Annotated in this window: 49 protein-coding genes, 1 tRNA gene and 1 rRNA gene (1 of these 51 running past the window's edge); 7 read left to right on the top strand and 44 right to left on the bottom strand. The window is 52.3% G+C overall.

What is annotated here, in order from left to right:
- On the bottom strand, positions 1-662 hold the beginning of the coding sequence (vprA, locus tag JUF22_RS12515; RefSeq protein ID WP_203646782.1) for a vinyl phenol reductase. The gene continues 817 nt to the left of window position 1, outside the view; the window shows 662 of its 1,479 coding nt (coding positions 1-662); its start codon is at positions 660-662; its stop codon lies off the left edge, out of view.
- A 168-nt stretch (positions 663-830) separates the two neighbouring features.
- Between vprA and JUF22_RS12510 the strand changes: the two genes are divergently transcribed.
- Entirely contained in the window at positions 831-1,727 is an 897-nt protein-coding gene (locus tag JUF22_RS12510; protein WP_203646773.1) for a LysR family transcriptional regulator, read from the top strand.
- A gap of 109 nt (positions 1,728-1,836) precedes the next feature.
- Here JUF22_RS12510 and JUF22_RS12505 read toward each other — a convergent pair whose 3' ends face one another.
- The 14 genes from JUF22_RS12505 to JUF22_RS12440 form a co-directional block, all read right to left on the bottom strand.
- A complete protein-coding gene (locus tag JUF22_RS12505) occupies positions 1,837-2,190 on the bottom strand; it encodes a DUF3899 domain-containing protein (protein ID WP_203646771.1) in 354 nt (117 codons plus the stop codon).
- Between the two features lie 557 nt (positions 2,191-2,747).
- Positions 2,748-3,728 carry a ribose-phosphate diphosphokinase gene (locus JUF22_RS12500; RefSeq protein ID WP_203646769.1) on the bottom strand — a complete coding sequence of 327 codons (981 nt, stop codon included), beginning with the start codon at positions 3,726-3,728 and terminating at the stop codon, positions 2,748-2,750.
- An 83-nt stretch (positions 3,729-3,811) separates the two neighbouring features.
- On the bottom strand, positions 3,812-5,191 hold the full coding sequence (gene glmU / locus JUF22_RS12495; protein ID WP_203646767.1) for a bifunctional UDP-N-acetylglucosamine diphosphorylase/glucosamine-1-phosphate N-acetyltransferase GlmU: 1,380 nt from the start codon (positions 5,189-5,191) through the stop codon (positions 3,812-3,814).
- A 16-nt stretch (positions 5,192-5,207) separates the two neighbouring features.
- Positions 5,208-6,047, bottom strand: coding sequence for a pur operon repressor (purR, locus tag JUF22_RS12490; RefSeq protein ID WP_125765471.1), 840 nt, complete (start codon positions 6,045-6,047; stop codon positions 5,208-5,210).
- A gap of 942 nt (positions 6,048-6,989) precedes the next feature.
- Positions 6,990-7,787 (bottom strand): metal ABC transporter permease, encoded by a 798-nt coding sequence (locus tag JUF22_RS12485; RefSeq protein WP_203639456.1) that lies wholly within the window; start codon positions 7,785-7,787, stop codon positions 6,990-6,992.
- The gene (locus JUF22_RS12480; RefSeq protein WP_125765469.1) at positions 7,780-8,481 is read right to left on the bottom strand and encodes a metal ABC transporter ATP-binding protein; all 702 of its coding nucleotides are present in this window, start codon (positions 8,479-8,481) and stop codon (positions 7,780-7,782) included. The genes JUF22_RS12485 and JUF22_RS12480 overlap by 8 nt, the downstream gene beginning before the upstream one ends.
- The gene (locus JUF22_RS12475) at positions 8,481-9,407 is read right to left on the bottom strand and encodes a metal ABC transporter solute-binding protein, Zn/Mn family (RefSeq protein ID WP_203646765.1); all 927 of its coding nucleotides are present in this window, start codon (positions 9,405-9,407) and stop codon (positions 8,481-8,483) included. The genes JUF22_RS12480 and JUF22_RS12475 overlap by 1 nt, the downstream gene beginning before the upstream one ends.
- A 564-nt stretch (positions 9,408-9,971) precedes the next feature.
- Complete coding sequence (locus JUF22_RS12470; protein WP_203646757.1) at positions 9,972-10,895, bottom strand: dihydroorotate dehydrogenase; 924 nt, start codon at positions 10,893-10,895, stop codon at positions 9,972-9,974.
- Between the two features lie 188 nt (positions 10,896-11,083).
- Entirely contained in the window at positions 11,084-12,016 is a 933-nt protein-coding gene (locus tag JUF22_RS12465; protein ID WP_203646749.1) for an alpha/beta hydrolase, read from the bottom strand.
- Between the two features lie 497 nt (positions 12,017-12,513).
- Positions 12,514-12,705 carry a hypothetical protein gene (locus JUF22_RS12460; protein ID WP_203646747.1) on the bottom strand — a complete coding sequence of 64 codons (192 nt, stop codon included), beginning with the start codon at positions 12,703-12,705 and terminating at the stop codon, positions 12,514-12,516.
- 66 nt (positions 12,706-12,771) lie between these two features.
- The gene (locus JUF22_RS12455; RefSeq protein ID WP_203646884.1) at positions 12,772-13,656 is read right to left on the bottom strand and encodes an ROK family protein; all 885 of its coding nucleotides are present in this window, start codon (positions 13,654-13,656) and stop codon (positions 12,772-12,774) included.
- Positions 13,640-15,115 carry a 6-phospho-beta-glucosidase gene (locus JUF22_RS12450; protein ID WP_308439819.1) on the bottom strand — a complete coding sequence of 492 codons (1,476 nt, stop codon included), beginning with the start codon at positions 15,113-15,115 and terminating at the stop codon, positions 13,640-13,642. The genes JUF22_RS12455 and JUF22_RS12450 overlap by 17 nt, the downstream gene beginning before the upstream one ends.
- A gap of 1,025 nt (positions 15,116-16,140) precedes the next feature.
- Positions 16,141-17,298: an ROK family transcriptional regulator gene (locus JUF22_RS12445; protein WP_203646745.1), complete on the bottom strand. Its 1,158-nt coding sequence runs from the start codon at positions 17,296-17,298 to the stop codon at positions 16,141-16,143.
- Between the two features lie 22 nt (positions 17,299-17,320).
- The gene (locus JUF22_RS12440) at positions 17,321-18,721 is read right to left on the bottom strand and encodes an MFS transporter (RefSeq protein WP_203639446.1); all 1,401 of its coding nucleotides are present in this window, start codon (positions 18,719-18,721) and stop codon (positions 17,321-17,323) included.
- Between the two features lie 446 nt (positions 18,722-19,167).
- Here JUF22_RS12440 and yicI point away from each other — a divergent pair, with 446 nt between their 5' ends.
- Both yicI and JUF22_RS12430 read left to right on the top strand, forming a co-directional pair.
- Positions 19,168-21,456: an alpha-xylosidase gene (gene yicI / locus JUF22_RS12435; protein WP_203646743.1), complete on the top strand. Its 2,289-nt coding sequence runs from the start codon at positions 19,168-19,170 to the stop codon at positions 21,454-21,456.
- 192 nt (positions 21,457-21,648) lie between these two features.
- The gene (locus JUF22_RS12430; RefSeq protein WP_203646737.1) at positions 21,649-21,912 is read left to right on the top strand and encodes a hypothetical protein; all 264 of its coding nucleotides are present in this window, start codon (positions 21,649-21,651) and stop codon (positions 21,910-21,912) included.
- A 56-nt stretch (positions 21,913-21,968) separates the two neighbouring features.
- Here the strand turns inward: JUF22_RS12430 and JUF22_RS12425 are convergent, their stop codons facing one another.
- The 17 genes from JUF22_RS12425 to JUF22_RS12345 all read right to left on the bottom strand — a co-directional run bounded on the left by JUF22_RS12425 (position 21,969) and on the right by JUF22_RS12345 (position 39,160).
- Positions 21,969-22,547 carry a uracil-DNA glycosylase family protein gene (locus JUF22_RS12425; protein WP_203646881.1) on the bottom strand — a complete coding sequence of 193 codons (579 nt, stop codon included), beginning with the start codon at positions 22,545-22,547 and terminating at the stop codon, positions 21,969-21,971.
- A gap of 12 nt (positions 22,548-22,559) precedes the next feature.
- Positions 22,560-23,726 (bottom strand): FRG domain-containing protein, encoded by a 1,167-nt coding sequence (locus JUF22_RS12420; protein WP_203646735.1) that lies wholly within the window; start codon positions 23,724-23,726, stop codon positions 22,560-22,562.
- Positions 23,707-24,285, bottom strand: coding sequence for an ImmA/IrrE family metallo-endopeptidase (locus tag JUF22_RS12415; RefSeq protein ID WP_203646733.1), 579 nt, complete (start codon positions 24,283-24,285; stop codon positions 23,707-23,709). Before JUF22_RS12415 ends, JUF22_RS12420 begins: the two co-directional genes overlap by 20 nt.
- A 121-nt stretch (positions 24,286-24,406) precedes the next feature.
- On the bottom strand, positions 24,407-25,261 hold the full coding sequence (gene ispE, locus JUF22_RS12410) for a 4-(cytidine 5'-diphospho)-2-C-methyl-D-erythritol kinase (protein ID WP_125765456.1): 855 nt from the start codon (positions 25,259-25,261) through the stop codon (positions 24,407-24,409).
- Positions 25,262-25,470: 209 nt separating this feature from the next.
- Positions 25,471-25,710, bottom strand: coding sequence for a Veg family protein (locus tag JUF22_RS12405; RefSeq protein ID WP_125765455.1), 240 nt, complete (start codon positions 25,708-25,710; stop codon positions 25,471-25,473).
- Between the two features lie 99 nt (positions 25,711-25,809).
- Positions 25,810-26,697: a 16S rRNA (adenine(1518)-N(6)/adenine(1519)-N(6))-dimethyltransferase RsmA gene (gene rsmA / locus JUF22_RS12400; protein WP_203646879.1), complete on the bottom strand. Its 888-nt coding sequence runs from the start codon at positions 26,695-26,697 to the stop codon at positions 25,810-25,812.
- Between the two features lie 2 nt (positions 26,698-26,699).
- Complete coding sequence (rnmV, locus tag JUF22_RS12395; RefSeq protein ID WP_203646731.1) at positions 26,700-27,263, bottom strand: ribonuclease M5; 564 nt, start codon at positions 27,261-27,263, stop codon at positions 26,700-26,702.
- Positions 27,250-28,029, bottom strand: coding sequence for a TatD family hydrolase (locus JUF22_RS12390; RefSeq protein WP_203646722.1), 780 nt, complete (start codon positions 28,027-28,029; stop codon positions 27,250-27,252). Before JUF22_RS12390 ends, rnmV begins: the two co-directional genes overlap by 14 nt.
- 671 nt (positions 28,030-28,700) lie before the next feature.
- Positions 28,701-30,737 carry a methionine--tRNA ligase gene (gene metG, locus JUF22_RS12385; protein WP_203646720.1) on the bottom strand — a complete coding sequence of 679 codons (2,037 nt, stop codon included), beginning with the start codon at positions 30,735-30,737 and terminating at the stop codon, positions 28,701-28,703.
- Between the two features lie 200 nt (positions 30,738-30,937).
- On the bottom strand, positions 30,938-31,783 hold the full coding sequence (locus JUF22_RS12380) for a DUF72 domain-containing protein (protein WP_203646719.1): 846 nt from the start codon (positions 31,781-31,783) through the stop codon (positions 30,938-30,940).
- Between the two features lie 13 nt (positions 31,784-31,796).
- Positions 31,797-32,123 (bottom strand): hypothetical protein, encoded by a 327-nt coding sequence (locus JUF22_RS12375; RefSeq protein ID WP_203646717.1) that lies wholly within the window; start codon positions 32,121-32,123, stop codon positions 31,797-31,799.
- 4 nt (positions 32,124-32,127) lie between these two features.
- Complete coding sequence (locus tag JUF22_RS12370) at positions 32,128-32,832, bottom strand: NAD-dependent protein deacylase (protein WP_203646715.1); 705 nt, start codon at positions 32,830-32,832, stop codon at positions 32,128-32,130.
- A gap of 727 nt (positions 32,833-33,559) precedes the next feature.
- Positions 33,560-34,525 carry an IpaB/EvcA family protein gene (locus JUF22_RS12365; protein WP_203646713.1) on the bottom strand — a complete coding sequence of 322 codons (966 nt, stop codon included), beginning with the start codon at positions 34,523-34,525 and terminating at the stop codon, positions 33,560-33,562.
- A gap of 15 nt (positions 34,526-34,540) precedes the next feature.
- A complete protein-coding gene (locus tag JUF22_RS12360; protein WP_203646711.1) occupies positions 34,541-35,803 on the bottom strand; it encodes a hydroxymethylglutaryl-CoA reductase, degradative in 1,263 nt (420 codons plus the stop codon).
- A gap of 11 nt (positions 35,804-35,814) precedes the next feature.
- A complete protein-coding gene (locus JUF22_RS12355; RefSeq protein ID WP_125765446.1) occupies positions 35,815-36,735 on the bottom strand; it encodes a Ppx/GppA family phosphatase in 921 nt (306 codons plus the stop codon).
- Positions 36,736-36,755: 20 nt separating this feature from the next.
- A complete protein-coding gene (trpS, locus tag JUF22_RS12350; RefSeq protein ID WP_203646709.1) occupies positions 36,756-37,775 on the bottom strand; it encodes a tryptophan--tRNA ligase in 1,020 nt (339 codons plus the stop codon).
- Positions 37,776-38,209: 434 nt separating this feature from the next.
- Positions 38,210-39,160, bottom strand: coding sequence for an alcohol dehydrogenase catalytic domain-containing protein (locus JUF22_RS12345; protein ID WP_203646707.1), 951 nt, complete (start codon positions 39,158-39,160; stop codon positions 38,210-38,212).
- A 1,130-nt stretch (positions 39,161-40,290) separates the two neighbouring features.
- Between JUF22_RS12345 and helD the strand changes: the two genes are divergently transcribed.
- Positions 40,291-42,597 carry an RNA polymerase recycling motor HelD gene (helD, locus tag JUF22_RS12340; protein ID WP_203646705.1) on the top strand — a complete coding sequence of 769 codons (2,307 nt, stop codon included), beginning with the start codon at positions 40,291-40,293 and terminating at the stop codon, positions 42,595-42,597.
- Between the two features lie 53 nt (positions 42,598-42,650).
- Here the strand turns inward: helD and JUF22_RS12335 are convergent, their stop codons facing one another.
- From JUF22_RS12335 to JUF22_RS12315, 5 genes are all read right to left on the bottom strand, one after another.
- A complete protein-coding gene (locus JUF22_RS12335) occupies positions 42,651-43,112 on the bottom strand; it encodes a hypothetical protein (RefSeq protein WP_203646702.1) in 462 nt (153 codons plus the stop codon).
- A 542-nt stretch (positions 43,113-43,654) separates the two neighbouring features.
- Positions 43,655-44,836: a cation:proton antiporter gene (locus JUF22_RS12330; protein ID WP_203646700.1), complete on the bottom strand. Its 1,182-nt coding sequence runs from the start codon at positions 44,834-44,836 to the stop codon at positions 43,655-43,657.
- Positions 44,837-44,936: 100 nt separating this feature from the next.
- Positions 44,937-45,125, bottom strand: coding sequence for a hypothetical protein (locus JUF22_RS12325; protein WP_203646699.1), 189 nt, complete (start codon positions 45,123-45,125; stop codon positions 44,937-44,939).
- A 944-nt stretch (positions 45,126-46,069) separates the two neighbouring features.
- Positions 46,070-47,404 (bottom strand): dihydrolipoyl dehydrogenase family protein, encoded by a 1,335-nt coding sequence (locus JUF22_RS12320; RefSeq protein ID WP_203646697.1) that lies wholly within the window; start codon positions 47,402-47,404, stop codon positions 46,070-46,072.
- 55 nt (positions 47,405-47,459) lie between these two features.
- Complete coding sequence (locus tag JUF22_RS12315; RefSeq protein ID WP_203646696.1) at positions 47,460-48,725, bottom strand: MFS transporter; 1,266 nt, start codon at positions 48,723-48,725, stop codon at positions 47,460-47,462.
- Between the two features lie 187 nt (positions 48,726-48,912).
- On the opposite strand from JUF22_RS12315, the gene JUF22_RS12310 reads away from it, so the two are divergent.
- The 3 genes from JUF22_RS12310 (at position 48,913) to JUF22_RS12300 (ending at position 50,609) form a co-directional block, all read left to right on the top strand.
- Complete coding sequence (locus JUF22_RS12310) at positions 48,913-49,359, top strand: DUF3290 domain-containing protein (RefSeq protein ID WP_203646695.1); 447 nt, start codon at positions 48,913-48,915, stop codon at positions 49,357-49,359.
- Between the two features lie 3 nt (positions 49,360-49,362).
- On the top strand, positions 49,363-50,001 hold the full coding sequence (locus JUF22_RS12305) for a DUF421 domain-containing protein (RefSeq protein WP_203646694.1): 639 nt from the start codon (positions 49,363-49,365) through the stop codon (positions 49,999-50,001).
- Positions 50,002-50,078: 77 nt separating this feature from the next.
- On the top strand, positions 50,079-50,609 hold the full coding sequence (locus JUF22_RS12300; protein ID WP_203646693.1) for an NUDIX hydrolase: 531 nt from the start codon (positions 50,079-50,081) through the stop codon (positions 50,607-50,609).
- Between the two features lie 88 nt (positions 50,610-50,697).
- Here JUF22_RS12300 and JUF22_RS12295 read toward each other — a convergent pair whose 3' ends face one another.
- From JUF22_RS12295 to rrf, 7 genes are all read right to left on the bottom strand, one after another.
- Positions 50,698-50,883, bottom strand: coding sequence for a hypothetical protein (locus tag JUF22_RS12295; RefSeq protein ID WP_203646692.1), 186 nt, complete (start codon positions 50,881-50,883; stop codon positions 50,698-50,700).
- 125 nt (positions 50,884-51,008) lie between these two features.
- Positions 51,009-54,257, bottom strand: coding sequence for a MucBP domain-containing protein (locus tag JUF22_RS12290; protein WP_203646691.1), 3,249 nt, complete (start codon positions 54,255-54,257; stop codon positions 51,009-51,011).
- A 154-nt stretch (positions 54,258-54,411) separates the two neighbouring features.
- On the bottom strand, positions 54,412-55,263 hold the full coding sequence (locus tag JUF22_RS12285; protein ID WP_203646690.1) for a C39 family peptidase: 852 nt from the start codon (positions 55,261-55,263) through the stop codon (positions 54,412-54,414).
- A gap of 17 nt (positions 55,264-55,280) precedes the next feature.
- Positions 55,281-56,183 carry a C39 family peptidase gene (locus JUF22_RS12280; protein WP_203646688.1) on the bottom strand — a complete coding sequence of 301 codons (903 nt, stop codon included), beginning with the start codon at positions 56,181-56,183 and terminating at the stop codon, positions 55,281-55,283.
- 15 nt (positions 56,184-56,198) lie between these two features.
- Positions 56,199-56,984, bottom strand: a complete 786-nt coding sequence (locus JUF22_RS12275; protein WP_236000780.1) for a CAP domain-containing protein — start codon at positions 56,982-56,984, stop codon at positions 56,199-56,201.
- Between the two features lie 382 nt (positions 56,985-57,366).
- A tRNA-Thr gene (locus tag JUF22_RS12270) sits at positions 57,367-57,439 on the bottom strand.
- A gap of 73 nt (positions 57,440-57,512) precedes the next feature.
- Positions 57,513-57,629: ribosomal RNA gene (gene rrf / locus JUF22_RS12265) — 5S ribosomal RNA — on the bottom strand.
- Between the last annotated feature and the right edge of the window lie 42 nt (positions 57,630-57,671).

The raw sequence follows: 57,671 nt of genomic DNA, 5'->3' as shown, positions 1-57,671 counted from the left end.
CCTTTGCCAGAACTAACGGGAATCAAACGGTCCGTGTCGTAGGCTGTTAACTCTGACATCATCTTAGGGTTGTTGAGGTAACCACCCGTGGCCATGACAACTGCAGGTGTTTGAATCTCAACGACTTTACCAGAATCTTCATCCTTCACATCAACGGCCACGATTTCACCGTTGTCATTGCGATGCAGACCTTGGGCTGAGGTTGACGTTAAAATTTCGACACCAGCTTCTTCGGCTTTAGGCTGCAGGGCACCGTGAATGACTTGGTTCCCCATCCCCTTGTAAATGTGCCAGGTGGCTTCACCGTCGCCCATTGCTTGAACGCCTTCGTACTCAACGCCTTGGTCGGCTAACCATTGCACGTTATCGGCACTAGCATCGACATACTTCCGCCAAATTCTGGAATCGGCCTTGTACTTGGAGTAGGCGACTTCTTCCTTTAAGACTTCCGTCCCAGAAACGTGAATGCCAGCGTCCTTTTGTAAGTAAGAATCAACGGCGAACAAGCCTTCCGTATAGTTACTGCTTCCACCAGTCGTGTGACCCTTTTCCAGCAATAAAACCTTCAGGCCTTGTTGTGCAGCGGTCAAAGCGGCTGACATACCGGCAGCACCGGTACCAGCAACGACAACATCGTAACTTTTTTCATTTGGGATAGACATCATTATTCCTCCATTTTGTTAGTGAATTTATACACAATAGGTTATAAAAAAATATCGGTTGAACTAATTGATTAACGAATGACTTCATTCTAACCTGTTAATATATGTTAATATAGTCACAAAAGAATTCGTCAGGCGAACCAAATAAGACCCCTAGGAGGAAGCATCGTGGATTTAGAACATCTTCATTTATTTCTCGAAGTCGCGCAATACGGCAGTTTCAAGCAGGTTGCCGACCGGCATTTCATCTCGCAACGTGCCGTCTCCAAACAGATTCGGCAACTTGAGTCCGAGCTAGGCGTCACCCTCTTTCAACGTAAAGCCAACGCCATCACGCTCAATACGCAAGGCCAATTCTTCTGGGCAGAGGCACAAGACATTGTGAATCATTACAACAATGCCGTTCACGAACTTCACGGACTGGACCGGCTTACCAGTCAAACGCTACAGATTGGTTACTTCTCCATTTTTGAGAGTCATTTACTAAAGAACGATGTCCATGCCCTGAGCCAAAACTATCCCGACGTTCACGTCACCGTTCGTGAGGAAAGCAATGAACATCTAATCAAGAGTATTCACCGTGGCTCCTTGGATATTGCTTACTCAATTGCCTACGGGAAGACCACCCTTCCAGAAACAACCGGTCTCACCGTACTCCCCGTCTTCACCGGCGAAATGGTCTTGGGACTCAGCCGGGATAACCCCCTCGCCCAACAGACCAAAATCAACGTGGCGGACCTACAGGAAACGCCAATTTTATACTACACCCCTGAAAGCTCAACTTTTCTGCTGGAAAGCTTTCTCGCCAGCCTGCCTCAGGGCCAACAAGCTGACCACGTGTTACGCGTGACCAGCATCGAACATATGCAGTTGCTGGTAGCCCTCAATCAAGCCGTAGCATTCTATCCAGCTGGCCTCTTAGAAAATGGACCCGCCGACACCCCGGACATCGTTTACCGGCCCTTTGCCCTAGACTCGCAACACTATCAAATCGTCATGGTCTATGACCCCCAAAATAAAAATCCAGCTTTGCACGATCTCTTACACCTCAAGCAAACCAACTAAACTGACTTTGCCAAAATCGCCAACTATTTGGGCGATTTTTTATTTTGCCAGCAATTTTCGTCAAAAAAAGAGCCCGTAGTCATCACGACCAAGGACTCTTCAAAGTAAGTTAAATTGTAAAAACGACCCCTAAGATCAGGTAGCAGGCGCCACTAACTAGTCCGAAGCGGGCCAACGTGTTGACCACGATGGGCGCGTTCTTCGTACTAGCCACTTGCCGCACCGGCACCTTTTCACCTGGCAGCGGCTCGACCTTTTCCTTGCGATGCCAGAGGTGCCGCCATCCGGTAAACAAATGACCTTTAGCCAAAACGCAAATGCCACCGAACATGATGAGTACTAAGCCCACCATGAACAAGAGGTTCCCAATGACCATAAACGATTGGCCTAAAATTTTCATGACTAACGCAACTAACAGCCCCGCCGCTACGGTTCCGGTCGCCGCTCTTTTCCAGTTTTTCATTCGCTTCATCCTTTGTTTTGACTTGGTTATTTGGTGATTTTCGGTTGGTGGTGCTGGTTTGTGGTTAATATTATACTCGTTTATTTCGTTAAATTAGTTCTGTGTGGAACTATCCCGGTCCTGGCGGCCTCCGAAACGTGCTACGCGGGGCAGACTCCTGCGCTTAACGTGGCTAAGAAAATATCCCAGACGCCAATATTGCTTTAGTGATCTGGACTTGTTCTCCACGGCACCATCCCGATACTGGCAGCCTCCGAAACGTGTTCCACGAGCCAGGTCCCTGCGCTTAACCCCGACTAAGCAATGACCCCAAGTATTCCATCTAAATTGCTTTAAACCATTTGTCTGGTTCTCCACGGAACTCTCCCGGTCCTGGCAGCCTCTGAAACGTGCTACGCGAGCCAGACTCCTGCGCTTAACCCGACTAAGAAAATATCCCAAGTGCGGGGATATTCTCTTAGTCACGTTAATGCTCAGAGTCTAAGCGGCTCGCTCCGCACTCTAAAAAAGACCCAAGCCACGCACCACCGCGCCACTTGAGTCTCTCCGTATCTTTTTTATTGTTCGTGACTCCGGAAACGGTTCTTGAACAATGGGCTGACTGGCCGGTTTTCGTTGATTCGCTTGATGGCTTGACCAATCAGCGGACCGACTGAAATTTGTTCGATCTTATCGATTTGCTTGTCGGCAGTCAATTGAATGGAATCCGTCACAACCAATTTCTTGATTGGTGATTTCTCAATCCGCTCAATGGCTGGGCCGGACAAGACTGGGTGGGTACAGCTAGCGTAGACTTCCTTGGCGCCCGCATCCATTAAGGCTTGCGAACCCAAAGTAATCGTTCCGGCCGTATCAATCATATCATCGATCATGATGCAGCGTTTGCCTTTGACATCACCGATGATGTTCATGATTTCAGCCACGTTTGCCTTTGGCCGCCGCTTGTCGATGATGGCAATTGGGGCCTTCAAGAATTCAGCTAACGCCCGTGCCCGCGTCACACCACCATGGTCAGGTGATACAACAACGGCATTTTCAGCCAAACCACTGTTGATGAAGTAGTCCGCTAAGAGCGGTGCACCCATCAAATGGTCAACTGGAACGTCGAAGAATCCTTGAATTTGGGCGGCATGCAGGTCTAATGCTAAGACCCGGGTCACGCCGGCCGTTTGTAACATGTTAGCGACTAATTTCGCCGTGATTGGTTCGCGGGAACGCGCTTTACGATCTTGCCGCGCGTAGCCGTAGTACGGAATGACCACGTTGATGGTAGCCGCACTTGCCCGTCGTAACGCATCGATCATGATCAACAGTTCCATCAAATTATCGTTGACGGGTGCTGACGTGGACTGAATCACGTAAACGTGACTGCCCCGCACACTCTGTTCGATGTTAATTCGAATTTCGCCGTCGCTGAATCGGTCCACCGAGGTTTTCCCTAATTCGACACCAACTTCGTTAGCAATTTTTTCTGCCAACGGTTTGTTGGAGTTCAACGCAAAAATCTTTAGTTTAGGGTCAAAATATTGCGTAGCCATAATTTCCTCCAATAGCCTATAGTCTGCCTGAATTTCCTACAACAATTTTATGCTATCGGGTCGGGAAACACAAGACCTTCGGCTTAATCTTCGCCACGATATGGCAGTTTTTGATAATAATTAGGCTTATTTGTCTGACGTTCCCGGGCAATTGCCATGTCGTATTTATTTACGGCGTCGGTAATCGTCGAACCGGCAGCGATGAAACTGTGGTCCGCCACATCCAATGGCGCAACCAAGTTCGAGTTAGATCCGATGAAGGCGTCGTCGCCCACGACCGTCTCGTGCTTGTTCTTGCCGTCGTAGTTGACGAAGACCACGCCACAACCGACGTTGATGTTCTTGCCCAGCTTGGCGTTCCCAACGTAAGTCAGGTGACCCACCTTGGTGCCTTCACCAATCGTGGCCTTCTTCACTTCGACAAAATTGCCAAGGTGAACCTTTGGCCCGATGTGTGATTCTGGCCGCAAATGACTGTTAGGACCAATGTTTGAGCCCGTAGCCATGTCGGAGTCTTCCAACAGAGAGGACGTGACCGTCACGTGATCGGCTAATTTAGCATTCCGTAATTCAGAGTGCGCACCGATGTAGCAGTCGTCGCCAATCACCGTGTCGCCCTTTAACAGAACGCCAGGTTCAATGATGGTGTCGGCACCGATCTTCACGCCGGCATCAATGTAAGTCGTTTCTGGGTCGATCAGGGTAACCCCGTTACGCATGTGGGCTTCGTTGATCCGCTTGCGCATGATCTTCGTGGCCGCAGACAAAGCAACTCGGTCGTTAACCCCCATAGATTCATCGAAGTCAGTCATTTGGTAGGCTGCGACGATGTCACCTTGGCGCTTTAAGATTTCAATAACATCGGTCAGGTAGTATTCCCCCTGCGCGTTGTTGTTAGAGGTTTCGTGAAGTGCCTTGAACAACTTTTGGTTGTCGAAAACGTAAACCCCAGTATTGATTTCGTGAATTTCTTGTTCTTCGGAACTGGCATCCTTTTGTTCCACAATCTTCTCGACGATGCCGATGTTGTTGCGGACAATCCGGCCGTAACCGGTAGGATCTGGCGCAACGGAGGTCAAAATAGTGGCCGCCGCGTGCTTAGCTTCGTGATAGGCGAAGAGGTCGTCGAAGGTCTCTGCCCGGAATAAAGGCGTATCCCCACTGACAATCAGCGTGGTGCCTTCTTCATCCTTGAGCATCGGTTCCGTCTGTAAGACCGCGTGCCCAGTTCCCATTTGCTTGGCTTGCAGCGCGTATTGCGTACGTTTGCCCAGCGTGGCTTCCACGTCGTCGGCACCGTAGCCCACGACCGTCACGATTTTATCCATCTTGGTCTGTTCGACCTGGGTCAACACGTGGTCGACCATGGCCTTCCCACACACCTGATGCAACACTTTGTACAGCTTCGACTTCATCCGGGTGCCCTTGCCGGCAGCGAGGATAATGGTATTTCTGGTAGTCATTCCAAATATCTCCTAGCTAATTTAATTGGGAATTTTCGTCGCCAAAGATTTGGGTCAAGTAGTTCCCTTGTGAAACGCGAATCTGTTCGTCCGCCGTCTGAATCTTCAGTAACGACGTATACTTGCTAACGGTCCGTTGCCCGGCAAAATCGCCTTCGGCAAAGACGGCCACGCCAGCCAATTGTGAATCAAATTCATCGACTAAAGAACGCAGACCACCAACGGTCCCGCCACCCTTCATGTAATCGTCGACGATCAACACGCGTGAGTTTGGCTTCACACTGCGCTTAGACAGTGCCATCCGCTCGATACGCTTGGTTGAGCCGGACACGTAGTTCACACTAACGGTCGAGCCTTCCGTGATTTGTGAATCATGACGCACGATGACAAATGGCACGTTCAGGTAGTTGGCAACACTTTGCGCCAACGGAATCCCTTTCGTGGCAACCGTCACAACGACGTCCACATTCTGATTCAAGTACTGGGTCGCTAAGATTCGCCCAATCTGACGCAAAGCTGAGGGCCGCCCCAGGATATCGGACATGTAAACGTAGCCCCCTGGCAGGTAGCGGTCAGCTTCGGACAGTTCGGTCCGCATTTCATCAACAAATTGTTCGGCTTCTTCCCGCAAAATGTAGGGGATGAACCGTGCCCCACCAGCAGCGCCGGGAACCGTCTCCAAGAGACCCGTCCCCCGTGCTTGGAAGGTGCGTTTCAAAATGGTCAGGTCTTCACTGATGGAAGACTTAGCCGACTCATAACGCGCTGCAAAAAATGTCAATGACACCAATTGATGCGGCCGTTCCAACAAATACCGGGTCATATCAACCAACCGGTCACTTCTTCTGACTTTCAACTTCTTCACCTCAACTATTTCTTTAGAGTTAATTGTAAAGCCAATTTTAGCATAAATGTTCGGGTTTTTCGTTACATTTTCGTGAGAATTCACATTACTTGCGGAAATTTAAGAAATCAGCGGGATATTTTCCTTGTTTTTGACGATTTCGTTGGGCGATTGGTCTACGCCACCTTCCAAATTACTGGACTGGCTGTTGCCTTCCGTTCCCGACGGCGGGTTCAAGCAGCCCTGCTATGGGGCCGGTTCCAGCCTGTGGGGCGGGCTTCCACCTCAACTTTGAGCCAAAAGGCGGTCTCAAAGGTTGTCCCGCGGGCTAAGCTGAGTAGGAAACCTCAGCTAAGACCGCCGACACAGCTGGGTTGCTTGACCCGCCTCTAGTCACTGACAGTTGTCTTTGTGATTTTTGGTGGCGTTGACTTTCGGGTTGCGGGTTAACCTTTTGCAAATTTTATTCGTCGTCAAAATTGATTAACCACTTTGTGATTACCGCTGGGTATGGAAAAAGAGCTGACCGGTTTGGCCAACTCTTTAGTTTTAGCTTAATTTATTTAAGTGTCGCTTGGTATGGATAACGATTGGATTACTTAGTCCCATTTCAACCCGAGACCTGCGTTCAATTCAGACTGGTTCAGTTCGCCAATCTTGTTCTTCACGGAACAGTTTTCGGCCCTGGCGTCCTCTGAAACGTGTTCCGTGGGGCAGGTCCCTGCGCTTAACCCCGACTAAGCAATGACCCAAGCCTCAGACTTTACGCTCAACTTAGATTTGCTTAGTTCGTTAATTTCGTTCTACACGGAACAGTTTTCGGCCCTGGCATCCTCCGAAACGTGTTCCGCGAGCCAGGTCCCTGCGCTTAACCCCGACTAAGCAATGACCCAAGCCCAGGGTCATCACTTAGTCGACGTTAATGCTCAGGACCTAAACGGCTCGCTCCACACTCTATTCCGCCGTTTGCAACTTCTGCCAGCCCAGCGCCAAGAAGTAAAAGACGGCTTCAATGGCGGCGATAAAGAACGACACGGGGTAGTTGGTCACGTAGCTCAACGTGAGGCCCGCCCAGACGCCAATCAAGGCTAAGCCGACCGCTAAGATCATCATGCCGCCGACCGTGTGGGCGAAGTATTTCGCCGTTGCGGCTGGTAACGTCAACAGGATGAAGATTAACAGGGAACCCACGATTTGGGCGGCGACACTGACACTCAACGCGACCAGAACCAAGAACGTGATGGACAGCGTGTTAGTCCACAGTCCCTTGACCCGGGCACCCGTGTGGTCGAACGAATCAAATTTCAAGAACCGGTAGATCACGAACACGATGATCAGGACCAGAATCGACAGCCACAACATTTGCTGGACGTCGCTGGCACTAATGCCGATGACACTCCCGAACAGGATACTGGTGGCGTAGCTCGCATTTTTATTAGCGAGTGACAGGAACAAAATTCCTAGCCCAATAAACAACGCGGAGATGGCACTGGTGGCCGCCTCACGCCGTTCACTGCGAGCACTCAGTTGCCCCACGATGACCGAGCTGATGACCGTGAACAGGAGCATCCCGTTCAGTGGTGCCCAGCCGGCAAAGACCCCGAAGGCCGCGCCGGAGAACCCAATTTCAGACAACGTGTGCGTCAAGAACGACATGTTCCGGGCAATCACGAAGACGCCCATGATACCGCAAATGATGGCGATGATGGTGCCGGCCGCGAAGGCGTTGCGCATAAATTCATAACTAAACATTCTTCTCGCCCTCCCAGACCTTTTCCTGCGTCAACCCACTGATGGGGCCCTGTTCGGCGCCGGCTGGCGTTAACATCAGGTATTGTGAACTATACTTACGGGCCATCGGAATATCGTGCGTCACGAAGAGCACGGTCAGATGGAGCCGCTGATTCAACTCGATGACCAGGTCCAGCAACTCGGTCTTGGTGACCGGGTCCAGACTGGCCGTCGACTCGTCCAAAATCAACAGGTTTGGTGATTCCACCAACGCCTGCGCGAGGTAGGCCTTCTGCCGCTCCCCACCGGACGCCTGGCCAATTGGCCGCTTCGCTAATTTTGTCAGACCCGTCTCCGCTAAAATGTGTTCGATTTCCGCGTGCTCCTTGCGTGACAACCATGGCCACTTCCAGCCGGTCAGGTTGAGCCCCACGAAGTCCTTGATAGTCAAGGGATAATCACTGTCGATGTTCCGAAATTGCGGGACGTAACCGATCTTCACCCCACCGGCGTTGGGTAGGTAGGAAACCTTTCCCGTCGTCGGCCGTAATTGGTGTAGGATGGCCCGCATCAGCGTGGTCTTCCCGACCCCATTTTTCCCGACGATGCTCCAGAACTCCCCCTGATGAATCGTCAGGTTGAGGTCAGTAAACACCGGGTGATTGGGGAAAGTCACGCCTAAATTTTCAAGTTTTAAAATGGCTGGTTCCGTCATTAGCGATTCTCCTCCTGAATCCGTTGGACCTGGCGATACTGTTGCAGCATCCAGGTCCGGTACGTTTGGTGGGTCGGCATGGTCTCCGTCACCTGAACCACGGGCACGTGGTACTTATGGGCGAGCTGGACCATGGCGGTCACGTTCTTACTGGAGTTTTGGGTATTCTCCACGAAAAAGGCAATTTGATGGTGCTTGATCTGCTTTTGTAATTGGGTGATGTCGGCCGGAGTTGGGTCACTGTCCTCCTCGATGGATTGGGCAAAATGACCGTCGCTGACCTGGTAGCCCATCGCGGTCAACGCCAGATCAAAGACTGGTTCACTCACAGCGACCTTCTGCCCGTGGGCGTGACGTTTGATTTGCTTGGCCGTTTTCGTTAATACGGCCAGTTGCTTCTCGTAAGCGGCCCCACGGCGTTTGAAATCAGCTGCGTGCTTGGGTGAGATGCGGCTGAACTGGGTGACCAACCGCTGCGTGACCTGCGTCATCACGGTCGGGTCCGACCACAGATGGGGATTGTCCCCCGTGGTCTTGCCCATGAGTTTGCCAATCGACAAGGTCTGCGTCCCAGAGCCCTCATTTGCGGCCACCACGCGGTCCATCCAGCTGTCATAGCCCAGACCATTCTCAACCACCACGTTGGCCTTAGCAACCAGCTTAGCCGTCTTCACGTCCGGCTCATAGCTCTCGGCGTCGATACTGGGACTGTTGATAATCGTGTGGACGTTGCCTTGATCACCTAAAATCGCTTCCGCCGCTTCGCCATAAAAGCCTAGCGTCGCCACCACGTTGATTTTGCCGGACTGCTTGGGCTGGGTCGTTGCTTGGCACCCCGCCAAGGTGAAAACCGCCACCAAACTGGCCACCAGTGCTAGCCACCGGAGGCCTTTCAGTCGTCCTATTTGTTTTCGCAAGTCCGTCATCCCCATCTTTACTTCATTTTTTATCAAATAGTGAGCTGTGTGCTTCGCTGTCCGTTCCCGGCGGTGGGCTCAAAGTGCCCTGCTGTGGGGAACGGTTCCAGCCTGTGAATCGTTCCTCCGCCTAGCCGCCTCCGGCCTTCAGGGATTCCGCCTGCTGTGGGGCCCGGTTCCAGCCAAAGAGCGGGCTTCCACCTCGCTGACTCCATCCCTGGCTGCCTGCGGCTATGGTAGCGCACCAATCAAGAATCAGTGTTGAGTGTCGCTTAAGTTCTGGTGCTCTTCTTCACCATTAGGTCGGTAAACGCTAGACAACAGATAAGCTAACTAACCATTCGCACGATTATTATTCTGACACGAATAGGCATACTAACCAGAATGTTTAAACAAACATACCTTTATGTAAACAGTAATGATTACCGTTTAGTAGTTTACCAGAAATTGAAAACTTGTCAACAGCTTTCGGGCGGCGGGGTGGAAACTTTGCACAAATGTAAAAAGCCAGCCCGGTTGGCGGACTGACTTGGGGTTAATCACTCATTTAGTTGAACACAATCTTCAATACTATTACCCCCGCTGCGCCTGCTCCCGCGTCAACGTCATCAGGTCCGGTAAGTGGTATTGCGCCAGCGTTGCCGGTAATGCTCGGGCAATGTCGCGACAGGCACAGGGGTTGCCGTACGTGGCCGCCCCGACCTGCACGGCGTTGGCCCCCGCCAGGAAAAATTCGATGACATCTTCGGGGCGCATGACGCCGCCGACCCCGATGATGGGCACGTCCGTCACGGCGCGCACCTGGTGAATCATGCGAACGGCTAAGGGATGAATCGCCGCGCCAGACAAGCCGCCCGTGCCATTGCTCAGGGTCGGTTGCCGGGTAGTTAAATCCAGTTGGAGTCCGGTCAACGTGTTGATCATCGTCAGGCCACTGGCCCCACCCGCGACCGCTGCCTGGGCAATCACCGTGATGTCCGTCACGTTCGGCGTTAATTTAACGTAAACCGGCTTTGTGGCCACCGCCACCACTTGGGTGACCAGGTCTTGGACCAATTTAGGGTCCGTGCCGAAGGCCAATCCCCCGGCCGCCACGTTGGGACAGGAAATGTTGATCTCTAAGGCGTGCACATTGGGCGCCTGGGTCAGCCGCTGAGCCACCGCCACGTACTCGGCAAACGTGCTGCCGGCCACACTCCCAATGATGGGTAGGTCTGGGTAGTGCGTGGCCAACCATGGTAAGCGGTCCGCCATCACGGCTTCAATACCGGGATTGGTCAGCCCGATGGCGTTCATCCACCCCGCCGGCGTTTCCGTCACGTTGGGCTTGGGGTTACCCAGGCGGGGTTCTAGCGTCGTGGATTTAATCACCAGTGCGCCTAGTTCATTCAAATCAAAATGTTGGGCCAGGCCTTGACCGTAAGCCGCCGTCCCACTCGCTGGGATGATGGGGTTCTTCAAATCAAGCCCGGGTAACTGCACACTAATTGTCGACATAATATCCTCCCGTGATACGTTAATGTCTTGCTGAAAACGTTTGGCCGGTCTCACTGGACCTCGAACCAAACAGAAATTAAATTAATCGTAGAATACCGCCGAAATGCGTGGCCGTCAACCCAAAATTTGGTGGCAAAAAAAGACGTGCTCCCCTAACAACGGGCAGACACGTCCAACACCAATTTTTTCTATTTAACATACGGCGCTAAGAAATCCGCGACCAACTGATCATAGGCCACCGGATCATCCTCCCGCGTCGCAATGTGGGCGGTATCCGGATCGCAGTATTTCTGTTTGGGACCGGCCGCTGCTTGGTAGAGCAAGTCCAAGTTTTCAATCGGCACGGTCTCATCCTTGGCGCCCTGAATCAGGAGCAGGGGAATCTGACTCTTCTTCAGCTGCCCGGCAATGTCACCGTCCGCCAAGCGGTAATCGCCCAACCGGGAATACTGGTCGGCAATCGCTAGCGTCGGTTGGGTTGGCACGTGAAATTCATGCCGCATCCGGAAACGGGCCTCGCCCAAGACGGACGCGTAGCCCGAGTCAGCGATGATGGCCTTGACGTTACTTGGCAGGTTTTCTCCAGCTGTGGCCATGACGGTCGCTGCGCCCATAGAAATGCCCAGCATGACAATTTGACTGTCGTTGCCATTCTGTGCAATCACCTGGTTGATCCAGCCCTGATAATCGTGTCGGTCCGTCCAACCATAGCCAATCGTATGGCCGTCGCTTTCGCCATGTGCCCGAGCGTCCGGCATCAAAACTGCGTAACCCCAGTCATGAAAGGCGCGCGCCCAGGGAATCATTTGTTCCCGAGCGTGGCCGAGACCGTGGGCCAGGATAGCGACCTTGGTCGTCGGCTGGTCCGCCGCAATCCAGCTCGCGCGTAAACACAGGCCATCTTGACTGGTCTGCGTCCACTCGACGGGATTGTGCCGCAAGTACCACACATTGTCGGCCGCCGTATTTTCACTGATGGCTCGTTCCTTTGACTGTTGCCGGCTGCGGGCATAGGACCGCGTAGCCGACAAATACAGGCCGGCTGCGGCACCTAACACGCTCACGGCCCCCACCGCAGACAGTGCGGCCACGCCACCAACGACCTTTTGCCAAGTCTTCATCATCACTACCCCATTTCTACTTAATCTGCTTGATCCGGGCTAAACCGGCGTTGTCTCCGAAATCGTGAAAATGAATCGTGGTGTCGGCTTGCCGTTCCCGGCGGCGGCCTCAAGGTGCCCTGCTGTGGGGAACGGTTCCGGCCTGGGGAGTGGTCCTACACCTCGCCTGAAAGACTGGAAAACCACCAGTCTCTCAGGTCGTCCCGTGCTCTAGACTGAGAAAATCACTCAGTCAAGACCACCGACACAGCCGGGCACCTTGGCCTACCTCTAGTCACTAACATTGATGATGCATTTCCACGATTCCTACGACCAACGCCTGTTTCTCCCGTCGCCGCTCATTCAGGTCATTGGTCCAGCTCTTGTTGCTTTTGCTAACTAATCACACAGCTGTGATTGCCACAATCCCTGGCCAATGTTCTACCCTTACTGTACCGAAAATTTGTCGCTGGTGCCACTAATTCACTTGAAAAATATCGGGTGAGTTGTCGTCTTAACTATTTCGTTTCAGTACTCGCTAACTGACTTTTGACAAAGGCAGTTAGGTCGGGAACGGCTTTTTCCGTGCTAATTTGTGCGTACAGGGTCTTAATGAGGTCTTCCATCGTCAGGTTATTAGCCTCGAGAATACCATCTACTTTGTCGGCTAACTGCTTATCTATCAATAGGTTCAGGCCATCTACAGCCATAGTGCTCACCTCCACCGAGACTATGCGCGACTTCGGTGGCCAATACAATCATTTGCTCTTGTTAAATCATTCACCCATTTCCAAATAAAACTGCCGGACGGCCCCAATCAAATTGGCATCGTTTAAGAATAAGCAAGGCCGAACATCGGCGGTTAGTGCGGCGCGCTGTTGGTGCATCAGGTGCTGGATTCGACGTTGCAGGTCGGCCACAAATCCTGGCCGGGCCGAGATGCCGCCGCCAATTAACAGGCGTTGCGGATTCAGCCCGACGTAGAGGTTGTAGGCGCCCAGACTCAACCAGTTCAGCAAATCGCCGACACACTGTTGGGCCAGGGTATCGCCGTTGTTGGCCAGGTCAAAGACGTCCTCCGCGGTCATGGCCGTGGGCAACTCCCGCAACCGCTGATAGCGCTGGGCCATCCGCACGGGACTGCCTAGCTGACTCAACGTTTCGTTGGCCGGGGTCATCACCATATAGCCGAACTCCCCGGCAAAGTGGTCTTGGCCCGTGATCAACTCGCCGTTGCGGGTCACGGCCCCACCGACTCCGGTGCCGACGATTAGAAATAGCGTATCGGTCACGTCCTTAGCATTGCCCCGCCAGGACTCGGCCAAAGCGGCACAGTTGGCATCATTTTGAATCGTCACTGGCACGCCAAAGGCCGTCCGCAGCGTCGCCTTGATGGGAAAATCATTCAGGTAGTCCACGGCGCTGGTCCCGGAAATTTTTCCAACGACGGTATCGACACCACCAGGCAAGCTCACCGCCACGCCAGCAAATGGCAACGCAAAACTGTCCTTGACGGTCGTTAATTTTGCCAAAAGTTCCGGCCAACTGGCGGGCGTATCAAAGCGGTCCTTCTGCCGCAACTGGTCGTCCGCCCACACGCCGTATTTGACGGTCGTGCCGCCGATATCAATGACCAGTAGTGGTTCAGCTTGGTTGGTCATCTGCGTCACCCACCGTCATCTCAAGGTCCACGCCATTGGTCGCAATCACGCGCTGGTACCAGTAGAAGGAATCTTTACGGTAGCGAGCCAAACTCCCGCTGCCATCGTCGTTGCGGTCCACGTAAATGAAGCCGTAGCGTTTGGACAACTGCCCGGTACTAGCCGACACGATGTCGATGGCACTCCAAGGTGTGTAGCCCATGACGTCCACACCATCCTCGTTGATGGCCAGCGCCATTTGGGCAATGTGGTCATGCAGGTAATCAATGCGGTACTGGTCGTGCACCTGGTGGTCGGCGGTCAGCTCATCGATGGCGCCAATCCCATTTTCCACGACAAAGAGTGGCAGGTGGTAGCGGTCGTTCATCCAGTTCAGGGCGTAGCGCAGGCCTTGTGGATCCACTTGCCAGCCCCAATCCGATTGCGGCACAAATTGATTCGTCACCAAATCAGTGGCTTCATTATAGGAAAATTGGTCGTCCTCATGGTCACTGGCCTGCGTGGCAAACGACATGTAGTAGCTGAAGCCCAGGTAGTCGACCGTCCCCTTCTTCAGGTTCGCCAAGTCGGCCGCCGTGATGTCGAGGTCAAATTGCTTGCTCTGGAAATACTGCGTCAGCCAAGTTGGATACTGCCCCTCGACCTGCACGTCCGAGAACCAGAACCGCGCCTGCATCGCGCGTTGAGCCTTGAAGACGTCGCGTGGCTTGTCGCTGGCCGGATAGACGGGCGAGAAGGCCACCATCGCCCCAATTTGAAAATCAGGGTTGATGCTGTGGCCAATCTGCACGGCCAAAGAACTGGCGACGACCTCGTAGTGGGCGGCCTGATACATCACCGCCTCGGCGTCCTCACCGGGTTGGACCTGAATCCCTGAGTTGGTGAACAGCGTAAAGGCCCGGTCATAGTTCGTTTGGTTATTGATTTCGTTAAACGTCAGCCAGTAGGTCACCTTGTCTTGGTAACGCGTGAAGACGGCGCGGGCAAAGCGGGTGAAAAATGCAATGGTCTTGCGGCTCCGGAAGCCACCGTATTCGGTTACCAAATGGTAAGGCATTTCAAAATGAGACAGGGTCACGACGGGTTCGATCCCGTACTTGTGGCATTCATCAAAGAGCCGGTCGTAAAAGGCTAGGCCCTCCTCGTTGGGTTCCAGTTCATCCCCCTGGGGAAAGATCCGCGACCAGGCAATCGACGTCCGAAAACTCTTAAAGCCCATTTCGGCAAACAGCTTCACGTCCTCGGGATAACGGTGGTAGAAATCCACGGCCTCGTGGTTGGGGTAAAACTCCCCCGCCTGGACGCCAGCCGTGATACGCCGTTCGTCGCGGTTCCCTGCCGCGGTCATGACATCGGCCACGCTGAGTCCCTTGCCACCAACATCGTAAGCGCCTTCAACTTGGTGCGCCGCAACGGCACCGCCCCATAGGAATCCAGCTGGAAAACTCTTCTTCGTCAAAATAATTTCCTCCTTGATAATACTTTTTACATAGTTATATTGTCTTTTACTGCCGCCTTACTGGGCGAGAAAAATGAGACCGGTTCGCGGTGGGCAGGGTGAAACTGAGTGTGACCATCCGTTCCCGGCGGCGGTCTCAAAACGCCCTGCTATGGGGCCGGTTTCAGCCTGAGGTACGGGCTTTCGCCTCGTCTTGAAACCTCGCTAAAAATCGCGAGTTTCCAAGGTCGTCCCGTGCTCTAAACTGAGAAGCCCACTCAGTTAAGACCACCGACACAGCTGGGCATTTTGGCCCGCCTCTGGTCACTCACATGGACGCCTCACTTTCATCACAGCTTTGATTTCTGTTCATCACACTGACACATTAATTAGCTAATCTGATGTACCGATTCACAATTATTTAAACCATTCAAGGCGCAAGCACCTGCCAAACCGGCACATCCAGAACCCACCCCGACTGGTTTGTTGAGCCCCGAACCAGTAGTTGGGTCGAGCCACCATCAAGAGCCGGAGGCAGCTGGGGACGCAGTCTTCTGTGTCGATGGTGTTAGTCCGGGCGAACTTTCCCGGGCTTACAGCATGGGACGTGTTTGGAGACGGCGGGCTTCCGACTTCAAACCGAGCTGGAGGACCGCCCCTCAGGCCGCAAGCGCTCCCCACAGAAGGCGGAGTACCCAGAGGCCGCAGGCGGCAAGTCATCCACAACCCAAATCCTCGAACCAACGAGACTGGTCGGGTCGCCGTCAAGAGTCGGAGGCAGCTGGGGACGCAGTCTTCTGTGTCGATGGTGTTAGTTCGGGCGAATTTCCCCGGACTTACAGCATGGGACGTGTTTGGAGACGGCGGACTTCCGGCTTCAAACCGAGCTGGAGGACCGCCCCTCAGGCCGCAAGCGTGCCCCACAGAAGGCGGAGTACCCAGAGGCCGCAGGCGGCAACTAAACACAACCCAATCCCCAAACCAATCTAAAAAAGAAAAGCGGCCCAGCAAACCCAAGAATGAGCTTGCGGACCACTTTGCTGGTGCTAATGGTGAAAAATCAGCCGCGTGCCGGGCATCGCCAACACCTCATGAATCGCCAAGGAAGCCCCACCCAGTAAGGTGGCATACTTCACATCCTTGGACATCACCAGTGGCGGGACCAATGGCATAAAGCTCAATTTCATCTGAATGTTCTTTAAAATTTCAGGCAATTGTTCAACCAACGGTGAGTTGAAGAAAATCATCTGCGGATCGTAGGCGACAATCAAATCGCTGGTTACGATGGCCAGGTGGTAGCACAGCTCCTCAATCAGCCCGGAAATCTCCGGGTCATCTTGATTGGCCGCTGTGACCAACTCCGGCAGGGTAATCTGTGCAACGCCCTTGATCTGGGCCGCCTTCTTGAGCAGGGCCGTTTCCGACCACTCCTCATCAAAGCTTGGCAGCTGGGCTAAGCGCTGGCGTTTCCGCCCCGTGTCCTGAATCATGATGTGCCCGACCTCACCGGCTCGCCCGTAATTTCCCCGGTAGAGCTGCTTGTTGACCAGAATGCCGGCACCGATACCCTCATGAATACTGATGGCAACAATGCTTTGCAATTCCTGCTTACTGAAGTCTTGTTCGAAAACGGCGGCCAGATTGGCCTCGTTTTCCAAAATGATGGGCACGTGGTAGCGGCGCTTAAAGTAGCCGACCAGGTCGAAGTCCGCGAAGTCCACGAAGGGCGACGTCACGATTTCATTTTCATAAACGACCCCGAAGATGGCGATGGAGATGGCTTGGAGGCCGTTCTCCGCCTTAAAACTCGGCAATTGGCCAATCATGTCGACCATCTTGGCGACGATTTCCTTCACGGCAAGGTGACTAATGGGACTTTCGTTGTATTCCAGGGCCCGCCCATCCAGCTGGGTCACCAGCATTTCCAGCTTTTCACCGGAGATACTAAAGTTGATGATGTAGCCGTAAGTGGCGTTAAAGGCCACCAGTTCGGCGCGCCGACCACTCCCCTGATTGGAGGTGGCTTCACCCTGACTCAGAACTAATTTGCGGTCGCTAAACGTGCCCACGATGTCTGACACCGAGACCTTGTTTAGCCCCAACAATTTAGAAATTTCTGACCGCGAAATCGGTCCGTGATTCACGATGGTCTGCAGGACAGACCGTTCGTTGTGATCACGCATCACGTCCTTATTAATAATCATGCCGTTCACTCACTTTATCTAGTTATTCGCCGTCCTCTGCATTTTCACGGGCGTGCTTTTCTGCTAACTCACTTTGCATTTGTTTTTCAATGCCATCAACGTGGTAGAACATCAAAGCAATTCCGGAAAGTGCGAAGCCCAACAGAGGAACCCAAATGTAGTTCAATTCGATTCCGTGTAAGGCCGCAGCCGATTGCGTATGGTTGGCAACGTAGCCACTCCCGGTCAGAATCCAACCGGTGATGACCCCACCAATCCCCATACCTAATTTAGCACTAAAACTAGAGAAAGAGGTAACAATTCCTTCGGCGCGGACGCCGTTCTTCCATTCCCCGTAGTCCACAGCATCGGCTAACATCACGGCAATCAGACCGGAAACGTACCCAGTTCCCAAGTAACCGACGATGGTGGCGAAGATAATCATTGGGACACTCAGATGCGTGGCACCCAGGCTCAAGAGTAATTGACCGACCACGGCAAGAATCATCCCACCGAGCATCGTGTTCCGCTTACCGATCAGCTTGGACGTCCATGGCGTTAAGACCACGGCGACCAGCGCAACCATTTGTAAACTCAGTACAAAGGAAGCCAATTTGGCATCGTGCATGTTGTACTTAAAGAAGTAAACCGTCACTTGAGACCGCGTCTGCATCCCCATCCAGTAGATGAAATTAATGAAGATGATGATGGCCCAAGGCCAGTTGCGCTTCAAGGCTTTCAGAGATTCCTTAATTGGAATAGATTGCCGAGAACTCTTGGTTTGGACCCGTTCCGTCGTGTTCTTGAAGACGAACCCAAAGATGATGACCACAATGATTCCGACAATCAAGGCCCAGATGAACCAGCCGCGCGCACTCGTGGTTGAGCCGTGGCCGAAGAAGGCAACCATGGTCAACGTGATCCCGGTAATAATGGTGGCACCGGCCGTTCCCATGAATTGACGAATCGTGGATAGCGTGACCCGTTCTTGGGGATTGCTGGTTAATGATGGCAAAATCGAAGTAATGGGAATGTTAACGGCTGAGTATAGCACGTCGACCCCAATGTAAGTCACGTAGGCCCAGACCAATTTACCGGTCAGACTCATATTTGGCGTGGTGAAGACTAACACACAGAAGACCGCAAACGGAATCGAGAACCATAACCAGTACGGTCGGCTCTTACCCCACTTGGTATGCGTGTGGTCGATCATGATTCCCCAGAATGGCCCATCAAAGGCATCCACAATCCGGGCGACCAGGAACAACGTCCCCACTGCAGCGGCACTGATACCAAACGTATCCGTGTAGAAAATCATTAAGTACGTCCCGACCATTTGGAAGGACAGGTTGCAGGCAAAGTCACTAAAGCTATAGGCAATTCGTTCGTTCCACGGCACCATGTTCTTCTCGGCAACCGCGACTTTAGGAGCATTTTCACTCATAAGTACACACCTCATTATTTGGTTGAATCAATTGTCTTGCGTTTGAACCGTCGACGTTCAAGAAAATTCAATTTTCAAATCACAGTTTACTGTAACCGCTTTCAGTTGTTAACGACAATTTTAGAGGTTGAACGAATTAGCAGTGATCTATAGTGGTTTCCAGCCAGACCGGGCCTAGTTTAGCAGTTAATTTTTAAAATTTCGGTTAATTGGTCTAGAACCATTATCGTGGCGATTCAGCACTACACAGCCATTTCGTTTCAATTGGTCAGTGCAACCGGTTGTCGTTTCAGCGGCTCTTTTTTCTTACCTCTATAGGCGTCCCACCGCTCCCAGACTAACCAAATTCTTCTCATGAAAGCGTTGACATTTAAATCAAATCCACGTACACTGTTGGTGTCGATTAAGAAATTCAATTTTCTAAAAAATCTAAGAGGTGTTTACCCATGAAGTTTACGAATGGCTATTGGTTAGACCGGCCACAATATCAGATTGACTCACCACGAGAAGTTTTCGATTACAAGCAGACGGACCGACAGTTAACGCTGTACGCCCCCTTCAAATTCATCAATGAACGTGGCGATGAACTGAACTTGGGGATGAGTACGATTGACCTGACCTCCCCGATTGAAGGCGTGATTGGCGTGAAGCTGACCCACTTCGATCAGGATACGCAGGGGCCTTCCTACCATATTGCCAATCAAAATCCGGACGTGGCCATCACCACGGGTGACGACGAGCTGACCTTTGCCACGGGTGGGCTGACCGCCCGCATCCCCTTTAAGCAAGCCTTCCAATTAGACTTCTTACATGGTGATCACCTATTGACCCAGTCGCTGGACAAGGCCCAAGGCGTGATTCACGACAAGGACACCAACATCGACTACATGCGTGAACAACTGAACGTTGGCGTGGACGACAAGGTTTATGGCCTGGGCGAACGCTTCGGTAACTTCATCAAGAACGGCCAAGAAGTCCGCATCGATAACCAAGATGGTGGGACGGCCTCCGAACAATCTTACAAGAACATCCCCTTCTACTTAACGGATGCCGGCTACGGGGTCTTCGTGGACCAACCACAACCCGTCGACTTTGAAATCACTTCCGAAAACGTTGACCGCGTTCAATTTAGTACCGAGGGCCAATCTCTACAGTACTACGTGATCTACGGTCCAACGCCGCAAGAGATTCTTCACCGCTACACGGAATTAACTGGTAAGACCCAGTTGCCACCTGCCTGGTCATTTGGCCTCTGGCTGACGACCTCCTTCACCACTGATTACAGTGAAGAAACCGTCATGAAGTTCATCGACGGCATGAAGGACCACGAGATTCCACTGGACGTCTTCCACTTTGACTGCTTCTGGCAAAAGGGCTTTGAATGGTCCAACATGGAATGGGACCGCGACGAGTTCCCCGACCCTGAAGGCTTGATCAAGAAGATTCATGACCGCGGCATCAAGGTCTGTGTCTGGATCAACCCCTACATCGCCCAAAAGGGGAAGATGTTTGAAGAGGGCAAGAAGAACGGCTACTTCGTCAAACGCGAAAATGGCAATATCTGGCAATGGGACCTCTGGCAAGCCGGCAACGCCTTTGTCGACTTCACCAACCCTGCCGCTGTTAAATGGTACCAAGGCAAGCTCCAGGCGCTGATCGACATGGGCGTGGACTGCTTCAAGACCGACTTCGGTGAACGAATTCCAGTGGACGATGCGGTCTTCTTCGACGGTTCCGATCCCAAGCGCGAACACAACTACTACACCCTGCAATACAACCAGGCCGTTTACGACACGATTGTCGCTGCCAAGGGTGAAGATGAAGCGGTCGTCTTTGCCCGCTCCGCTACGGTTGGTTCGCAGAAGTTCCCTGTTCACTGGGGTGGTGACGCGCTGTCGACCTTCAAGAACATGGCCGACACCTTACATGGTGGGCTGTCCTTCCTGAGTTCCGGATTTGCCTTCTGGAGCCACGATATCGGTGGGTTCGAAGACGGTCCCGACACGCCAACCGCCGACCTGTACAAGCGGTGGACCCAATTTGGCCTGCTGTCTTCTCACAGCCGTTACCACGGTAGCAACGTTTACCGGGTCCCATGGAATTTCGATGACGAAGCCGTTGAAAACACGCGGAAGTTCGTTAACCTGAAACTATCCCTGATGCCTTACCTGTACACCCAAGCCGCCCACAACACGGCTTACGGCAATCCGCTGATGCGGCCAATGTGGTTCGACTTTACCGAAGACCTCACCGCCCACACCCTGGATAACCAGTACATGTTGGGAAGCCAAATCCTGGTTGCCCCCGTCTTCAACCATGAAGGCCACGTCAACCTCTACCTGCCAGCCGGCAAGTGGACCAGCATCATTGACGACAGTGAAGTTTACGACGTCGCCGATGGCAAATGGTTCAGCAAGGACTACAGTGAGTTAGACCTCCCTGTCCTGGCCCGCGACAACACGATTCTGTTGCGGAATCCTAAGGCCGTTCACGCCGACTATGACTTCACCAAGGATCTCGACATCCACCTCTACGACATGCACGAAGGCACCACGACCGTTGCTGTTGTGGATCAAAAAGGGAAGGATGCCGGTCAGGTCGCCGTTGACCGTCATGGCAACGAACTGACTGTGACGACGACCGGTTTGACTGGTTCAGCCACCGTACTCGTTCACGAAAATGGTCACGTTACCCAGGCAGCCTTAACCGGCAACGCGGTCACTGTGACGCTCTAAGTTAAATTTCAAACAAAAATCCCCGCACTACCAGCGACCCGAGAGTCGTTAGTGGTACGGGGATTTTTTAGTTGCGCGGGGGTCCTTTACTGACCGTTGCCCCCACTAGCCATTCGCTGGTCTTCGGCGGCATAATAGGCATAGCTAACAATAGCTTTAGTCGATACGCGCAAAGAAAGGGACGTGAGTACAATGCGTCTACTACAGCAATACCATCATAGTCTGGTTCTCATCAGTCTCCTCGCTGGTGTGTTTCTTCTGAGCAAGCTGATGATTCTCCAGTTCGCCCTGCCCAATACGTTTACAACGACCGTCGTGATGATTTTTGATTTTGTCCTGCTTGTCGGTGTTTACCTGGTCGACCGCCTGCGCCGCCAAATTTCTTTGACGAAACGCGACCGACTCCTGTACGGTGCCATCCTGGTTTGGATTGTTTTGGCTAGTGTGACCTTTTAGCGTCTCATTATAAAAAAGAGGTATCCGGAAAATTCCCAGACACCTCTTTTGCCATTTTACGAAATAATCTCGCCAACGCGGACCTGCAGTTCCGGCACCACTGACGCCTCGAACCACGGGTGCTGATGCATCCAGCCGTAATTCAGCGGTGACGGATGGACCAGTGGAAAGAACTCTGGCAAATAGTCCGCGTAGTGCTCGACCGTTGCCGTTAGCGTCTTCTCGTGCTTGGGGAGGTAATACTTTTGGGCGTACTGCCCGATCAACAGGGTCAGCTTGACGTTGGTCATCAACGCCAGGAGCGGTGCGTGCCACTTGTCTGCGAAACCCTTGCGTGGCGGCAGGTCACCCCCGTGCGCGTGCTTGCCCGGATAGTAAAAGTCCAGGGGCAACACGCCCAATTTACCGGAATTGTAAAATTGGTCCTTGGTGACCCCCATCCAGTCACGTAACCGGTCCCCGCTGGCATCATCCCAGAAGGTCATGGACGCCTGGCCCTGACGGCTGGGCGCCTGACTGATCAAGAGGATTTCCGCCTGCGGCTCAACGTGGTAGAGGGGTAAAATCCCCTGCTGAGTAAAGCGTTGGTTGGCCGGATCATCCTGAATAGCTTGAAAAATCTCCTCTGCATCGATGGCTCTTCGCTCCTAACGATTTAATCTTTCTGTTGGTTCAATATTGCGCTGTTGCAAATACGAAATGTACTTATCGAAATCGGGAAAAAGATTCTTTTCCAAATAAAAATACTCACGTAACTTATGACTGATATCTCGACTCAGCAAATAACTCAATCTATCTTTAATCAATTCTGGACTTTTCTCACGAATTTCCGTAATCATCTTAATATTTTCAGCTAGTTGATTTTGCATTCCAACAGTTGAAGCCTCAGCTGTCTTCTCAGATTCCTTTAAAAATCCTACCAAACCTGTGAACTCTGTCTGCTGCTTCTGTAACGCATCACTTATGGCACTCATGTCGTAATCTAGTCTAATCTTTAGTCGCGGTATCTTTTGAATATTGGTTACTCGAATGTCATTCAAGTAATCATAATCAAAAAAGGCTCCCTTCTGAGCTTTAATGCGTTTATTACGGTCATTTTTGACGACGGCAACGAAAATATTAGACTCAGCATGCTTCTCTTCATCAATACAATACATGTCAAACGAACTGTAATGCCAGTGCTTAGCTGTCTCAAATCCCAAAACCATAAACTGCAAGGCAATAAATGGATTCTGCGTAATATCCAACAGACTTGTTCGCATACCGTAATGCTGGAGCATCGCTAATTGTTCAGCACGCGCCTCTGCCTGATCTTCGTCGTAAGGAATATAACTCAAGATATCAGGGTACTCCTTAGCAATGTCACTATAAATTCTGTCGTATGAGCTAATGAAGGACTTTTTGGTATTTCCCCGAAATAGGCTGGGGATCAACGGCCAATCATCAAATTGGCCTCTGAAGTAATTAAAATATCCTTCACTCCTATCCCGAACTAACTTTTGAATTAGTTCCTTGTACAAGTAAAAGATATGCCAGTTATCAATTTTTCCATGTTCTAGGTCCTGATTGATCATTTCAACAGTTTGAGCAACTTGATCAAATGCAACAACATCTGAATCGGTACTCGGGCAATAAACTAGTTTCTCAATATGATAATGATCAAAATCACTATATTGCGCTAAATTAGTTAACGCAATTTGACTGTCGCCTTTTTCTCGTAAATCCGGTTTCACAACAATTTTAATTTCAGCCTCAGTGAAGAGCGGAATATCCTTTAATCGCGTCTGAACCTCATCATATATTTCTATAGTCATCCATCTTCACAAACATGCTGACGTTCTGAAGACGATAAGTCATTGTCTCCTCAGATACCGCCAATTCTTGAGAAATAATTTTAGTCACTTCAGCAATTTGCTGTTTTGTTAACCCAGCATCGTCTAACCCCAACTGGGTAATTGCTTCCTTCACTAATTTCACCAATAACTTTCTTGGCATTAATAAAGTCGCTGCGAAGTTATTCGCCGCCATCTCATTGCTCTTCTCTAAGACACTTTCATAAGAGCCGAGAGCAGTTGAACGTAGTGAAATCCCATGATGACCTAAAACATCATGACCAATTTCATGGGCGATTGTAAATCGCTTGCGTGTGGCAGGATGATTTTGATTAATTTTAATCGTCTGATTAGTTTCGTCAAATGCCCCAGAATGGTTATCTGGTAAGTGAACATAATTGAGTTTAATACCCAGTAATTCCGCAATTTTTTTTAAATCAATGTACGGAGAAGAGGGAAGCAATAATAATTGACCAAAGCCATCAGCATTTTCACCAAACTGATTGATAAAATCAGATGAATATATTTCTTTAAGTTTCATGACCAGCTTCGCCTCCTTAGCATTCAATATAGCACACGCAAGTTACCAGGCCTAAACAAAATAGCCCGTACTAAACGACCATCAATTCACTTAAAAAAGAAACAACTAATCCCTAAAGCAACTAAGGCAACGGCCGCACCAAATACACTTCACGACAGAACCCTTTCATGCCGTTAAAGACCCGTTGGGCGCGTGACTGCTTGCTACACAGGCCAAAGACCGTGGGCCCCGTACCACTCATTTGCGCGGCATCGGCGCCGAACTTCATCATCTGTTGCTTCAACTGCGTAATCTCGGGGTAACGGTGCGCTGTGAGCGGTTCCAATGCATTGCCCATAACGGCGCACATCCCATCGATGTCCTGGTCCCGGACAGCTCGCAGCAGCGCCTCAATGTCTGGGTGTTCCAGGTTGTCGTAGCGAATCTGCTGCAGAATCGTCGGCGTGGAAACACTCACCTTGGGCTTGGCCAAAACGACCCAGGCCGCCGGTAGCTTCGACAGCGGTGTGATGCGCTCGCCCCGCCCGCGGACGTGGGCCGTCCGTCCGTAAACACAGTACGGCACGTCCGAGTCAATCTGGAGACCCAGCTCGGCCAGTTCCTGCCAGCTCAGCCCCAACGACCAGGCCTGATTCAGTCCCCGCAGGACCGCAGCGGCATCCGATGATCCACCACCCAAACCGGCCGCTACTGGAATATTTTTCTTGATGCGGATATTGACCCCCTCATCAATGTGGTAGTTTGTTTGCAGCAAATGAGCGGCCTGAAAGGCTAGGTTCCGCTGATCATTTGGTAAAAAACCGCTATCCGAGGCGACCCGGATGCGTTTGTGTTTGGTTAACGTTTGAATTTCGACATAGTCGGCCAAGTCCACGGACGTCATGACCATGTTCCACTCCTCCGCCCCATCCTGATGGTGGTACGGGGTGTCGAGCCCGAGGTTTATCTTAGCTGGCGCCTTTTCAATCAGTTGCATGTGCTCACCTGAATTCTACTAGGTAGGTTGCCTACCGTTCTCGTAATTCTAATTAAGCCTATTATACTATGGTTTTAGCCAAAATAAAAAGAGTGTGTCAAAAGCCAAGTAGTTAGCGGGATTAAGCGCCACTACCGGCCTTGACACACCCTTTTCGGTCAGGTCAGTCTGAAAAATTTAGACAAAATAAAAAGGCCTAATTGGCCCAATTATTGTTCATCAAAGTCAACTTCGATGTTTTTAGTTAAAATATCGGTATAGCTGTATGAAACCCGTTCGAACGAATTTTCGTTTTGGTCTAAATCCACCACGAAAACGGCTGGATAGGTTTCCCGAAGAATTCCATGCCGCTCTGTCGTTTTCTTACGACCGGCCTGGGCAATCACCATCAACTTTTCGCCGATACGATCGTCCAGTTTGTTCTTAATGTTCGCTAAACTTGTTGGCATGCACTTCACCTCTGTGAAACAATTATAGCACCGTTTCACAGAAATTGCAAATTATACCACAACAGCCGTCAAACCGCAAGAATCCACAGTTGGTAAGGGTTACATAAGCCCTTCATTGTGGAAAGCGTTCGTCAATTCAATGAAATTCACTAGCGTTAAGCGTTCTGGCCGTAGCTGACGCGAAATTCCGGTTTGATTTAAGACAACTTCAATTCGTTCGCGCACTTCCGGTTGCTTGCCGAAGATGCCTTGCAAATTGTTCCACAAAGATTTCCGCCGGTGCGCGAAGCATCCCTTAACAAAACTAAACAGGGCTTTGTCTTCGTACGGATTAACTGGTAGCGGCTCCCGCGGCGTTAAGCGAATGATGGCGGAGTCAACGTTCGGTTGCGGAATGAAGGCCGTGCGCGGCACGCTGAAGGCGACCTCGACGTGTGCCGGGTACTGCATGACCACGGACAAGGACCCATAAGCCTTCGTCCCTGGTTCCGCCACCAGACGGTCGGCCACTTCGGCCTGCATCATGACCACGATGGCATCGAAATCAACCGTGCTTTGGAGAACCCCCATCAGGATGGGCGTCGTGATGTAGTACGGCAGGTTGGCAACCAACTTCAATGGATGACCCGGTTCAAATTCAGCCGCCACGACCTCGGGCAGGTTGGCCTTCAGGATATCCTGGTTGATGACCTTGACGTTGTCGTAATCCATCAGCGTTTCATCCAGGACTGGCAACAGGTTTTCGTCGATTTCAAAGGCCACGACCTTGTGAGCTCGCTTGGCGATTTGTTCCGTCAGGGCACCAATCCCAGGGCCAATTTCAATCACGTTGTCTTGCTCATTGACATCCCCAGCGGCCACAATATTCCGCAAGATGTTGAGGTCGGACAGGAAGTTCTGCCCCAGACTCTTCTTCGCCACCAGATGGTACCGGTTCAGAATCGCCTTTGTCCGTGCTGGTGAACCAATTTCGGGTACTTCATTCATCATTATTTATCCTCCTTTGCGCGCACCTGCTTGAGGGCGGCCGCAAAATCAGCCGGCTGAATCCCAAACATCCGCAGTCGTTTCTCAAGCTGCTTCCCGTTCACGTAGCCAATTTGTAAAAGCTCGCCCAGCTGTTCCCGACGTTCCTTGGCGCCCGCGCCACCAATCAGGCCAGCGGCCATCAAGTCTTCGTGGGTGATCAGGGTTGGCGCAGCGGTCGTTTCCGTGTAAACGTGGTCCAGTGCCGCCCGAATAGCTTCGGGACTGGCGTGCTCCACCCCTAACGAGCCACCGGCCTTGTCCGGACGCCCTTCATTCTTGGGTAAGAAAGCATGCTTAGCATTGGGTACCGCCTCGGCCACAATCTTGCGAATCTTTTCCCCAGAAAAGTCTGGGTCGGTGAAAATAATAATGCCGCGTTGATCCGCTAATTTCTGAATCAAGGCTAACGTGTCCTCATCAATCGCGGAGCCGCGGGTCTCAATGGTATCGGCGTTGACTGCGCGGTTGATTTGTTTGGTATCATCTTTGCCCTCAACGACGAGGACCTCTTTAATCTTTTTCATTAATTTTGTAAAACTCCTCTGCGTTCTTAAACGTGGCGGCCGCAATTTCTTCCGGCGTGGTCTCGCGTTCCTTAGCAATGGCTTCCACCGTGTAGCGGGTGAAGCCAGGCTCGTTCTGCTCGCCACGGTGAGGCTCCGGCGTCAGGTAAGGTGCGTCGGTCTCGACCATCATGACGTCCAGTGGCGTCGCGCGAACAGCGTCGTGGACCTCGTGGGCGTTCTTGAAACTAGCAACGCCAGAATACGAGATGTGCATGCCCAAGTCAAGGAACTTCTTCAGCCATTCGGGGTCACCGTTAAAACTGTGCATGACGCCCCCAATTTCGCTGATGTCAGCGTCCTTGATAATTTGGTAGGTGTCTTCAAAGGCATCCCGGTTATGCACGGCGATCGGCTTGCCCACTTCCTTGGCAATCGCAATCTGCCGGGCAAAGACCTTCCGCTGCACATCACGTGGCGACGTGTCCCAGTGATAGTCCAACCCAATTTCACCCAGCGCAACGACCCGGTCATCGGCAAGCTGTTCTTCCAGCAACTTCTCAGCCGCGGCATCGTAGTTCTTGGAATCTTCAGGGTGCCAACCAACGGCGGCGTACAGCTGTGGGTACTGGTGAGCCAACTTGATGGCATCGGCGTTCAACTGCGTATTCGACCCGATATTGGTCATCTTGACCACACCCAAATCGGCGGCCCGCTTCAAGAATCCAGGCACATCATCGAGGAACTCTTCGCTGTTCAAATGTGTATGCGAATCAAAGATTTTCATCGTCATTCTCCTTTACCCTAGTTTGATTTAATAAACGAACAAAACGCAGCCGGCGTCTCATCGATCCGCCGCCCACGTTTTGGTTATGGTTTTATTTTGTTCGTGTGACTTATTGTATGCCCTAACTATGCTATAACGCTAACCCACAAACTACCTGCGGCATGCTGACAGTACCATGTACCATTTAACACGACGTCAGTGAGCTACGGGTTAACACCATGTCAGCCGCAGGGCTGGTGAGAATGGGCCACGCAGTCAATATTAGTGACCAGAGGCGGGCCAAAGTGACCAGCTGTGTCGATGGCCTTAGCTGAGTGATCTGCTCAGCTTAGCCCATGGGACCCGCTTCTTAGGCTGATTCACAGTAAAGAATTAATCCGTAACACCTAGCGCCCACAGGTTACACGTGGCGTGCTGACAACACCATGTGTCATTGTCAACATCTACGTCAGTGAGCTACGGGTTAACACCACGTCAGCCGCAGGGCTGGTGAAAATGGGCTCAGCCGTGGGAGTTGCCTTAGCGGTTTACCGCTTAGGCAACTGCTATCTTTGAGACGTGAACTTCGGCTCAAAGTAAGTCTGAAGACCGCTTCTCAGGCTTCAGGCGCGCGCCCACAGCGCCACGGCCCATTTTCACCAGCCCGGAGGCGTGGCCAGAGGGTTAAACCCCTAGCTGACGTCGGAACCGTTGACCATGGTGCTTGGTAATGTCAATAACTCGACTTGACCGTCATGCTCAGCGGACAACAACATCCCCTGACTGACTTCCCCACGCATCTTCCGTGGCTTCAAGTTGGCCACAATAACGACCTTCTTACCCACTAATTCTTGCGGTTCTGGATACCATTCGGCAATCCCAGATAAGATCTGGCGGTTACCTTGGTCCCCAGCATCCAGTTGGAACTTCAGTAGCTTGTCGGCCCCTTTAATGTGGTCGACGGCTTTGATTTCAGCGACCCGCAGTTCAATCTTTTCAAATTTATCGAAGCGAATCTCTGGCTTGTTCAGCGTCAGGTCTTCAGCAACGTCGGCCTTAGCCGCTTCTTGTTGGGCTTGAGCCTTCGCTGCCATAGCGGCACGACCCTTAGTCTTTTCAGACTTAGTCATTTGACCTTGGATGAAGTCAACTTCTTCTTGCACGTCGATCCGAGGGAAAATAGGGGTCCCCTTGGCAACGACCTGCTTACCAGCTGGTAAGTCGGCCAACTTGAGGTCGGTCATGGTCAGCGTGGCTGGGTCTAAGCCTAATTGGGCAAAGATTTCCTTTGGCGCATGGGTCATGACTGGGCTGATCAGCGTGGCAATGACCCGTAAGCTGGCAGCTAAGTGGGCCATGACAGCGGCTAAGTCATCAGCCTTGCTGTCGTCCTTGGCTAAGTTCCAAGGTTCCGTTTCGTCAATGTACTTGTTGCTCCGGGAAACCAGTTTCCAGATTTCAGCCAGGGCATCGGCGAAGTGCATCTTGTCCATTAAGTCATGGTAGTTGGCGATAACCGTTTCAGCCGTGGCTTCGAGGTCGTTATCAAAGGCCGTCACACCCGCCTTGAATTCAGGCAGCTTGCCGTCTTCGTACTTGTTGATCATGGCAACGGTCCGGTTCAACAGGTTCCCCAGATCATTAGCCAAATCATAGTTCAAGCGATCCACAAAGTCTTCGGGCGTAAAGGTCCCGTCGTTTCCGTAAGGCATCGCGCGCATCAGGTAGTACCGCAGCGCATCCAAGCCGTAACGGTCAACCAGAGTTTCAGGGTAAATGACGTTCCCCTTAGACTTGGACATCTTGCCGTCCTTCATCAATAACCAGCCGTGCGCAAACAATTCGTCTGGGGCTTCGATGCCCAAGGCGTGCAGCACGATTGGCCAGTAAATGGAGTGGAACCGAACAATTTCCTTACCCACCATTTGCACGTTGGCAGGCCAGAACTTCTTGAAAAGGCCTTCGTCATCGCTGGCGTAGCCTAAAGCGGTGATATAGTTGAGCAAGGCATCGATCCACACGTAAACCACGTGCTTGGGATTGCTCTTGACCGGCACACCCCAGGTGAAGGTCGTCCGGGAAACGGCGAGGTCTTCCAGGCCTGGCTTGATGAAGTTGTTGATCATTTCGGTCATCCGAGATTCTGGTTGGATGAAGTGGGGATGGCTGTGGTAGAAGTCTAACAGCCAGTCGGCGTACTTGCTCATCTTGAAGAAGTACGATTGTTCCTTAACCAGGGAAACTTCGTGACCAGAAGGCGCCTTCCCACCGATAACCTTGCCATTATCATCATGGTAGACTTCGGCGAGTTGCGTTTCGGTAAAGTATTCTTCGTCATCCTCGGAGTACCAACCTTCGTATTCACCCAGGTAAATGTCGCCCTGCTTCAACAGGCGTTCGAAAACTTCCTGAACGGCGGCAACATGTTCCTTGTCGGTCGTCCGGATAAATTTGTCGTTAGAAATTTCCAACGTCTTCCAGAGTTCCTTGATGCCCTTCGCCATACCATCCACGTATTCTTGTGGCGTTTGGCCTTGTGATTGGGCCTTGTCTTCGATCTTCAGACCATGTTCGTCGGTCCCCGTCAAGAAGAAAACGTCATAACCGTTGCTACGCTTGTAACGCGCAACCGTGTCACAAGCAATCGTGGTGTAAGAGTTCCCGATATGTAACCGCCCAGATGGGTAGTAGATCGGTGTTGTAATGTAAAAACTTGGTTTGTCTGCCATAAAATAAAAGCCTTCCCTCGCTCTAAATTATTCCGTTATTATCGGGTTAAAATTCATGATAAATTCTAATCAAGTATAGCATAAACCCCGGTTTAGCCATAGCGCTAACCCAGGATTTTGTGGTGAAACTAGCTATTGAAAAAGACAAAAGTACCCAACCGATTCACTCAGCTGCGTACCCCCTCATTTCATTTGTTCAGTTAAAATAGGTCCAGTTGTTGCGGCGCCAAATTTTGCCAGTACAGGTCCAAGATTTCTTGGAGTCGCTGGGCATTGGGCGCGGCGTCACGACCCGCGTTGTTGTTAAAGATCACACAGACGTTTTTAGCCTGCTGGTCTAGCCGCTTGACCATGGCCGCAAAATCCTGTAACTCCTCTTCCGAATAGTGGTAGAGGGTGCGGGTCTTCCGCCAATTCTGGCCCTGATTGAACCAGCCCTCGGCGTTACGCCCGTGAAGCCGAACCATTGCCAGGTCAGGCGTCGTCACGGTCTCATCCAAGGGAATGCCATCGTTTAAGTTGTGGGGCTCATCGGTCGTCACATTGGTGAACCGCAGCGACTGTAGATAGGCCAACACGTCTGCACGCATCTCGGGCGTCGCAAACCAACTCGGACTCCGGAACTCCACGGCAACGGGTAAGTTACCCATCAACACGCGGACCTGCCGCAAGTATTCAATGTTCGCCGTCGTCCGGTTGAAGAACGGTGGAAACTGAAAGAGCACCGTTAATAATTTCTGGTGCGTGACCAGCGGCTGGATTGCCGTGCGAAACTGATCAAAGGCCAGGTTCCGCTCGGTCTCAGGCAACGTTTCATCCCGGTCGTGCCGGGTCATCACCTGATTGGCCTTCAAAATGTATTGAAACCCATCCGGCACGGCTGCTTGCCACTTCTCAATCGTGCTCTGGCGAGGAATCCCGTAGAACGGCGTATCCAGCTCAACGACGGGGAAATGCCCCGCATACTCCGGTAACGTGACGGGCCGCGTATCGCCGCCAATTAACGCCGGATGCTCCGTCCAGGTGGTCAACCCAATGGTAATCATGCCAAACCACTCCTTACTTAAAACGTTCAAACTTCTTAATCAATTCGGCTTCAGGGGTCGTCAGGCGACCGCTCAGCTGACTGATCAGGCGCTTGCCGGCAATCCGGTCGTTGTAACGAATCCCGGTCACACAGAGGTCAATCAGCGCAAAGAGCACCGTCACGAGAACCGCTTGGTTACGAGAAAAACTCGCCTCAAACAGCGTCACGATTTGCCCGCTAAAGGCCAACTGGAGAATCCCATAGATGACCAGGGTATCTGGAATCAGCTGGAGCACGTTTAACCAACGCAAACGCCTCACCAGCCCGTGTAGTTGATGGATTACTTCTTGATGCGTCATCGGCTTACCCCCGAACTTGGAGTTCGTTGAAGAACTCAGTAGCGTCCGCCTGAACCATCGTGTAGTCAAAGCCCAAATCCAAGCGCTCTTGGTTGACCACGACCACCTTGGCCTGCTGATTGCGGTAATCTAGGAGCCCGGCAAACGGATAAACCCGCATGGAGGTCCCGACAATCACGACCAAATCGGCTTGGCCCATCGCGGCAACTGACCGCTGAATATTCAGCTCGTTGAGGCCCTCGTCGTAAAGCACGACGTCGGGTCGTAACCAGCCGCCGTCAGCGTCGTGGTGCGGGTCCTGCAAGTAATCTTGCCAGTCGACCTTCGCCCCGCAGAGCTGACAGTGAACCTGATACATGTTGCCGTGAAATTCCACCAAATGCTTAGTGTGCGCCACGTTGTACAGGTTATCAATATTTTGTGTGATGACCATCGCCCGGTCCTGTTGGGTCAAGGCCGCCTGTTTTTCATGAATGACGTTGGGTTTGGCGTCTGGGTAGTACAGGTTTTGTTTCACATAATCATAAAAGACCTCTGGCTCCTGTACCAGGCAGGCGTGACTCAGGTAATACTCGGCGTTGCGGTGTCCCGTATACAGGCCGTTTTTCGACCTGTAATCTGGAATTCCCGACGGCGTCGAGACGCCTGCACCGGTTAGAAACACGATGTATTTGGCGTCATCAAAGGTTGCTTGCAAGCTCGCTTCCATCCCCATCATCCCTTCTTAATCCTTAACTTAGATGGATCTGTGCCGTTCCCGGCGGTGGGCTCAAGGTGCCCTGCTGTGGGGCACGGTTCCGGCCTGAGAAGCGGTCCTTCACCTCGCCTGAAAGCCTGGAAAACCACCAGTCTCTCAGGTCGTCCCGTGCTCTAGGCTGGAAAAGAACTCCAGCCAAGACCACCGACACAGCTGGTCGCCTTGGCCCACCTCTGGTCACTGACATGGTCCATCTAAGTTAACGTTACTTCAGTTCGTTGATCTGATTACAACTGTACTTATGTCAAGCACAGTGTGCATATCTCATCCAACACTCTTGATGCCACAATGACTAACACTCGCCCGAAAACAATCGAACCATAAACAGATTTCGCCCTCATTGTATGCCGGTTTCATCTGCTTGTCGCGGATTCTTTTCGTAAAGTTTAAAATATATCCTGCCAATTCGATGAATGACCGTATCATCATTCAGTCTGACAAGCCTAACAAGTCTCATCCTATACTGTCGCGGGATACGCCAGTGTCAGCCGTGAGGGCGGTTAAAATAGGCTCAGCCGTGGGATTTTCTAAGTGATTTTCTTAGAAAATGGCGACTTTGAGACGCGGACTTTGCGGCTCAAAGCGAGTCTCAAGACCGCTTCTTGGCTTGAGACGTCCTGCCCACCGCGTTCCGGCCTACTTTAACCGCCCGGTAAGGCGAACCCTGACGCACGTCTAGCTACCGCAAGATGTATGGCATCTTGAGCTGCTTGAAGAGCTCTTCGACCGTCATGCTGTAAATCTTCGTGAAGTACTCTGGCGTATCGTCCTTGGGCGCTGGTGCTGGGAGCACGAACGCGTTTTGCTCGTCGGCGTGATTGAAGCCGACGTAGCCGCGGCGTTGCGTGGTCTTTTCGTGCATGTCTGAGTGGTACAGCTCAAAGATCTGCTTGACCTGTAAACTTAATTGTCGCTTGGACAAGACACTGGTCAACGTTGTGAACTCAGTGTTGTGCAGGGCTGGTAAGTTCCAGGCTTCCAGTTGGGCATCAAAGGCCTTGAACAGTTTGACCACGTTCCGGCGCAGGCTAAATGGTGAGTCGACTGGCTTTTCCGTGATAACTTTGTACAGCTTCTGAGCGGCGGCGAAACTGATTGGATAGTCCTTGGTGAACTGTGCCATCAAGTCTTGGTCGTCGGTCCCGAAGAAGACCAACGCATCCAGTAAGGTCAGCGTCCGTAGCGTCATTTCATCGTCAACCGGATTGGGTTCTGGCTTAATGGTTGCCGTGACCCCTTTCAAGTATAAATCCTTGATGTTGTCGTCGATTAAATGGTGCTTGCGTTGTTCACTGACCACGACTTCATGACTGACGATATCATACAGCTCGGTGCCCATGATCATCAGTTGTTCGTCGAGTTGGGGTTGGCCGGTCGTCAGGGAGAAGAAGACCTGTGGGAACCCGGATAGAATCATTAACAAATGGAGCAGTTCGTGCGAGGCCGTGTAGTTTGGCGCGGTCAAATCGGCTACTTGAATGGCAATATCCTTGCCCATTTGCATCTGTTGGGCCTGGTCATGTCGGACGAAACCGGCTTGCAGTTTCCCAATAAATTGGACTTCAACCTTACCTGGATAGATAGCATTAACTTGATCTAACAGGCTTTGAACCTCTTTATTTAATTTGACATCTTTTGCTTGCATACTGTTTGTTTTCACCTATTCCTTTAAATTTGCTTGACGGACGGCGGTTAGGGCCGCTTGGGCCTGCGCCATGGTTGGCTGGGTGATGGTCGCTAAACGGTGCATCACCTCTGGCAGTTCCGCGGGGGTCGCCCCAACGGATAGCGCCAACGACTTGCGTTGCAAGGACATGTGACCGCGTTGAATGCCATCGGTCACTAAGGCCCGCAATGCCGCCACGTTCTGGGCGAGTCCGACTGCCGCGGTGATGCCCATGAGTTCACGAGCACTCGTCACGTGCGCAATCTGTTGGTTCACCTTGACCAGCGGCAACACGCGCGTTGCGCCACCCACAAAACCCAAGGCTAAGGGTAACGTCAGCTCGCCACGTAGGTGCCCATCAACGATTGACCACTGGCTGAGGCCCTGATACTGGCCATTACGGCTAGCATAGGCATGAACGCCACTCTCAACGGCCCGCCAGTCGTTGCCCATAGCCAGGACGACGGCATCGATGCCATTCATAATGCCCTTGTTGTGGGTCACCGCACGGTACGGATCGACCTGAGCCAGGTCACTGGCCTCCACGATGCGTTGGGCCACCGCGGCCCCGGCAATCGTGGACGTTTTCAGTTGGTTGACTGGCACCTCACAGGTCGCGGTCACCAGGCTATGCGTCGCGTAATTACTGAGAATACTCATTAAAATATCCTCGTCGCGGTGGGCCTTGATGTCCGCCGCCACGGCTTCCGTCATGGTATTGACCAAATTGGCGCCCATGGCCTCGCCCACGTCAATGAAGACATCCAGCAACACCCAATCGGGCGGCAGCTGGCGAATCCGCAGACTGCTGGCACCACCGCCGTGGGTAATCAGGCTGGGGTGGGCCGCATCGGCAACGTTAAGAAGTCGCTTACGGTTAGCCGTCAACCATTTCACTAAATCACGGGGATCAATGACGTGACTGAAAACGATTTGCCCCATCAATTCTCGCTGGGTAACCTGGGTCTCAATCCCCGTTGGACTGGCCAATAGCCGGCCACCATTGCTAGCTGCTGCGATGACTGAGGGTTCCTCGGTCACCATCGGCACCGTCACCGGTCGGCCATCGACGGTCAGGTTCACGGCCACCCCCTCGGGCAGGCCGTACGTCGTGAGATAATTTTCAATTAAATTCTCGTCGGTCGCCTGCCGGTGGGCGGTCAGCTCAACTAACTGATCGACCGTCAAATGGCTTTGGCTGGCAATTTGGTCCCGGCGCGCCTCATAGGGTAGCCGGTAAAATGGTGGTTGGCTCATTGATGTCCCTCCTAACGTTGACTCAGGTACTCGGAGATGATGCCTTCCCGGACGCCACTTTCAGAGAAAATGACCCGGTCGGAATCCAGCATTTGAAGTAGCGTGACCAGAGGCAACATCCCCCCGATAATAATATCAGCCCGCTCCGTCTCTAGGCCAGAAATGCGCTTGCGTTCCCGCAAAGGTACCCGCAGTAACCGTTCAAACGTCTTCATGACTTGACCCGTAGTGAGTCGATACCCGTGAATGTTTTCGACGTGCAAAATCTTCTGCTGCTGACGGTTCATCCGGGCTAGTGTCCGGTTGGCACCACCCAGGAGCACCAGTGGCAGGTGTTTGGCATCATTGAGCCACCAAATATCCTGGAGGCGTTCCCGGAGGAAAACCTGGGCGGAGAACAAATCTACTGCCGTAACCCGGTCATCGAGCCGGAATTGTTCCGACAGGTTAACCGCACCAAACGGCACGCTAATCAGGTTGGCATCGCGGCCATCCTTGACGTGAACCAGTTCACAGCTGGCCCCACCGGTATCCAGCAACAGACAATCCTTAATTTTTAACCGGTTGACCGCGCCCAGGTAGTCGTAGTAGGCTTCCTGATCCCCGGACAACACTTCTAATTCAATGTTCGTGGCCGCTGCGACGCGTTTTAAAAATTCGTCGCGGTTGCGGGCTTGGCGTACGGCCGCCGTCGCAATTCCCCTAACAATTAAATGGGGTAATTGCTCATAGTACGGTCGAAACGACTTCAACGCCGCAATCGTGCGGTCCATCGCCTTCGGTTGGAGGATCTTTTCGGGACCCATCCCCTCTGACAAACGGCTGTCAGCCTTGATGCGGTTGACTTCGCGGTACGTACCGTCGTCATGCAGTTCATTAACGGCCATTCGGACCGAGTTAGAGCCCAAATCAACAATGGCTAAGTTTTGCATTGTTCATCCCCCGTTTCAATCTAACCGAAGTAGTCGATGCCAATCGCGTGCCGAACTTCACGTAAGGTCTGAGCGGCGACTTGGTTAGCCTTTTCGCTCCCCTGCTTGAGGATGTCGTAAACGGCGCCCTCATCAGCTGCGAAGGCTTCACGGCGTTCGCGAATTGGTTGTAATTTGGCTTGTAAGACTTCGTTCAGGTACCGCTTGATCTTCACGTCTCCCAGGCCACCGTGTTGGTATTGGGCCTTTAATTCTTCAACGTGTTCATGGTCGTCGGCAAAAATGTCGAGGTAAGTGAACACGGTGTTGCCTTCGATATGGCCAGGATCTTCGATGTGAATGTGTTCTGGGTCCGTGTACATGGACATGATTTTCTTTTGAATTTCGTCGGCGCTGTCGCCCAGGTAAATGGCGTTGTCGAGGGACTTACTCATCTTGGCGTTGCCGTCCAAGCCAGGGATCCGGCCTTGGCCCTTAGGTGGGAAGTAGCCTTCAGGTTCGACCAGAATCTCTTGTTGGTAGATATTGTTGAAGCTCCGCACAATTTCGCGGGTTTGTTCCAACATAGGTTCTTGGTCTTCCCCAACAGGGACCGTATCGGCCTTGAACGCCGTGATATCAGCGGCTTGGCTAACTGGGTAGATGAAGAAACCAGCCGGCACACTTTCACCAAAGGCCTTCTGTTTAATTTCACTCTTAACGGTTGGGTTCCGGTTCAAGCGGGAAACGGAAACCAGGTTCAAGTACGCCATGGTCAGTTCATTCAAAGCAGGAATCTGGGATTGTACCAGAATCGTGGACTTGGCAGGGTCGATACCCACGGCCAGGTAGTCCAAAGCAACTTGTAACAGGCTGTGGCGAATCTTTTCGGGATCCCGGGCGTTGTCGGTCAGGGCCTGCATGTCCGCAATCATGATATAAGTGTCGTAATCACCGGTGTTTTGCAAAGCGACCCGGTTCTTCAATGACCCCACGTAATGCCCAATATGTAGCTTACCTGTTGGTCGGTCTCCAGTTAAAATAACGTGTTTTTTACTCATTTTGTTCTTCCTTTCTGAAAAAGCGCCCTACTGGCCAATTGCCAATAGGACGCTCGTGCGCGGTACCACCTAATTTGTGGTCGTTGGGACCACCACTCTCGTCAATAACGGCGACACCGCGATAATTAATTATCGATTAAATGAAACTTGCTTGACCCATTTGGGCCGTAAAACCGTTTCAGCACGAGCGGTTTTTCTCTAATATTGGCCTACTTTTATCAAGTTCTATTTCCTTATTTTAGAGGTTTTTTCGGGTAAAGTAAACTGGTAACTTCCACAAAGATTTTTATACTGAAAGCGTTGGCGGTTGCGTCCCAGTTTGGGGTAACTCACGTGAATTGTTTGTCCCGGCTTACACGCCCAAATAATTCCTGATAACCTAAAAATCACCACCAGCATTTACCCGCCGATGATGATTTCAAATTTAAAATTAGCTAGTCTTGCGTGGCAATCAGCCGACCGGTCACGCCACCTTGACGCAATGTTTCCAGCCCCTCATCAATTTTACTGAAGTCGATGGTCGACAACGTTGGCTTGACCTGGCCTTTGGACAGCGCGTCGTAGCAAAACGCAATGTCTGAGCTGTCACCGCCCATGCTGCCAACGACCTGAGCGCGTTTCATAATCAGGTCCCAGGTGCTGATGGTTGAATGGAGAATCCCCATCCCTACCACGACGACTTTGCCACCGGGTGCGACAACGGATAAGGCGTGGCTCGTGGTGCTGTCAAAACCTGCGAAGTCAACGATGAGGTCTGGGGCGATATCTTTCATTTCGCTAACATCGTTGAAGATGCCCTTGCAGCCCATCGCTTCAGCCATCTTCTTAGCGGCTGGCTTCGGGTCAGCAGCATAGACGTCACAACCCGCCGCAATCGCGAGCTGGGCACCGAAGTCACCGATGCCACCAATGCCAACGATACCAACCTTCATCCCCGCCTTCGCACCACCGACACCAAAGATAGCCCGGTGAGACGTCATGCCGGCATCAGTTGCCGCGGCACCATCGATAAAGGACACATTGTCGGGTAACGGAATCAGCTCGGTTTGCGGAACAACAAGTTTGTTGGCGTAAGCCCCGTCAACGACCCCGCCGATTGAGACTTGCGTGTCCGGATCAATGGGGCAAACCCCAACCCGGTCACCTGGTTTAAATTTAGTCACACCCGTGCCAACGGATGCAATCACACCCGCACACTCGTGACCCAAAATAACTGGTGGCTGAATCAAATCCATCCACCCGGGGTCATCAATGATGGTCACGTCAGTATGACACAACCCAGAAGCCTTAATGTCAATCACAACTTGCCCAGCCGCCGCAACAGGATCAGCGACCTCAACCAATTGCAGGGGTTCATGCGTCTTCGTAAATTGCCAGCCTTGCATTCAAATCATCCTTTCCAATCTCAGAGAAACGACAACAATGCTTATGTACCACAAAATGTAAAACTAATGGAACAAGATAATCGTATCATAAAAGCGCTTACATAGTAAGGATAACTTATAATCTAGGAAATTGACAAGCCAGTAAATAAATTGCAAAAACACAAAGTGTCAGCCCAATCCCACTCCGATTATCGCCATCCCCCGCCACCGTCAGCCCTGCAGGGTGGTTCAAAATAGGCTCAGCCGCGGGACTTTCCTGAGGTGCCCTCAAGAAATGGTGACTTTGAGACTCGCCTTTTGAGGCTCAAAGCAAGTCCCGAGACCGTTCCCCACCACACCCACACGAAAAAAAAAGTGTCAGCGAATCCCACTCCGATTGTCGCCAATCTCCGCCACCGTCAGCCGCAGGGCGGGGCTAAATAGACTCAGCCGTGGGAATTCTCTTAGTGGCGGGCTTAGCCACTTAGAGAATTGGTGACTTTGAGACTCGCTTCTTGAGGCTCAAAGCAAGACCGGAGACCGCCCTTTGGCTCCGGTCGTCCGCCCACACCCCCCACTGTCAGCCGAAAAAAGATAAAGCGTCAGCCCAATTCCACTCCGATTGCCGCCAACCTCCACCACCGTCAGCCCTGCAGGGTGGTTCAAAATAGGCTCAGCCGCGGGATTTCCTGAGGGAACCTCAGGAAATGGTGACTTTGAGACTCGACCTTTGAGGCTCAAAGCAAGTCCCGAGACCGCTCCCTAGGCTCGGGACATCCTTCCAAACACGTCCACCTGGAGGAGAACAAAGTATCAGCCAAATCCCACTCCGATGTCGCCAACCTTCGCCACCGTCAGCCGCAGGGCGGGGCTAAATAGACTCAGCCGTGGGAATTCTCTTAGTGGCGGGCTGGGCCACTTAGAGAATTGGTGACTTTGAGACTCGCCTTTTGAGGCTCAAAGCAAGACTGGAGACCGCCCTTTGGCTCCGGTCGTCCGCCCACAGCGTCACGGTCTATTTAGCCCCGCCCGGAGGCGAAACCAAAGGCCAAAAGAAAAATGGCGACAATCGAAGGGGGATTGATTGACACGGCCGGGGAATATGACTAAACTTGTTAGGCACTTTAGCCTAGCAAAAGGAGGCGGTCAGTTTGACCACCAGCGAAGAAGCACAGGAACAACAGCGCGTCGACCGCGTGGCAAATGAAATTGGTAAGCGCATCGCGAAGACCGATGCCGATTACAACGCCGCGCACCAAGAATTGCGCAACGTCCTGCAGAATTATAGTGAAAACACCTCGGTCAACTGGTTTGAAGTCGATGACCGAATCGAAACCAGTGCTGAACTGCAACAACAACGGGCGCTGGTCTCCCGGCTGACTGAAAACCAAAACATTATTCAAGACCAATTGGATACCTTTAAGGAACTCCAGAAGTCCCCTTACTTTGGTCGCATTGACATCCAGGATCCGGGCGAAACGCAGTCCGAATCCCTCTACATTGGGACCGCCTCATTCGTCGACGATGACCAGAACTTTCTGGTCTACGACTGGCGCGCGCCCATTTCCAGTATCTACTACAACGGGGTGTTGGGGAAGGTCGCCTACAGCACGCCAGCCGGCGACCAACAGACCGACCTCTTAAAGAAACGGCAATTTTTGATTCAAAATGGTCAAATCGAGAGCATGTTTGACACCAACGAGACCGTGGGTGACGAGATGCTCCAGCATGCCTTGGGCGAGCAAAACGACGCCACCATGCAAAACATCGTCGCGACCATTCAGCGGGAACAAAACGACATCATCCGCGATACCAAGAGTGACCTCCTGGTGGTCCAAGGGGTGGCGGGGTCCGGCAAGACGTCCGCCATTTTACAGCGAATCGCCTTTCTGCTGTACCACAGTCGGCGCGACTTAGAGGCCGACCAGATTGTGCTGTTCTCGCCTAACCGCCTGTTCAGTCACTACATCAGCGACGTACTCCCCAGCCTGGGTGAGCGGAACATGCGGCAGGTCACGTTGGCAGAGTTCCTGACGCAACGGTTCCAGGGGCTCAATGTACAAACACAATTTGAACGCTATGAGGCCGATCAGGAAAAACCGGTCAATCTGCCCCTGCGCAATTTCCGGGAGAGCGCGGCCATGATGACGGCGGTCAAGGACTACTGTTACCAGTGTTCCCCGGCTGATTTGAAATTCACGGACATTCGCTTCAAGAGTCGCGTCTTCTTCAGTAAGGAAGAAATTCGCGATATCTACAGCCAATTTCCAGACGCCACGGCGCCGGCCGACCGCCTACTCCGGACGAAGAACGCCCTGGAAAAGCGGCTCAAGCACCGCATTGCCGATGAGGCCAAGGAGGACTGGGTCCGCGATACCATCGACCAGCTCAGCGATGAAGATTACCACAATCTGTTGGGTGAAAAACACCTCGGCCAATTCGAACAGTTGGACGATGAAATTGACTTCATTGCCCGTCAAATTGTTCGGCGGCGCTTGCGGTCGGTCGACGATGCCATTTACAACGGCTACTTCTTGGACGCCTACAGCCAGTACACGGCGTTTCTGGAGCAATGCCCGCTACCGGATGACGTTTCCGCTGCCGACTGGCAAACGGTCGTCGATGCCTACCAACACGACATCGAATTTCACCGGCTGGCGCTGACCGATGCGGCACCGTTGCTCTACCTGCGGGACATTCTCGCGGGTGGCGGGGCCAACCACCGGATGCAACACCTGTTTGTCGATGAGATGCAGGATTATTCGATGGCCCAACTGATTTACCTGCAACACGCCTTCCCGCGGGCCAAGCTCACCCTGTTGGGCGACAGCGAACAGGCCCTGTTCAAGGCCGTGGAAGCACCGGAAGCCATTTTGAAAAAGTTAGACGCCGCGTTGAACGTCAAACGGTCTCGGCTGATCACGTTGCGGCGGTCCTACCGCTCAACGCTACCCATCACCACGTTTGCCAAGGCGCTCCTGCCCGATGGTGATCAGATTGAAGCCTTCAACCGGCCGGGCGACCTGCCGAAGGTGATCATTCGTTACGATGCCGCGGCGGCCTTCAAGGCATTGGCCCACGAGCTGAAATTAGAGCTCGCGACCAACGGCACCGTGGCCATTTTGACCAAGAGCACGTCGGAAGCCAAGTACGTTTACCAGGAGCTTCACCGCGACTTCGACATCACGCGGCTGACAGACACCGACCGTTCCCTGCCAAAGGGCATCGTCGTCCTGCCAATCTACCTGGCCAAGGGCCTCGAGTTCGACAGTGTCATCGCCTACAACGTGTCCGCGGAGAACTATCCCGATGAGCAGCTGACCGGGACGCTCTACACGATTGCGTCGCGGGCCATGCACCACCTGACCCTGCTGTGCATCGGCGCGGCCTCCCCGCTGATTGCCTCCAACAAGATTCCCGCGTCAGACCTAACGATCGAACACGAATTTCAAAATTAACTGAAATTAAAAAGTCTCACCAGCAGAAATTGTTGGTGAGACTTTATTTTTACCTATGATAAGCCGGCTGGTGCCTTCATCGTGGCGAAGGTCGCCTTGCGAACATATTTTTTATAACCCTTGTAGAAGTGCAATTGTTGCTTGGTCACCTTGACCTTGTACGTCATGCGCTGACCGTCAAACTGGACCTGACTGCCCTTGGGTGAATACTGAATGCCGGATAACCGGTAAACGTGTTTGCCTAAGGATTGATATTTCAGCTTTTTCAAGCCATACCCGGGCAGCCGGTAGTAGCGTTCGCTGGTGCTGTCATAGCCAAATAGATTCCCCGTACTCTTTGACTTGCTGTAGGTGATGTAGGCCTTGTTGTCGTCCTTACCGTTGTAAAACCAGGTGTGGCGCAAAACCTTCGGCGTTCCCGCGTGCCACGTCGCCGCTTGGGCTGACGACACGTTGTTTGCCGTTAAGCCGAGGGTGACGGCTGCCAATCCGATTAAAAAATAGGGTTTCTTCATGATTATTCCTCCCGTGAAATGTTCCGCGCTGCGTCTGGCTTTCCCTAAATTTACGCGTCTTCCCCCGATAAAGCAAGTCTTTCACTGGACTGAGGGTTTCTATGGCTGGTTCTTTGTCGTTCCCGGCGGCGGGCTCAAGTGGGCCTGCTATGGGGTCGGTTCCAGACTGAGGGGCGGTCTTCCACCTCGACTTTGAGCCAAAGAACGGTCTCAAAGGTCGTCCCGTGTTCTAGGCTGGGAAAGGACCCCAGCCAACAACACCGACACAGCTGGCCAACTTGGCCCACCTCTGGTCACTCAGACTCGCCGTAGAACCCCCAATCCAGCAGACTAGCTTTTACACGACCTTGTATTCTGATTGGGTTGCTCCTGCTCAGGCCCGCCAGCGTGGGGATGCTGATTTGGCTTGGCTGGCAACTACGGCATCCCGGCTGGCATTCACATCAGTATTACCGCTACATTGGCTTTCCTAAAGCTTAAAGGCCCGGCTAAATTCATCACGAATTTAGCCGGGCCTTTAACTAACTTTTTCAACTATGCTGTTAGACCGCCTGTTCCAGCTGGCCCTCTGGCATATGTTTCAATGCCTGTTTCAATAACAAGGGGGCGATGACGGTGGCTAAAATAATGACCAGAATCATGGCGGAGTAGTCGCTGCCACCGAGCAGACCGGCTTGATGCCCAATCTGGGCGGTGATCAACCCCATTTCGCCCCGGGCAATCATGCCGGTACCAATCACGGTACTGCTGCCCATGGTAAACCCGCTCAAGCGAGCACCCAAGCCACAACCAATTAACTTGGTTACACAGGCCAGCACCGTTAAGATTGCGATGATGCCTAAGTTATCCGCTAAATGGTTTAGCGTCATATTTAACCCGACACTCACGAAGAAGACTGGAATGAAAATGGCATTACCCAATGGTTCCACGTGGTCGGCCAACACGGCACGGTATGGCGTATGCGCCACCGCGATGCCGGCAAAGAAGGCACCAATCGCCCCGCTCAGACCGACCAAATTGGCAATCCAGGCCATACCCAGACAGATGACCATCGACATGATGGTGACACTGGAGGCCATCACCAGGCGTTCGCTCAAATGCATTAAGTACGGGGCCACCCATTTGACCAGGATGTACGTGCCGCCAAAGAACGCGACCTGTTCCACCAAAACCAAGGCCAGCGCTGGCTGACTCCCGGCCGTCTCGATGCCCTGACTCGCCAACAGGCTGATCATTAAGGACAGAAGCACCACGCCAATAATGTCGTCGGCCACGGCCGCCCCCAAAATCGTGGCGCCCTCCCGCGTCGTCAAAGCGTGATATTCCTTCAACACCGCGACCGAAATGGAAACGGACGTGGCGGAGAAAATCACCCCGATAAAGAGGGATTCCAACGGTGTAAAGCCCCACCACCAAGACGTCAGCCCCATCAGTGTCACCGGAAAAATGACGCCAGAGGTTGCCACCACAATGGCCGGGCGCAGATATTTCATCAGTAACTGCAGGTTGCTCTCCAGCCCCCCGAGAAACATCAAAATCACCACCCCGATATCGGCAAATAAACTAACTAAGCTGTTGAGCTGTACCCAGTTTAGCAATGCCGGTCCGACGATGATACCTACTAGCAACTCCCCGATAACTGCTGGAACGCCCAGGCGGTTCGCTAAGTTTCCCGCCAGCGTCGTCAGTACCAGGATTAAACACAACGTTCCTAGAAATGCCACGCGGATCCCTCCTTCAATAAAATTTAATAAATTCTATCATACGCCACATTTGAGCAACACAAAAGCACCACCGGAAACTTTTTGGTGGTGCTTGCATAAGCTATGCCTGATGATGCGGCCGACAAGACCAGCCCAAAACCAGCAATCCCCACAAAATGGCCACGCCTTCCGCCGTCAAATCCACAGCGGATTGCCGCGGATAGATCAGTAGCCAACTCGCCGCGGGTAGTAACAAAAACCAACTAAACAGAAAACTGCACACGCGCTTTTCCCGTTCTAACCCCCACATTAGCCAGTCCCCCTCCTGGAATTGCCGCTAGTGTACCACGCTCACGAAGCCGTAGTGGCCGCTAACCATTCAGTTACTTGGGTAACCGCGCAATCTGAAAATGGCTTTGGTCTTAGCTGGCCGTTCCCGGCGGTGGATTCAAGTAGCCCTGCTGTGGGGACCGGTGGCGGCCTAAAGAGCGGTCCGCCACCTCGCCTTTGAGCCCAAGCCCCGGTCTCAAGGTCGTCCCGTGCTCTAAACTGAGAAGCCCCCTCAGTTAAGACCACCGACACAGCTGGTCAATTTGATCCACCTCTGGTCACTGATACTGGACAACTATTTTCTGATAGTTATTGTAACTTCTAAATAGCTAATCTCAAATCAACCACAAAAAGGCCCAACCACTTCACAACAACAGAAGTAATTGAACCAATAATTTAATGACAACTCAAATAAACTAGGCTTGTCGTAAAAGTGACCAGAGGCAATCCACGAATTAGCCCTCCTCAGTCTAGTAAATAACCTAACTTAGGCAATGACCACCCAAACAGTCGACAAACAACGCAGACCGGCTACTCGCAATTCAGCGGGCCAAACCAGTGTCAGCCGCAGGGCTGGGAAAACTGGGCCGGTCGTGGGAGTGTCCAGAGGCGCGCCACGAATAAGCCCTCCTCAGCCTAGTAAATAGCCTAACTTAGGCGATGGCCACCCAAACAGCCAAGACCAACAACGCAGACCGGCTACTCGCAATTCAGCGAGCCAAATCCGTGTCAGCCGCAGGGCTGGTGAAAATGAGCTCAGCCGTGGGAGTTACCTTAGCGGGTTCCCCGCTTAGGTAACTGCTATCTTTGAGACGCGTTTCTCAGCGGCTCAAAGTAAGCCTGGAGACCGCCCTTCGGCTCCAGGCGCGCGCCCACAGCGTCACGGCTCATTTTCACCAGCCCGGAGGCGCTGATTTACCCCGCTTAATTGAAGTAAGTGAGATCTGAAGCTAGCGTTGGATAAGCCGTGATCATCCGGTTGATATCCGCCGTAGTCATGTGGTTTTGAATCACAAAGTCCAGGTAGTTAATCACCTGCTCGGCCTCGCTACTAAGTATCGTCGCCCCCACAATGTCACCGCTAATCTGATTGACCACGACTTTGATTCGCGCCGCCGGGTCCTGAATCCGTTGGTAACTGTACCAGTGCGTCAAATCCAGGTCCGTGACGTGATACTTGTCGGGTGCCGTTGCCGCTTCAGCGGTTGTGACGCCGACCTGGGCCAGTTGCGTTTTGCCGTAAACGACGGACGGAATCGCCGGATAGACGATAGCCGCCGCATCTCCCGTTGCCAGGGTATCCGCCAGGTACTGGCCCTCGTAGCCGGCAACCGGCGTCAACTTAGGTTGTGGCCGGTCGACCACGTCGCCGATGGCAAACACGTGGTGGTTGGTCGTCTGGAGCTGGCCATTGACCTTGATTCCGTGCCGACTGGTGACCACGTCAATTCGTTCCAGGTGCAGGTCCGTGATGACCGGCGTCCGGCCAGCCGTGGCAAAGACTAAGTCTGACGTCCAATTCTCACCCGTGGCTGTCGTGACACGATATTGGTCATCCGCTGGCGTCACCTCGGTGATGTCGGTGCTTAATTTAACATCGACCCCCTCAGCGGTTAACCGAGCCAATAAGTCCGTGACCAGGTCGCCGTCGAAGGCCCGTAATGGCCGGTCACTGTGATGCACCAGGTGGACGCGACTACCCGCGGCGTTTGCAATGGCCGCCAGCTCAACGCCGACAAACCCAGCGCCCATCAGCGTAATGTCGGCCGGAAGATTGTCCAGGTCCAGGAAGTCATTGCTGGTCCGCAACCACTCCTGCCCCTTGATGGCGGGTAGATGGGGTTCTTGGCCGGTCGCAATGATCCAGTTCGTCGCGGTCAGCTGCGTCTCCCCCACGGTCAGCGTGCCGTCGGCGTTAAAGCTAGCGGTGCCGTGAAAGTTAGCGATGCCAGCGGACTGTAACCCACCCTGGGTGCCACTTGGAATTTTAGCCGTGTATGCCCGCTTGGTGGCCATTAAGGCCGGCCAATCCAACTGGGGCACACTGGTGAGGCCGTGACCCTGAAGCGCTTCACTGCGCCCCTGAGCTTCCACCGCGGCCATCAAAATCTTCTTCGGGTCACATCCCCGGTTGGGACAGGTGCCACCCCACAGGTCCTTTTCCACAACGGCAACGTTCATCCCCCGCGCATGTAACCCATAAGCTGCGGCTAGGCCACCGGGACCGCCACCGATGATGACAACATCAAATTCTTGCATGTCAGACGCCTCCATTTCGTGTTGATTACGCTTCCGAGTTTAGCACGAAAATGGGTCAATCAGGCGTATTTTGCTCCGCGCTGGCATGCCGATGAATGGCCAGGTAATTTCCGCCAATGTACAAGACGATGACGATCCCGGTCACCAAATAAATGGGTCCCGCGGAAACCTTTTGAAAAGCAAACCCGTAAAACGCCGTCCCCAATGGCAAGGCCAGTTGCAACAGCGTGGAAAACGTTGAACCGACTCTTCCCAGCAATTTGGTGGGCACGGTCATCTGCATGTAGACCGACATCGGTGTATTGACGAAGGCCAGGACACCCCCGATGATAAAGGAGATACCAATCAGACTAGCGACCAGGATGAAGCTGGAGATGGGCACCAGAAAGAGCCCGCCGATGACGCCAATTAGAACGCCCAACAGCATGGCTAACCGCAAGACGGCAACCAGCACATTTTTAAAACGAGGCAGAACCGACAGGACTAAATTACCGACCAGGACCCCACCGGCAAAGGCACTTAAAATCCAGCTCAAGCGGGCGTTGCCCAGGTGGCGGGTCTGTACGATGGCGTACGGCAAGCCGACGTCAATCGAAGAAAATAAGAAATTTAGAAAAATGCCAATCGTCACGATGGTAAAGAGCGTAAAGTGGCGGCGAATGAAGACTAGGCCCACCTTAAATTGTTCCCACTGGGTCTTGTCCGTGTCTGCCGCGTCTTCGTCCGTGACTTTTAACGGATGGAAATGCATGCTCAGGGCAATCAACCAGGTTAAGCTCTCGGCCACGATTTCGACTGCAACGATTCCCTCAAAGCCAATCCAGCCATACAACGCAGCGGCCAACACCGGCGAAATCAGTTGAATTCCAGCCGTTGCCGCCTGCTCAATCGTCGCGAGCGTTTTAATGTGCTCGTCATTGACCAGCTCGTGGATGGACGCGGTATAGGTCGTCGAGGTGACCTTGTCTGCGCAGGCAAGGATGGTTAGCACGACAACCGCCAATGCCATGACGTTGTTGACGCGGTTCGCTAACAACGCATAACCAACGAACGCCAGCAAAGCCACGCCACGACTGGTCAATAGGAGTGGCTTATGGCGCCGGCAATCCACTAAGTTGCCGACTGGCATGACTAACAGTAAGCCTACCAGTGGATAAATGATCGACCCCAAGCCAAAGCTGATGGCAGAGTGGGTCGTATGTAACAGCATGAGTCCCAGGGCAAAGCTGAAGGTGTCGCCACCAAGCGTCCCGATGATGTCGCTGCTAGCGGCCTTAACAATTTGAATGACCGACTGGCGATTCGTGATTTGAACGTCCATGGTGGTCCCTCCTAATGTAAATATTCTCATTATACTCTAATCATTTCTTAATTAAAATATTAATTGCTAGGTTGCCAAGTCAGTTTAATATCGAACACTTGAAACGACTTCTCCGCAAACGTGGTCCGACCCGCCACCGCCATTTCGTGATAAAATAACCCCTAGTAACTATTGAAGGGAGTACACGATGACATTCTATACTTATGGGTATCTAACCAATCATCACAACACCTGGCAATACGCCCGCATCGGCCTATTAATTGCCCTCTTGATTGTTTTCATTGGGTTGTTCGTTTACTACTTACGCCACCGGTGGAACGTCAAATATAAAGATATGAGTATTATTACCGGGACCCTACTTTTACTCGTGCTGGGCTTTCAAATCAACAGTCTGGTCTCCTTACGGTCGGCAACCGAACAGACTGGTGAGATTACCAGTACCGTCACGACCGTCGCCAAGCAGCTCCACGTAAAACCCGCGCAGTTGGCGGTCAATGCGACCAATACGAATACCAATTTATTGATCAAGGCCCCGCAAGGCTACTACCGGTTGGATTACAACGCCGATGGGTCCGCCTACGTTTTGGAAAAGGTCCAATTACACCGGCCGAAAATCACACTTATAAAGGAGTAAGCTATGTTCGTTTATTCAGATGTTTTCGTTAAACTGCTGGTTGGTTTTATTTTTATGACTCTCCTGATTAATTTTTCGGGGAAGGGTAACCTGGCCCCCACCTCCGCTATCGACCAAGTGCAGAACTATGTTTTAGGGGGAATCGTTGGTGGGGTCATCTATAACTCGGCCGTGACCTTAATCCAGTTCATTATGGTGTTGCTGATTTGGTCACTGCTGATATTGGTCACCCGCTACCTCAAGATTCACGTCCGGGCCGTTGGCAAATTCATTGACGGTGGTCCCATCACGGTGATTCGTAACGGCCAGCTACTCGTCCATAACTGTTTAAAGGCCAATTTATCTGCCAAGGAAATTGATTTCAAACTCCGAACGGCGGGCGTTTACCAGATTGATGATGTTAAACGGGCTATCGTCGAGCAAAATGGGAGTCTGACCGTGCTTCGGCAGGGTGACGGCTCCATTCGCTACCCCGTCATCGTGGATGGGCAGATTGACTACGACGTTTTGGAATTGATGAGCCACGATGAAACCTGGCTTCTGGCGCAGCTGAAGCAACACGACGTTCAGAACGTGCGGGACGTCTATATGGCTAAATACGAAAATCACCAGTTTGAGATTACCCGCTACGATGAAGCCTAACCCATTCAGTCAATTTAACAGTCAACGTTTTGTCCTAAAAGTGGTACGCTAGACTAAAAGGTAAGGAGATGACCGGCATGGCCGCGGATCGTTTAAGTGAGTATTGGGATATTTATAATCGGCGCCTACAACGCGTCGGCCAACAACAGCGACGTAATCCCGTGCGAGCCGGGGAATTTCACCTGGTCGTGGACGCCTTTATTTTTAATCCAGCCGGCGACGTGCTCTTACAAAAACGGTCGCCCAACAAGCTGAACTTTCCCGATTGCTGGGACTGCTCCGTTGGGGGTTCCGTGGTCGCTGGCGAAACCATTACGGCTGCCATGCACCGTGAAATGTCAGAGGAACTGGGACTGGATTTACCGGTCACACCGGCGGATAACTACTTACTCCAGCCCCATTCTAACTGGATCGAAGCCTGGTTCGCCTTTCAAACAGACCAACCAGCAAGCGCACTGACGATTCAAACGGAAGAACTCCAGCGAGTCGCCTACTTTGATCTCCCAACCGCCCACGAACATCTCAAACAAATTGGCTTCAACGCCTACACCCAGGAACTTCAACGCGCCTGGGCGCACATCCAGCAACACAGTCAAATTAATTCGTGACATCAAAAAAGGTATGGCCTCGTCGACTGACGGCCATACCTTTTATTTTTCCTACTCTTTGGCGTTGCTAGCGCTTATCTTACTTCACTTATTTTTGTTGGCGCCCCCGTAGCACCGCCAACAGTGTTCCCAGCCAAACCAACGGTGTCGCTGGTTGTCGTAGCGGGACTCCCCCAGTCCGCAACGACTTGTGCGCATCCTTAGCTGGTGCCATTTTGCCACCCTGCCCGGTCGTTATCCCAGCAACCGGTGCTGTCGGCTTCTTTGATCTCATAGCCAGCCTCCCATAATTTTCCAAATTTTCGTCTTTCACTACATCAGGTAATCATTGGACTTATATTCTGCTCAACTTCTATTTTTTCAGTAATGCCTAACACTTCTATTCTGCGTGTTACCCTGCTAGTTCTGACGTCGTTTCCGGTTGACCAGTTTCCAGCCACCTAACGTGATGACCGTTAGCAGAGCTCCTAACCAAGCAGCAGATGACTGTTGTTCGTTGGCCTGTGGTAAAACACCGTTCGCAGTCTGACCACCAATTGTATTGCCACTGTGGCCGTAACTGCCGGAACCGCTACCGCCAGTTGAACCCGTTGAGCTGGTTGAACCAGACCCGCTGTAACTTACCCCGGTTGGCGCATCGTCGTTGGTCGATGACGTCCCACCCGTTAACGTGTCTGCAGCGGAACCTGTAACGTTTTGGTCGCCCGTATCATCGGTATTCTCAGTGCCAGTCACGCTGCCAGTTTCGCCGGTTACGCCGCTGCTAGTACCATTGCCAGTTGTTCCCGTGCTAACGTCGGTCGTGCCGTTACCTGAGCCGGTGTTGTTTCCGGTTCCAGTACCACTGTTGTTATTGCCGGTGTTGTGATCATTACCATTGCCAGTGTTCCCACCGCCCTGGTTACTGCCATTAGCATTGCCCGTATTGGAACCGGAACCGCCGGTATTGCCGGTGTTGCCATTTCCGCTGCCACCCGGGTTACCGGTATTATTGCCAGAACCACTACCGTTGCCAACGCCAGTGTCGTTGTTGTTGCCTGAGTTGGACCCGTTGCCGGTGTTAGAGCCATTGCCTGTATTGGAACCATTACCGCTACCAGAGCCATCTCCGTTGCCGGAACCGTTCCCGTTGCCAGAACCATCTCCGTTACCGGAACCATTGCCGTTGCCGGAACCATTCCCACTACCGGAACCATTGCTGTTGCCGGAACCGTTCCCGTTACCGGAACCGTCTCCGTTGCCAGAACCGTCTCCGTTGCCAGAACCGTCTCCGTTGCCAGAACCGTCCCCGTTACCAGAGCCATTCCCGTTGCCAGAACCATCTCCGTTGCCAGAGCCATCTCCGTTGCCAGAGCCATCTCCGTTACCGGAACCGTTCCCGTTGCCAGAGCCATCTCCGTTACCGGAACCATCTCCGTTGCCAGAGCCATCTCCGTTACCAGAACCATCCCCGTTGCCAGAGCCATCTCCGTTACCGGAACCGTTCCCGTTGCCAGAGCCATCCCCGTTACCAGAGCCATTCCCGTCGCCAGAACCGTTCCCGTTGCCGGAACCATCTCCGTTGCCGGAACCGTCTCCGTTACCAGAGCCATTTCCATCACCAGAACCGTCTCCATTGCCAGAGCCGTCTCCATTGCCAGAGCCATCTCCGTTACCGGAACCATCTCCATTGCCAGAACCATTCCCATTCCCGCTACCGGAACCATTGCCGTTGCCGGAACCATCTGTACCGGTATCATTTTCGTCCCCGTCATTGCCGCCGCCAGAACCAGAACCGCCATCGCCGGAACCATCCGAACCGTCAGAACCATTGTCCTCACCGTTACTACCGCCGTTGCCAGAACCGCTACCACCAGGACCAGTCACGTTGCCATCGTTACCGCCTGAGCCAGAGCCGCCGTTACCGTTACCAGTGTCGGAACCACCATCACCGTTTCCAGCGTCGGAACCGCCATCGCCATTCCCTGAGTCGGAGCCGCCATCGCCATTCCCTGAGCCGGAACCGCCATCGCCATTCCCTGAGCCGGCACCGCCATCACCGTTCCCAGAGTCGGAACCGCCATCACCGTTCCCAGCATCGGAACCACCATCGCCGTTCCCAGCATCGGAACCACCATCGCCGTTCCCAGCATCGGAACCACCATCGCCGTTCCCAGCATCGGAACCACCATCGCCGTTCCCAGCATCGGAACCACCATCGCCGTTCCCAGCATCGGAACCACCATCGCCGTTCCCAGCATCGGAACCACCATCGCCGTTCCCTGCGTCGGAACCGCCATCACCGTTCCCGGCATCGGAACCGCCGTCGCCATTCCCGGTGTTCGTGTCACCATCACCGTTGTTATCACTACTATTGGAACCGCTATCATTTCCATCCGCTTCATAAACGAAGGTCACAGCTTGCTTTTCCTCGGTAAACGTCCCACTTGCTTGGCCCTCAACCTTTTTCAGTTTGTAGCCCGCAATTTTCTTTTCTTCCGCCGTATACGCCACACCTAAATTGTCCTTCAACACGACGTCCTCGCTCAAGGTCTTGCCGTTTTCATCAACGTAAGAAACCGTGACCGGCGCTGGATAAACATGGGATGAGTAGGTGTCAATGTACGTCCAAATTGGCTTGCCATCATCCCCTAATACTTCACCGATCATAGCGTACCGGTTATCTTGACCGGCGTTGGCAACCTTACCTTCCCCAATCGTATCCGTCTTCCGCACCTTTTCCTGGACAGCTAAATCCTTGAAGTCCAAGCCATAATCCTGGGTGTTTGGCGTTGCCTTGCCCCCGCTGAACCGTGGCTTGTAGAAACGCGTCGTCATTTGCCATTCTCCCAGCTCGTTGCGGTATTCCTGATAGTAGGAGGTGATGCCAAATTCTTGGGCGGCAGTCATTTGCTTCTTCGTCCCATCGACCCAGGTGAAGTCGTTGTCCAGATGGGCGTTGACCGTTTGGCCCTTCAACCGGCTGTTCTCGGTAATAACCTGTCCGGAAAGCTTCAAGACCTCAAAGTTCGTTCCCTTCAGTGGTGAGAAATCTTTGATGCGACAGCCTTCCAGCCGAAGCACCGACAGTTCAGGTAATCCAGCCAACGAGCTAACGTCCCTGATCATGTTGTTACTCAGGTCGACTGACTTTAGCTTGTGGAGCCGCTCAAGTTGCTTCAGCCGCGTAATTTTCCCCTGTCCCTGACAAACGGGCTTTTCACCAGCGGAAAAGTGGTTCTTGTCATCAAAGTTCCGAACGGACCCATCCAACGAAAGTTCTTCCAAGTCGGTAAAGTATTTCAACCCGTTCAAGGTGAATTCACCCGTCGGAATATTGGTCCCGTAAATGGTATTCTCCGTTGAAATGGACAATCGCTTGATATGGGCAACGTCTCGTACTTTTACTTCAGAAAATTCATGCCATTTTTTTCGGCTTTGATTTTCGCGATTAAGCGCTTGCAAAACAATTTCTTGTAAATAGGTGTTGGTCATTTCCTTGTCCAACCGGTCGCCAGGTTTTAAATCACCCGTTTCGACCACGCGGTGTTGGGCGTCCAACGTTGCGGCAAAGACGTGCTTACTTTGGTCATCCGTCATCAGCATTCCGGCCCCCACCAGAGTCGCTGCCGCCGTTAACCATAAACTTGTGCGTACGTGTTGTGTCATTATCTTTTCCCCCAAAATTTTTAAATTTAATTGTCTGTTGTTCTCTCTCCGATAACCAATATCCTATCAGGTTGATACGCAGAAGGAAACACAATTCGTTGTGCACAATCAAAAAAGGAACCACCGCCTTCGAACGGTGATTCCCTTTTTTAAATTAACGTACCGTAATTGCCCGTGAATGCCGGGATTGGTACACCTTCATAAAGTTTGACGATTTTGTCCAATAAGTTTTATTTGGCCAGCTCTTTTTCATGTACGGATCAGCAACTAAGAATTGACCATGTTGATACCCAACAAGCGCTAAAACGTGATAAGGACGGAATCCCTGCATGCGCCAAGCCCCTGAGAAAATCACGGCATTGCCGCGTTTGATTTCCGTGATCAGCTGTTGCTTGCTGGCACCGGTAATATTTTTGGCCTGCGCATCATACGTTTTGGTATAGGCCGTTAGCGGTTTGGGATAAATGGTCCGGGTCTCCCCTGGACGACTCTCCGTGTACGGATTGCCCACGAATCCCTTGCTAGGGGTCTTGGCCTTGGGCATCTTAGTGATGATGGTCTTCAGGCTGGTCTTGGTCGCAATTCCCTTGACCGACAGCGCCATCTTCATACTAGCCGCCTCGCACGCATTGGGCGCGTATAGCGGGTAAAGTTGACTGGTGTAGGTGTACGGCAGGACATAACGACTGGTGGTCTTCAATCCCTGGGCGTTGAGCCAACCGTAATTGTGCCCGCGCCGGCTGATCTGAAAGTACGTGTCGTTCCCTTGCTTGGCCACCCGATCCACTTGGACCAGTTGCCCGCTCAACTTTCCCGTCTTGCCCAACGCTTTAGCTTGCTTGGTGTACGGCTGGTTCCATAACCGCCAGCCCTTGCTCCGGACGATGCGGGAATTGTAGGTTCGACCAGATTTAACGGTATAACTGCTAGCACTGGCCGCTTGGCTCAGTCCCAATAACCCGAAAGCAACGACAAATCCGGTAAAAATTTTTGGCCACTTTGACATGTTCATTCTCCTATCTCTTACTGTACCGCAACGGCGAAATGTTTGTAATTATAACTCCGCGCAAATTTCTTGGCGCTGACCCAATATTTACCATGGTTCGGGTCGGCCACGTGGTACGCCCCAGACTTATAGCCATCGAGCAGCATGACGTGGCTGTTGTTGATGCCAGTCCCCCAGAAGTAATGGCCATACTGGGCCTTGGCAAAGTGCAAGGTCACATAGACCACAACGGGATTATGTAGCCGGAGTTGTGCGCGTAATTGGGCTAACTTGGCACCACTAATATTCTTAACCGGCTCGTACCGGTTCCCCCACTTGGCTAACGGTTTAGGGAAAATGGATTGGAACACCCCGGGCGTGACCTTATAAGGACTCCCAGCAAACCCATTGTTGGGATTATTATTTTTACTACGGGGTAGGTGTTTCATAAAGGCGACCAGCCCGGTAGAAGTCAAAACACCTTTGTAGTGTAGGCCCTCAAGTAAACTGGCCGACTCGCACCCCATCCAGGCCTTCACTGCCTGCTGACTCACATAGGGAGCGCCGAGTTTAACGGTCTTGGGCGTCTTGAGGTAGTGCGCCCAGACCCAGCCACTCACCGTCTTTTTAGTTTTGGAACTGGTCGACGTCACGTAGTTATACCGATACTGCTTGCCGTTCGCCTTTTGAATAACCGCAGACTTGCTAACGATCCAAGCCGTGCGCGGGTAATTCTTCAACTGATGAGTCGCCGTTAAAGTTAACACCTGGCCAGTGGTCCTAAAGGCGTATAACTTACCCTTAACGTTACCGGTCACTTTACCAGACCGCGTCACCGATTTTTGTGAAACAAGTTGCTGGTTACTAGCGGCTTGTGCGGTTGCGCCCAGCCCCAAGACTGCTAAACCGGCAGCAAGTCCTAAACTAAGTTGCTTAAACATGTGCGATCTCCTAACTTAAATTTGGAATAATTGTGCCATCATGGCCGAGCCATCAGAGGCGAAGCTAAAGCCCACTTGGCTATAATGTGCCCAAGTATTCAGTTCCGTATTCCGATGCAACTTATCAACCGTCATCAGCTCGTTGACAGCCGTCTGGGCAGTGCCCTTGTAGGTGATGTTGCCCTTGGCGTTGTAGACCAGCGTGGCACCAAGACCCCCAACCATCATGCCAGCTGGTGTGTAGTAGGCTGGCAATTCTGCCATGGTCTCGGCATAGCCACTCATCTTGGCGTTGTAGGATTTACCGTTAGGCCGAACATGGTCGTCACGAATCCAGAGTTCATGGGCGCGGACGTTCACCTTTTTCAGCAGGCTCTTCCGGTGCTTCAATGGTTGAACCCCTTGTTTCTTCCGATAGGCATTAAACTGCTTAAGATAACTCGCAGCCACTTTCTTATTGAGGACGGACTCCTTCACATAGGTCACGGTCACCTTGGTAGGCACTTGACTGTATTTGTAGGCCTTCTTCAATGAAAACGGCACGTAGCCTTTGATCTTTTTAACGTACCCGGTGCCGCCGTTACCAAAAGTCCCAGTCCCGCTAGCGCTAAACTGACTGCCATAAGCCTGAACCGTGGCGCCGGTCGTCGTGATCTGCTTGGCGGGTTTGAGTGTCTTGCCCGTCGTTGATTGGTAATGTACGGTCATCTGTTTTGCCGGTTGCGTCGTGGCTGCGAATCCGCTAGTCGTACTGAGCAAGCCCAGTAACAAGCCAACCGCAATTCCCCATTTAGTTGTCAAAATTTCATCCTCCTTAAAAATAGTTACAGCTAAAGTATACAGCCGGTAACGCAAGGAAGACAAGGCTTCCCATAACATTAACTGCTCTTATTCTAAGTTATTCACCCTGTGGCGTTTATCCTGGTATTCTGCCTTTCATTCCGCATTAGAACAATGCACAATACCCAGTGGATCATTAAGATTCTGATGTCGCTTCACCACACCATATCTTGCAGCATAACTGGCATCATCGATTTTAAGAATTCAAAAACGGTTCAAAAACAACGCGCAAAATCTGCGCAAACTTTTTGGAATCCAGGTCCCAATAGACAAAAGGAACCGCACCGGAATACGACTCCAGTGCGGTTCCTTCTAAACGAAAACCGGCAATTCCTTATTGATAAGCCGCTTATTGGATTTGAACCAACGACCTCTTCCTTACCATGGAAACGCTCTACCTTCTGAGCTAAAGCGGCATAAGTCCATTATCGCGAACTTCGCAGAAAATGGCAATAAAAAAAGAACCCAATCACTGGGTTCCTTACGTTTGCGTGGCAACGTCCTATCCTCGCAGGGGGCGATCCCCCAACTACTATCGGCGTGCTAAAGCTTAACTTCCGTGTTCGGCATGGGAACGGGTGTATCCTTTAGGCTATCGCCACCACACTATAAGAGAACTTATTCCCTCAAAACTAGATATCATCAAAT

This window comes from Levilactobacillus lanxiensis (assembly GCF_016861655.1).
Lineage (GTDB): Bacteria > Bacillota > Bacilli > Lactobacillales > Lactobacillaceae > Levilactobacillus > Levilactobacillus lanxiensis.
This window is presented reverse-complemented; position numbering and strand designations above follow the sequence as displayed.

Coding starts and splice junctions, on each gene's coding strand:
- JUF22_RS12440 (WP_203639446.1), bottom strand. CDS start 18,721: ATGAGTGAAAATGCTCCTAAAGTCGCGGTTGCCGAGAAGAACATGGTG.
- JUF22_RS12355 (WP_125765446.1), bottom strand. CDS start 36,735: ATGCAAAACTTAGCCATTGTTGATTTGGGCTCTAACTCGGTCCGAATG.
- JUF22_RS12325 (WP_203646699.1), bottom strand. CDS start 45,125: ATGTGGGGGTTAGAACGGGAAAAGCGCGTGTGCAGTTTTCTGTTTAGT.
- JUF22_RS12365 (WP_203646713.1), bottom strand. CDS start 34,525: ATGCAAGCAAAAGATGTCAAATTAAATAAAGAGGTTCAAAGCCTGTTA.
- rnmV (WP_203646731.1), bottom strand. CDS start 27,263: ATGAAAAAGATTAAAGAGGTCCTCGTCGTTGAGGGCAAAGATGATACC.
- JUF22_RS12455 (WP_203646884.1), bottom strand. CDS start 13,656: ATGACCAACCAAGCTGAACCACTACTGGTCATTGATATCGGCGGCACG.
- JUF22_RS12405 (WP_125765455.1), bottom strand. CDS start 25,710: ATGCCAACAAGTTTAGCGAACATTAAGAACAAACTGGACGATCGTATC.
- JUF22_RS12500 (WP_203646769.1), bottom strand. CDS start 3,728: ATGGCTACGCAATATTTTGACCCTAAACTAAAGATTTTTGCGTTGAAC.
- JUF22_RS12480 (WP_125765469.1), bottom strand. CDS start 8,481: ATGACGGAACCAGCCATTTTAAAACTTGAAAATTTAGGCGTGACTTTC.
- JUF22_RS12375 (WP_203646717.1), bottom strand. CDS start 32,123: ATGACGCATCAAGAAGTAATCCATCAACTACACGGGCTGGTGAGGCGT.
- JUF22_RS12475 (WP_203646765.1), bottom strand. CDS start 9,407: ATGACGGACTTGCGAAAACAAATAGGACGACTGAAAGGCCTCCGGTGG.
- JUF22_RS12285 (WP_203646690.1), bottom strand. CDS start 55,263: ATGTCAAAGTGGCCAAAAATTTTTACCGGATTTGTCGTTGCTTTCGGG.
- JUF22_RS12295 (WP_203646692.1), bottom strand. CDS start 50,883: ATGAGATCAAAGAAGCCGACAGCACCGGTTGCTGGGATAACGACCGGG.
- JUF22_RS12505 (WP_203646771.1), bottom strand. CDS start 2,190: ATGAAAAACTGGAAAAGAGCGGCGACCGGAACCGTAGCGGCGGGGCTG.
- rsmA (WP_203646879.1), bottom strand. CDS start 26,697: ATGAATGAAGTACCCGAAATTGGTTCACCAGCACGGACAAAGGCGATT.
- JUF22_RS12360 (WP_203646711.1), bottom strand. CDS start 35,803: ATGAGCCAACCACCATTTTACCGGCTACCCTATGAGGCGCGCCGGGAC.
- JUF22_RS12430 (WP_203646737.1), top strand. CDS start 21,649: ATGCGTCTACTACAGCAATACCATCATAGTCTGGTTCTCATCAGTCTC.
- JUF22_RS12485 (WP_203639456.1), bottom strand. CDS start 7,787: ATGTTTAGTTATGAATTTATGCGCAACGCCTTCGCGGCCGGCACCATC.
- JUF22_RS12370 (WP_203646715.1), bottom strand. CDS start 32,832: ATGGAAGCGAGCTTGCAAGCAACCTTTGATGACGCCAAATACATCGTG.
- JUF22_RS12300 (WP_203646693.1), top strand. CDS start 50,079: ATGGCCGCGGATCGTTTAAGTGAGTATTGGGATATTTATAATCGGCGC.
- ispE (WP_125765456.1), bottom strand. CDS start 25,261: ATGCAACTGATTGAAAAGGCGCCAGCTAAGATAAACCTCGGGCTCGAC.
- trpS (WP_203646709.1), bottom strand. CDS start 37,775: ATGAGTAAAAAACACGTTATTTTAACTGGAGACCGACCAACAGGTAAG.
- JUF22_RS12335 (WP_203646702.1), bottom strand. CDS start 43,112: ATGAAGAAACCCTATTTTTTAATCGGATTGGCAGCCGTCACCCTCGGC.
- JUF22_RS12290 (WP_203646691.1), bottom strand. CDS start 54,257: ATGACACAACACGTACGCACAAGTTTATGGTTAACGGCGGCAGCGACT.
- JUF22_RS12280 (WP_203646688.1), bottom strand. CDS start 56,183: ATGTTTAAGCAACTTAGTTTAGGACTTGCTGCCGGTTTAGCAGTCTTG.
- JUF22_RS12380 (WP_203646719.1), bottom strand. CDS start 31,783: ATGATTACCATTGGGTTGACCACCTGGACGGAGCATCCGGCGTTAATT.
- JUF22_RS12315 (WP_203646696.1), bottom strand. CDS start 48,725: ATGGACGTTCAAATCACGAATCGCCAGTCGGTCATTCAAATTGTTAAG.
- JUF22_RS12465 (WP_203646749.1), bottom strand. CDS start 12,016: ATGAAGACTTGGCAAAAGGTCGTTGGTGGCGTGGCCGCACTGTCTGCG.
- JUF22_RS12470 (WP_203646757.1), bottom strand. CDS start 10,895: ATGTCGACAATTAGTGTGCAGTTACCCGGGCTTGATTTGAAGAACCCC.
- yicI (WP_203646743.1), top strand. CDS start 19,168: ATGAAGTTTACGAATGGCTATTGGTTAGACCGGCCACAATATCAGATT.
- JUF22_RS12445 (WP_203646745.1), bottom strand. CDS start 17,298: ATGATTATTAATAAGGACGTGATGCGTGATCACAACGAACGGTCTGTC.
- JUF22_RS12305 (WP_203646694.1), top strand. CDS start 49,363: ATGTTCGTTTATTCAGATGTTTTCGTTAAACTGCTGGTTGGTTTTATT.
- JUF22_RS12390 (WP_203646722.1), bottom strand. CDS start 28,029: ATGAAAATCTTTGATTCGCATACACATTTGAACAGCGAAGAGTTCCTC.
- glmU (WP_203646767.1), bottom strand. CDS start 5,191: ATGACTACCAGAAATACCATTATCCTCGCTGCCGGCAAGGGCACCCGG.
- JUF22_RS12310 (WP_203646695.1), top strand. CDS start 48,913: ATGACATTCTATACTTATGGGTATCTAACCAATCATCACAACACCTGG.
- JUF22_RS12460 (WP_203646747.1), bottom strand. CDS start 12,705: ATGGCTGTAGATGGCCTGAACCTATTGATAGATAAGCAGTTAGCCGAC.
- JUF22_RS12420 (WP_203646735.1), bottom strand. CDS start 23,726: ATGACTATAGAAATATATGATGAGGTTCAGACGCGATTAAAGGATATT.
- JUF22_RS12320 (WP_203646697.1), bottom strand. CDS start 47,404: ATGCAAGAATTTGATGTTGTCATCATCGGTGGCGGTCCCGGTGGCCTA.
- JUF22_RS12345 (WP_203646707.1), bottom strand. CDS start 39,160: ATGCAAGGCTGGCAATTTACGAAGACGCATGAACCCCTGCAATTGGTT.
- metG (WP_203646720.1), bottom strand. CDS start 30,737: ATGGCAGACAAACCAAGTTTTTACATTACAACACCGATCTACTACCCA.
- JUF22_RS12415 (WP_203646733.1), bottom strand. CDS start 24,285: ATGAAACTTAAAGAAATATATTCATCTGATTTTATCAATCAGTTTGGT.